Source organism: Ruegeria sp. YKSE079, assembly GCF_059612845.1.
Map to the genome: position 1 here is coordinate 1 of NZ_JBXWRJ010000025.1, position 55,919 is coordinate 55,919.

General features: G+C 61.1%; 55 protein-coding genes and 2 pseudogenes (1 of these 57 running past the window's edge). 26 read left to right on the forward strand and 31 right to left on the reverse strand.

What is annotated here, in order from left to right; translation table 11 throughout:
* From AC2FMY_RS18910 to AC2FMY_RS18940, 7 genes are all read left to right on the forward strand, one after another.
* On the forward strand, positions 1–982 hold a 982-nt coding region (locus AC2FMY_RS18910), incomplete at its 5' end, for a TraB/GumN family protein (RefSeq protein WP_496807893.1).
* Positions 983–1,003: 21 nt separating this feature from the next.
* Positions 1,004–1,987 (forward strand): TraB/GumN family protein, encoded by a 984-nt coding sequence (locus tag AC2FMY_RS18915; protein ID WP_496743734.1) that lies wholly within the window; start codon positions 1,004–1,006, stop codon positions 1,985–1,987.
* 109 nt (positions 1,988–2,096) lie between these two features.
* Complete coding sequence (locus tag AC2FMY_RS18920) at positions 2,097–3,017, forward strand: manganese-dependent inorganic pyrophosphatase (RefSeq protein ID WP_480749529.1); 921 nt, start codon at positions 2,097–2,099, stop codon at positions 3,015–3,017.
* Positions 3,018–3,243: 226 nt separating this feature from the next.
* Positions 3,244–3,618, forward strand: a complete 375-nt coding sequence (locus tag AC2FMY_RS18925) for a hypothetical protein (protein ID WP_480749530.1) — start codon at positions 3,244–3,246, stop codon at positions 3,616–3,618.
* 252 nt (positions 3,619–3,870) lie between these two features.
* Positions 3,871–4,746 (forward strand): TIGR01459 family HAD-type hydrolase, encoded by an 876-nt coding sequence (locus tag AC2FMY_RS18930; protein WP_496807894.1) that lies wholly within the window; start codon positions 3,871–3,873, stop codon positions 4,744–4,746.
* A gap of 102 nt (positions 4,747–4,848) precedes the next feature.
* Positions 4,849–5,292 carry a MaoC family dehydratase gene (locus AC2FMY_RS18935; RefSeq protein WP_480749532.1) on the forward strand — a complete coding sequence of 148 codons (444 nt, stop codon included), beginning with the start codon at positions 4,849–4,851 and terminating at the stop codon, positions 5,290–5,292.
* A gap of 69 nt (positions 5,293–5,361) precedes the next feature.
* The gene (locus AC2FMY_RS18940; RefSeq protein WP_496807895.1) at positions 5,362–7,071 is read left to right on the forward strand and encodes an adenylate/guanylate cyclase domain-containing protein; all 1,710 of its coding nucleotides are present in this window, start codon (positions 5,362–5,364) and stop codon (positions 7,069–7,071) included.
* 32 nt (positions 7,072–7,103) lie between these two features.
* On the opposite strand, the gene AC2FMY_RS18945 is transcribed toward AC2FMY_RS18940, so the two are convergent.
* Both AC2FMY_RS18945 and AC2FMY_RS18950 read right to left on the reverse strand, forming a co-directional pair.
* Positions 7,104–8,093, reverse strand: a complete 990-nt coding sequence (locus AC2FMY_RS18945) for a methylenetetrahydrofolate reductase (protein WP_480749534.1) — start codon at positions 8,091–8,093, stop codon at positions 7,104–7,106.
* On the reverse strand, positions 8,090–8,674 hold the full coding sequence (locus tag AC2FMY_RS18950; protein WP_496807896.1) for a methylenetetrahydrofolate reductase C-terminal domain-containing protein: 585 nt from the start codon (positions 8,672–8,674) through the stop codon (positions 8,090–8,092). Before AC2FMY_RS18950 ends, AC2FMY_RS18945 begins: the two co-directional genes overlap by 4 nt.
* A gap of 265 nt (positions 8,675–8,939) precedes the next feature.
* Here AC2FMY_RS18950 and AC2FMY_RS18955 point away from each other — a divergent pair, with 265 nt between their 5' ends.
* From AC2FMY_RS18955 to AC2FMY_RS18965, 3 genes are read left to right on the forward strand one after another with little or no spacing between them, the layout of a single operon-like run.
* Positions 8,940–9,872 carry a bifunctional riboflavin kinase/FAD synthetase gene (locus tag AC2FMY_RS18955; RefSeq protein ID WP_496807897.1) on the forward strand — a complete coding sequence of 311 codons (933 nt, stop codon included), beginning with the start codon at positions 8,940–8,942 and terminating at the stop codon, positions 9,870–9,872.
* A complete protein-coding gene (locus AC2FMY_RS18960; RefSeq protein WP_496807898.1) occupies positions 9,869–10,342 on the forward strand; it encodes a YcgN family cysteine cluster protein in 474 nt (157 codons plus the stop codon). Before AC2FMY_RS18955 ends, AC2FMY_RS18960 begins: the two co-directional genes overlap by 4 nt.
* Positions 10,342–11,379, forward strand: coding sequence for a threonine aldolase family protein (locus tag AC2FMY_RS18965; protein WP_480749538.1), 1,038 nt, complete (start codon positions 10,342–10,344; stop codon positions 11,377–11,379). Before AC2FMY_RS18960 ends, AC2FMY_RS18965 begins: the two co-directional genes overlap by 1 nt.
* On the opposite strand, the gene AC2FMY_RS18970 is transcribed toward AC2FMY_RS18965, so the two are convergent.
* Together AC2FMY_RS18970 and AC2FMY_RS18975 are read right to left on the reverse strand one after the other, a co-directional pair.
* On the reverse strand, positions 11,380–12,192 hold the full coding sequence (locus AC2FMY_RS18970) for an alpha/beta fold hydrolase (protein ID WP_496743722.1): 813 nt from the start codon (positions 12,190–12,192) through the stop codon (positions 11,380–11,382). It abuts the gene before it with no gap.
* Positions 12,189–12,791: a 2-hydroxychromene-2-carboxylate isomerase gene (locus tag AC2FMY_RS18975; RefSeq protein WP_480749540.1), complete on the reverse strand. Its 603-nt coding sequence runs from the start codon at positions 12,789–12,791 to the stop codon at positions 12,189–12,191. Before AC2FMY_RS18975 ends, AC2FMY_RS18970 begins: the two co-directional genes overlap by 4 nt.
* A gap of 110 nt (positions 12,792–12,901) precedes the next feature.
* On the opposite strand from AC2FMY_RS18975, the gene AC2FMY_RS18980 reads away from it, so the two are divergent.
* Entirely contained in the window at positions 12,902–13,921 is a 1,020-nt protein-coding gene (locus AC2FMY_RS18980) for a ribose-phosphate pyrophosphokinase (RefSeq protein WP_480749541.1), read from the forward strand.
* Between the two features lie 169 nt (positions 13,922–14,090).
* Here AC2FMY_RS18980 and AC2FMY_RS18985 read toward each other — a convergent pair whose 3' ends face one another.
* The 7 genes from AC2FMY_RS18985 to AC2FMY_RS19015 all read right to left on the reverse strand — a co-directional run bounded on the left by AC2FMY_RS18985 (position 14,091) and on the right by AC2FMY_RS19015 (position 20,460).
* Positions 14,091–14,441, reverse strand: a complete 351-nt coding sequence (locus AC2FMY_RS18985; protein WP_480749542.1) for an H-type lectin domain-containing protein — start codon at positions 14,439–14,441, stop codon at positions 14,091–14,093.
* Positions 14,442–14,559: 118 nt separating this feature from the next.
* On the reverse strand, positions 14,560–14,970 hold the full coding sequence (locus AC2FMY_RS18990; protein ID WP_480749543.1) for a F0F1 ATP synthase subunit epsilon: 411 nt from the start codon (positions 14,968–14,970) through the stop codon (positions 14,560–14,562).
* 12 nt (positions 14,971–14,982) lie between these two features.
* A complete protein-coding gene (gene atpD, locus AC2FMY_RS18995; protein ID WP_496743719.1) occupies positions 14,983–16,407 on the reverse strand; it encodes a F0F1 ATP synthase subunit beta in 1,425 nt (474 codons plus the stop codon).
* A gap of 20 nt (positions 16,408–16,427) precedes the next feature.
* Positions 16,428–17,303 carry a F0F1 ATP synthase subunit gamma gene (locus AC2FMY_RS19000; RefSeq protein ID WP_496743718.1) on the reverse strand — a complete coding sequence of 292 codons (876 nt, stop codon included), beginning with the start codon at positions 17,301–17,303 and terminating at the stop codon, positions 16,428–16,430.
* A gap of 12 nt (positions 17,304–17,315) precedes the next feature.
* Entirely contained in the window at positions 17,316–18,854 is a 1,539-nt protein-coding gene (gene atpA / locus AC2FMY_RS19005) for a F0F1 ATP synthase subunit alpha (RefSeq protein ID WP_480749546.1), read from the reverse strand.
* Positions 18,855–19,415 carry a F0F1 ATP synthase subunit delta gene (locus AC2FMY_RS19010; RefSeq protein ID WP_480749547.1) on the reverse strand — a complete coding sequence of 187 codons (561 nt, stop codon included), beginning with the start codon at positions 19,413–19,415 and terminating at the stop codon, positions 18,855–18,857.
* 310 nt (positions 19,416–19,725) lie between these two features.
* A complete protein-coding gene (locus tag AC2FMY_RS19015; protein WP_480749548.1) occupies positions 19,726–20,460 on the reverse strand; it encodes a methyltransferase domain-containing protein in 735 nt (244 codons plus the stop codon).
* Between the two features lie 61 nt (positions 20,461–20,521).
* On the opposite strand from AC2FMY_RS19015, the gene gloB reads away from it, so the two are divergent.
* The 3 genes from gloB (at position 20,522) to AC2FMY_RS19030 (ending at position 24,753) form a co-directional block, all read left to right on the forward strand.
* On the forward strand, positions 20,522–21,289 hold the full coding sequence (gene gloB / locus AC2FMY_RS19020; protein WP_496807899.1) for a hydroxyacylglutathione hydrolase: 768 nt from the start codon (positions 20,522–20,524) through the stop codon (positions 21,287–21,289).
* 177 nt (positions 21,290–21,466) lie between these two features.
* Positions 21,467–23,797, forward strand: a complete 2,331-nt coding sequence (clpA, locus tag AC2FMY_RS19025; RefSeq protein ID WP_480749550.1) for an ATP-dependent Clp protease ATP-binding subunit ClpA — start codon at positions 21,467–21,469, stop codon at positions 23,795–23,797.
* The gene (locus AC2FMY_RS19030) at positions 23,797–24,753 is read left to right on the forward strand and encodes a M23 family metallopeptidase (protein ID WP_496743714.1); all 957 of its coding nucleotides are present in this window, start codon (positions 23,797–23,799) and stop codon (positions 24,751–24,753) included. The genes clpA and AC2FMY_RS19030 overlap by 1 nt, the downstream gene beginning before the upstream one ends.
* Positions 24,754–24,758: 5 nt before the next feature.
* Here the strand turns inward: AC2FMY_RS19030 and AC2FMY_RS19035 are convergent, their stop codons facing one another.
* From AC2FMY_RS19035 to AC2FMY_RS19045, 3 genes are all read right to left on the reverse strand, one after another.
* Positions 24,759–26,483 carry a peptidoglycan -binding protein gene (locus tag AC2FMY_RS19035; protein WP_496743712.1) on the reverse strand — a complete coding sequence of 575 codons (1,725 nt, stop codon included), beginning with the start codon at positions 26,481–26,483 and terminating at the stop codon, positions 24,759–24,761.
* Between the two features lie 3 nt (positions 26,484–26,486).
* Positions 26,487–27,674: a biopolymer transporter ExbB gene (locus tag AC2FMY_RS19040; RefSeq protein ID WP_480749553.1), complete on the reverse strand. Its 1,188-nt coding sequence runs from the start codon at positions 27,672–27,674 to the stop codon at positions 26,487–26,489.
* A 68-nt stretch (positions 27,675–27,742) separates the two neighbouring features.
* Positions 27,743–28,273, reverse strand: coding sequence for a gamma-glutamylcyclotransferase (locus AC2FMY_RS19045; RefSeq protein WP_496743710.1), 531 nt, complete (start codon positions 28,271–28,273; stop codon positions 27,743–27,745).
* A 65-nt stretch (positions 28,274–28,338) separates the two neighbouring features.
* Here AC2FMY_RS19045 and AC2FMY_RS19050 point away from each other — a divergent pair, with 65 nt between their 5' ends.
* Positions 28,339–29,340: a DUF2125 domain-containing protein gene (locus AC2FMY_RS19050; protein WP_496807900.1), complete on the forward strand. Its 1,002-nt coding sequence runs from the start codon at positions 28,339–28,341 to the stop codon at positions 29,338–29,340.
* A gap of 5 nt (positions 29,341–29,345) precedes the next feature.
* On the opposite strand, the gene AC2FMY_RS19055 is transcribed toward AC2FMY_RS19050, so the two are convergent.
* From AC2FMY_RS19055 to AC2FMY_RS19070, 4 genes are all read right to left on the reverse strand, one after another.
* Complete coding sequence (locus AC2FMY_RS19055; protein WP_480749556.1) at positions 29,346–30,206, reverse strand: extensin-like domain-containing protein; 861 nt, start codon at positions 30,204–30,206, stop codon at positions 29,346–29,348.
* Positions 30,203–31,123, reverse strand: a complete 921-nt coding sequence (locus tag AC2FMY_RS19060) for a prephenate/arogenate dehydrogenase family protein (RefSeq protein WP_480749557.1) — start codon at positions 31,121–31,123, stop codon at positions 30,203–30,205. Before AC2FMY_RS19060 ends, AC2FMY_RS19055 begins: the two co-directional genes overlap by 4 nt.
* On the reverse strand, positions 31,120–32,205 hold the full coding sequence (hisC, locus tag AC2FMY_RS19065; RefSeq protein WP_496743705.1) for a histidinol-phosphate transaminase: 1,086 nt from the start codon (positions 32,203–32,205) through the stop codon (positions 31,120–31,122). The genes AC2FMY_RS19060 and hisC overlap by 4 nt, the downstream gene beginning before the upstream one ends.
* Positions 32,206–32,270: 65 nt before the next feature.
* Positions 32,271–33,686, reverse strand: a complete 1,416-nt coding sequence (locus AC2FMY_RS19070; RefSeq protein ID WP_496743703.1) for an aminotransferase class V-fold PLP-dependent enzyme — start codon at positions 33,684–33,686, stop codon at positions 32,271–32,273.
* A gap of 102 nt (positions 33,687–33,788) precedes the next feature.
* Here AC2FMY_RS19070 and AC2FMY_RS19075 point away from each other — a divergent pair, with 102 nt between their 5' ends.
* The gene (locus tag AC2FMY_RS19075; RefSeq protein ID WP_496743702.1) at positions 33,789–34,250 is read left to right on the forward strand and encodes an Lrp/AsnC family transcriptional regulator; all 462 of its coding nucleotides are present in this window, start codon (positions 33,789–33,791) and stop codon (positions 34,248–34,250) included.
* Positions 34,251–34,334: 84 nt separating this feature from the next.
* Here AC2FMY_RS19075 and rpsD read toward each other — a convergent pair whose 3' ends face one another.
* Positions 34,335–34,955 carry a 30S ribosomal protein S4 gene (rpsD, locus tag AC2FMY_RS19080; RefSeq protein ID WP_480749561.1) on the reverse strand — a complete coding sequence of 207 codons (621 nt, stop codon included), beginning with the start codon at positions 34,953–34,955 and terminating at the stop codon, positions 34,335–34,337.
* Positions 34,956–35,145: 190 nt separating this feature from the next.
* Positions 35,146–35,697 (reverse strand): hypothetical protein, encoded by a 552-nt coding sequence (locus AC2FMY_RS19085; protein WP_496743699.1) that lies wholly within the window; start codon positions 35,695–35,697, stop codon positions 35,146–35,148.
* Positions 35,698–35,862: 165 nt separating this feature from the next.
* Between AC2FMY_RS19085 and AC2FMY_RS19090 the strand changes: the two genes are divergently transcribed.
* On the forward strand, positions 35,863–36,927 hold the full coding sequence (locus tag AC2FMY_RS19090; RefSeq protein ID WP_496807901.1) for a glycosyltransferase family 2 protein: 1,065 nt from the start codon (positions 35,863–35,865) through the stop codon (positions 36,925–36,927).
* Between the two features lie 98 nt (positions 36,928–37,025).
* Entirely contained in the window at positions 37,026–37,700 is a 675-nt protein-coding gene (locus AC2FMY_RS19095; protein ID WP_496743695.1) for an ankyrin repeat domain-containing protein, read from the forward strand.
* Between the two features lie 2 nt (positions 37,701–37,702).
* On the opposite strand, the gene AC2FMY_RS19100 is transcribed toward AC2FMY_RS19095, so the two are convergent.
* Both AC2FMY_RS19100 and AC2FMY_RS19105 read right to left on the reverse strand, forming a co-directional pair.
* Positions 37,703–38,491, reverse strand: a complete 789-nt coding sequence (locus AC2FMY_RS19100) for a thioesterase family protein (protein ID WP_496807902.1) — start codon at positions 38,489–38,491, stop codon at positions 37,703–37,705.
* Between the two features lie 16 nt (positions 38,492–38,507).
* On the reverse strand, positions 38,508–39,743 hold the full coding sequence (locus AC2FMY_RS19105) for an acyl-CoA dehydrogenase family protein (RefSeq protein ID WP_496807903.1): 1,236 nt from the start codon (positions 39,741–39,743) through the stop codon (positions 38,508–38,510).
* A 124-nt stretch (positions 39,744–39,867) separates the two neighbouring features.
* Between AC2FMY_RS19105 and AC2FMY_RS19110 the strand changes: the two genes are divergently transcribed.
* Positions 39,868–40,803 carry a 2-hydroxyacid dehydrogenase gene (locus AC2FMY_RS19110; protein WP_496807904.1) on the forward strand — a complete coding sequence of 312 codons (936 nt, stop codon included), beginning with the start codon at positions 39,868–39,870 and terminating at the stop codon, positions 40,801–40,803.
* On the opposite strand, the gene yghX is transcribed toward AC2FMY_RS19110, so the two are convergent.
* From yghX to AC2FMY_RS19125, 3 genes are all read right to left on the reverse strand, one after another.
* On the reverse strand, positions 40,800–41,708 hold the full coding sequence (yghX, locus tag AC2FMY_RS19115) for a YghX family hydrolase (RefSeq protein ID WP_496743688.1): 909 nt from the start codon (positions 41,706–41,708) through the stop codon (positions 40,800–40,802). The genes AC2FMY_RS19110 and yghX overlap by 4 nt on opposite strands.
* Before the next feature lie 122 nt (positions 41,709–41,830).
* Entirely contained in the window at positions 41,831–42,190 is a 360-nt protein-coding gene (gene gcvH, locus AC2FMY_RS19120; RefSeq protein WP_496743686.1) for a glycine cleavage system protein GcvH, read from the reverse strand.
* A gap of 130 nt (positions 42,191–42,320) precedes the next feature.
* A complete protein-coding gene (locus AC2FMY_RS19125) occupies positions 42,321–42,644 on the reverse strand; it encodes a hypothetical protein (protein ID WP_496807905.1) in 324 nt (107 codons plus the stop codon).
* Between the two features lie 205 nt (positions 42,645–42,849).
* On the opposite strand from AC2FMY_RS19125, the gene AC2FMY_RS19130 reads away from it, so the two are divergent.
* The 4 genes from AC2FMY_RS19130 (at position 42,850) to AC2FMY_RS19145 (ending at position 46,043) form a co-directional block, all read left to right on the forward strand.
* The gene (locus AC2FMY_RS19130) at positions 42,850–43,683 is read left to right on the forward strand and encodes a bifunctional allantoicase/(S)-ureidoglycine aminohydrolase (RefSeq protein ID WP_496807906.1); all 834 of its coding nucleotides are present in this window, start codon (positions 42,850–42,852) and stop codon (positions 43,681–43,683) included.
* A 134-nt stretch (positions 43,684–43,817) separates the two neighbouring features.
* Positions 43,818–44,591, forward strand: coding sequence for an ion channel (locus AC2FMY_RS19135; protein ID WP_496743680.1), 774 nt, complete (start codon positions 43,818–43,820; stop codon positions 44,589–44,591).
* A 96-nt stretch (positions 44,592–44,687) separates the two neighbouring features.
* Entirely contained in the window at positions 44,688–44,999 is a 312-nt protein-coding gene (locus AC2FMY_RS19140; protein ID WP_496807907.1) for a hypothetical protein, read from the forward strand.
* A 57-nt stretch (positions 45,000–45,056) separates the two neighbouring features.
* Positions 45,057–46,043, forward strand: a complete 987-nt coding sequence (locus tag AC2FMY_RS19145) for a type I glyceraldehyde-3-phosphate dehydrogenase (protein ID WP_480749574.1) — start codon at positions 45,057–45,059, stop codon at positions 46,041–46,043.
* 97 nt (positions 46,044–46,140) lie between these two features.
* On the opposite strand, the gene AC2FMY_RS19150 is transcribed toward AC2FMY_RS19145, so the two are convergent.
* From AC2FMY_RS19150 to puuE, 3 genes are all read right to left on the reverse strand, one after another.
* Positions 46,141–47,568, reverse strand: a complete 1,428-nt coding sequence (locus tag AC2FMY_RS19150) for a uracil-xanthine permease family protein (protein ID WP_480749575.1) — start codon at positions 47,566–47,568, stop codon at positions 46,141–46,143.
* 62 nt (positions 47,569–47,630) lie between these two features.
* Positions 47,631–48,119 carry an ureidoglycolate lyase gene (locus AC2FMY_RS19155; RefSeq protein WP_496807908.1) on the reverse strand — a complete coding sequence of 163 codons (489 nt, stop codon included), beginning with the start codon at positions 48,117–48,119 and terminating at the stop codon, positions 47,631–47,633.
* Positions 48,116–49,531 carry an allantoinase PuuE gene (gene puuE, locus AC2FMY_RS19160; RefSeq protein WP_496807909.1) on the reverse strand — a complete coding sequence of 472 codons (1,416 nt, stop codon included), beginning with the start codon at positions 49,529–49,531 and terminating at the stop codon, positions 48,116–48,118. Before puuE ends, AC2FMY_RS19155 begins: the two co-directional genes overlap by 4 nt.
* 192 nt (positions 49,532–49,723) lie before the next feature.
* Here puuE and uraH point away from each other — a divergent pair, with 192 nt between their 5' ends.
* A complete protein-coding gene (uraH, locus tag AC2FMY_RS19165; protein ID WP_480749578.1) occupies positions 49,724–50,080 on the forward strand; it encodes a hydroxyisourate hydrolase in 357 nt (118 codons plus the stop codon).
* 87 nt (positions 50,081–50,167) lie between these two features.
* A pseudogene (locus AC2FMY_RS19170) lies at positions 50,168–50,928 on the forward strand (IS5 family transposase).
* Positions 50,929–51,081: 153 nt separating this feature from the next.
* Here AC2FMY_RS19170 and AC2FMY_RS19175 read toward each other — a convergent pair.
* Complete coding sequence (locus tag AC2FMY_RS19175) at positions 51,082–51,246, reverse strand: hypothetical protein (protein ID WP_496743797.1); 165 nt, start codon at positions 51,244–51,246, stop codon at positions 51,082–51,084.
* A 46-nt stretch (positions 51,247–51,292) separates the two neighbouring features.
* On the opposite strand from AC2FMY_RS19175, the pseudogene AC2FMY_RS19180 reads away from it, so the two are divergent.
* Positions 51,293–51,394 (forward strand): annotated as a pseudogene (locus AC2FMY_RS19180) (transposase domain-containing protein); the annotation flags it as partial.
* Between the two features lie 247 nt (positions 51,395–51,641).
* On the opposite strand, the gene AC2FMY_RS19185 reads toward AC2FMY_RS19180, so the two are convergent.
* Both AC2FMY_RS19185 and AC2FMY_RS19190 read right to left on the reverse strand, forming a co-directional pair.
* The gene (locus AC2FMY_RS19185) at positions 51,642–55,748 is read right to left on the reverse strand and encodes a translocation/assembly module TamB domain-containing protein (protein WP_496807910.1); all 4,107 of its coding nucleotides are present in this window, start codon (positions 55,746–55,748) and stop codon (positions 51,642–51,644) included.
* Positions 55,745–55,919, reverse strand: partial view of an autotransporter assembly complex protein TamA gene (locus tag AC2FMY_RS19190; protein WP_496743666.1) — the 3' portion only. The gene runs 1,631 nt beyond the window's last position; 175 of the gene's 1,806 nt are visible here — the last part of the coding sequence; its start codon lies beyond the right edge, outside the window; its stop codon occupies positions 55,745–55,747. Before AC2FMY_RS19190 ends, AC2FMY_RS19185 begins: the two co-directional genes overlap by 4 nt.

A 55,919-nucleotide genomic window follows, 5' to 3' on the forward strand; every position in this document is an offset into this window, starting at 1 on the left:
GATTCGCGCCCTTTTTGCCCTGATGCTGATGCTCTCGGCATCCGTGGCGCAGGCGCGGTGCACCGGAAGCGACCTGCGGGATCGTCTGACCCCGACATATGAGCAGCGTCTGCAACAGGAAATCCGCAAGGTTCCCTTTGCCTATGGCAACCACTGGGTTGCCACGCGGGGCGAGCGACGCATTCACGTGATCGGCACGCAGCACAACGGCGACAGCCGCATGCGGCGGGTCATGCGCAACCTGCGTCCGGTCATCCGGTCGGCCGACGTGGTGCTGCTGGAGGTAACGACCGCCGAGATAAGACAGCTCGATGACGTGCTGCAAAGCAATCCCGGCCTCCTGCTCATTCCGCGCGGCCCGACGCTGGCAGACATGATGTCGGCTGAGGACTGGAGCATGCTGAAGCTGCGGATGCTGCCCGAGGGTCTGGACCCCAAGGTGCTGGCCCGGCTGCAGCCATGGTACATTTCGCTGACCCTGTCGCGCTCGGGCTGTGGCGGGCGCGGCATCGCCGCCTATGCCGGGCTGGATGAACGGATCGAACGCATGGCCCTTCGCAGCGGTGTCCGCGTCGCATCGCTCGAACGGGTGGGCGACGGTATGCGCGCGCTGTCGGATCAGCCGGTGCGCGACCAGTTGCGCCTGTTGGAGCTGGATATCAAAAGCTCGCTCAACTATGACGATCAGGTCGTCACGCTGGGCAACGCCTATTTCGACGAACGGCTGGCCGAGGCCATGCTGATCCAGAAATGGACGCTGTACCGCGACATCGACATCCCGCGCCGCGAAGTCACGCGCCTGTTGCAGCAATATGACCGACGGATTCTGGCCGGCCGCAACCGGGCATGGCTGCCGGTGATCCTGAACGCCAGGGGAAAGACGGTTGTGGTCGCCGTCGGGGCGGGGCATCTTGCCGGACAACAAGGGGTTTTGAACCTGCTCCAGAACAACGGATATACCCTGACCCGCGCCGAATTCTGAATTTCAACAATGGATGATTTCATGCGTCTGCTGCTTGCATTTGTAATTTCCTGCCTGTTGCCGGCGACGGCTTTTGCCGCATGCGAAGGGCGTGATCTGCGGCTGGACCTGACCGCCGGGGACCGTGCCGCGCTGGATGCCGAGCTGGCGGAAATTCCTTTTGCCGAGGGCAACCACTGGATCGCGCGCAAGGATGGAACGACCCTGCATCTGGTCGGAACGTTGCACACCAGCGACCCGCGGATGGACGCGATCGTCGATCGGCTGACCCCCGCACTGTCGCAGGCCGATGCGTTCTGGTTCGAGGTCAAGAAAACCGACATGGAGGCGTTCGAACAGGGGCTGGCCACCGATTTCAGCCCGGTCCTGATCACCTCGGGGCCGACCCTGATCGACCTGTTGGACGACGAAAGCTGGGCCGCGCTATCCAACCGTCTGGCGGAACGCGGCATTGCAAGCTGGATGGCGGCCAAGATGAAGCCGTGGTTTCTGAGCATGATGCTGGGTATCCCGCCCTGCATCGTCAAAACCCCCGGCGCCGACCGGGGCATGGATCAGCGGCTGACCGAACTGGCCGAGGCGCATGACATCCCGCAGCACTCGCTGGAACAGGTCAGCGACCTGATCGCGATTTTCGAAAGCCACCCGATCGAGGAACAGGCGCAATCCATCGTCCGGATGGCCGACGCGTTCGAGGCCGGGGACGACCACATGGTCACGATGGCCAATGCGTATATGGAGGAACGGCACGCCGAGATTCTGCTGGTCGCGCGCCTGCTGGGGCAAGAGACGTCCGAGATTGCACAGGACGAATTCGACAAGGAATGGGCAACCTTCGAGGACCAGCTTGTCGTGCAGCGCAACCGGAACTGGCTGACCCATATCCTGGGCATTCAGGGCCAGACCGCAGTCATCGCCGTAGGTGCCGGCCACCTCGCCGGAGAAGAGGGGTTGCTTCACCAGCTCGAACAGGCCGGCTATGATCTGCAGCGCGCCGAATTCTGACATCTGAGCGCCGGATCAGACCAACCGTCGCATGCCGCGTTCTGCCGGGTGACAAGCCGATGTGACCGCCCTATAAGGCGCGCAAATTTCCAATTCGCAGGACGCTGACATGACCACCCAAGTATTTGGCCACAAATCCCCCGACACCGACTCGACCGGTTCGCCCATCGTCTGGGCCTGGTACCTGAACGAGGTCAAGGGCGTCGCCGCAACCCCGGTTCTGCTGGGCGAGCCCAACACCGAGGCCGCGTTCATGCTGCAGCGCTGGAACCTCGACAAACCGGCCATCATCGCCGATGTCGAAGATGGCGCGCCAGTCGTGATCGTTGACACCAACAACCCCGCCGAGTTGCCCGCCAACATCAACGGTGCCGACATCCGCGCCATCGTCGATCACCACAAGCTGGTCGGCGGTCTGGAAACCAAGGGTCCGATCGACATCACCGTGCGCCCGCTGGCCTGCACCGCCACCATCATGATCGACCTGATGGGCGACGATGCCGACAAGATGCCCGAGGCGATCAAGGGTGCGGCGCTGACCTGCATCCTGTCCGACACGCTGGAGTTCCGCTCGCCCACCACCACCGACCACGACAGGGCAGTGGCCGAGAAACTGGCCGTCGATCTGGGACTCGACATCCCGGCCTATGCCGCTGAAATGTTCGCGGCCAAGTCGGACGTATCGTCGTTCTCGGATGCCGAACTGATCCGCATGGACAGCAAAGAATACGAGGTTGACGGAACCAAGTTCCGCGTCTCGGTTCTGGAAACCACCGCGCCGGGCGTGGTGCTGGACCGCAAGGCCAGCCTGACCGACTCGATGGTCGAGGTCGCCAAGGAAGATGGCGTCGATCAGGTGCTGCTGTTCGTGGTGGACATCCTGAACGAAGAGGCGACGCTGCTGGTGCCCAACGATCTGGTCAAGGGCGTGGCCGAGAAAAGCTTTGGCGCCACTGTCGATGGCGACGCCGTTGTTCTGCCCGGCATCATGAGCCGCAAAAAGCAGATCATTCCGAATCTCAAGGTCTGATCCCATCGCATCGCTGCGCGAAAGGCGCCCGACCGGGCGCCTTTCTTCTTCGCCTTTTGCGAACATTCTCGGTTGTTTTATCGATAGACTGCAATTCCGGCGCGTTAGTTATTGTCGCCGGAGAAGCCAGGATTTGTCAGCTCAACTTGTTCAGATCATTGCAAAAAGATGGCATGTGTGCAAAACGGTCCGCACACGCATAATTGGAAATTGAAAGGCGTAATTCGTGCTAAAGAATATCATTCTCACCGGCTTTCTGATGGTGCCGCTGGCCGCATGTGCAACTTGGGAAACAAGCAATATCGACAACAATCCGCCTGAGGCCGCCGTCGCCGCGATCACCCCGGGCGAAGTCCATCTGACCAGCGCCGCTTTTGACCCGGCCACACAGACAAAGATCTCGGATCTAAAAGTTTCGGTCAACAAGACAACGGCCTTCCATCCGGAGCCGACCGTTGAGCATGTGGAACAGAAGCTGCGCGAGGAAGCGGCAAAGATTGGTGCGGATACCGTTGTCGATACCAAGATTACCGGTGTGAAGGTCACACCCTTCAGCTGGGGCACCCGAGTTGGAACCGGAACCGCTGTTCGTGTCCAATAGAGGCTACGGAAATCCGGTCAATTCGACAGCTTGACCAAGCATTGCCCGGACCATGCCAAACCCGTAAAAGACGCCGCTCGGCGTCTTTTTTTCCGGCGTAATACCCTCAACCCGATCCCGGACCGCCGTTCGACCGGACCAGGGCGGATGTTGGGCAATTCCGACAACGTTCCCGACGCCCAGACAAGCAGCATGGTCAATGCCCGTCAGTTGGGGCATAACCGCCATAAACGCACAGGACATCAAGGCCCCATGACACAGATCATTCATTCGCTTTCCGAAATTTCCGACCGGTACAAGGCTCTGTTCGTCGATCTGTGGGGTTGTGTTCACAATGGCATCACTGCCTTTCCCGAAGCAGTCACGGCGCTGAAGGATTTCCGCGCGGCGGGCGGCAAGGTGGTTCTGGTGACCAACTCGCCAAAACCCCGGGCCGGTGTCGCGGTGCAGTTGGGGCATTTCAACGTGCCGAACGATTGCTATGACACCATCGCCACCAGCGGCGACTCGGCGCGGTCGGCAATGTTTCTGGGGGCGGTCGGTCACAAGGTCTATTTCATGGGGGAATGGCAGCGCGACGAGGGGTTTTTTGAGCCGCTGAAGCTGTTGGACCATCCCATTCACATCGACCGGGTCCCGCTGGACGAGGCCGAAGGCATCGTCTGCTGTGGCCCGTTCGATCCTATGGCAGATCCGGACGTGAACCGCCCCGATTTCCTTTTTGCCAAGCAGAAGGGGCTCAAGTTGCTCTGCGCCAACCCCGATATCGTCGTCGACCGGGGCGAGGTGCGCGAATGGTGCGCGGGCGCTTTGGCGCGGCTTTACACCGAGATGGGCGGCGAGAGCCTCTATTTCGGCAAACCTCACCCGCCAATCTATGATCTGGCCCGCCGCAGGCTGGCAGCGTTGGGCACCGATATCCCCGATTCCGACATTCTTGCTATCGGTGACGGCCCCGCCACCGACATCGCCGGCGCAATGGGTGAAGGCATCGATTCCCTGTTCATCACGGGCGGTCTGGCTGCATCCGAGACAAAAACATCGGTCCACCCTCATCATGAATCTCTAATGGACTATATAAAAAGGGAAAAAATGGAACCGACCTATTCAATCGGACGTTTGCGCTAGCGGAATTAGGGGTTGATTTTCTGCGACTGCGAAGTAATAAAGTTGCTCATCACCGGTCGGAAGTAACGTTTTGTTGCCCGGCCACGGCATTGAGAGGGCGACATGTTGGACAATCTTCCGCGCGGAACCATCTGCATCGAGGACATCGAAATGGGCATGACCCGTCACCTGCGCAAAGTGGTGACGGACGAGGATATCGAGATGTTCGCCCAGGTTTCGACCGACCGCAATCCGGTGCATCTGGACGACGACTATGCCCGGGACACGATCTTTGAAGGCCGTATTGCGCACGGCATGCTGACCGCCGGGCTGATCTCGGCGGTGATCGGCGAGCAGTTGCCCGGCCACGGCACCGTTTACATGGGCCAGACCCTGAAATTCCTGGCCCCCGTCCGCCCCGGCGACATGGTCTATGCCGAGGTCAAGGTAGTCGATATCGATATCTCAAAGCGCCGGGTCAAGCTGGACTGTCACTGTGCCGTTGACGGCAAGAAGGTGCTGGTTGGCGAGGCCATGGTTCTGGCCCCCTCGCGCAAATTCGACTGATCCCGGAACTTGGCCAAAACCTGCAAGTAAGTTACACTTTTCCCGTCGTTAGTGCCGGCGGGAGGAGAGATGCAGCGTAGGCTAGCCACGATACTGGTCGGCGACATCGTTGGCTCCACCCGCCAGATGGAGCAGGACGAAGAGCGGGCTATTCGCAGTTTTTCGGATCGGCTTGCGGTGGTTTCCGAGACCGTAAACAAGCATGACGGGCGGGTTTTCAACCAGGCCGGCGATGCGGTTCTGGCCGAATTCCAGAGCCCGGTGAACGCGTTGCGGGCCGCGATGGCTGCGCGCGGAGCGATTAACGCGGCACAAAAATCGACCGTGTCGGACATGCGGTTTGGCCTGCATCTGGCGGATGTGGTGGACGTGGACGGAGACCTGCGCGGCGATGGCGTCAATATCGCGGCGCGCATTCAATCGGCGGCCGATCCGGGCGCAATTGACACCAGCCAGAGCCTGTTCGATCAGGTTCGCCGCAATTCGCCCTGTGTCTTCGACGATATAGGCGAGCGTCGGTTCAAGGGTATTTCAGAACCGATTCACGTGTTTCGCGTCCGGGAAGAAATCGTGCGTTTCCGGGGTCGGGCCAGCGAGCAGTTCAAGTTGGATGTGCACGCCAAACGCCCACATTCGATTGCGGTTCTGCCCCTGCTCTCGGCAAGTTCCGCCGATACCGACCAAAATACGCTTGCCGACGGGCTGACCGAGGATCTGATCCTGGACCTTGGTCGGATGAAACAGTTGTTCGTGGTATCGGCCACCGCCTCGATGGGTCTGTCCAATCGCGATCCTGTCGCGGCGGGCAATCTGTTGGGGGTTCGCTTCATTTTGACCGGCTCCATCCGGTCTTTGGGGTCGAAGCTGCGGCTGAACCTCAATCTTGTCGAAACTGAGAACGGACAGGTTCTTTGGACCGACCGCATCCAACGCCCGTTCGATGAATTCGTCGACATGATGGAAGAGATCACCGCCCGTGTAACCGCAACAGTGACAGGGCGCGTTCTGGAAGCCGACACCCAAACCGCCCGCCAACGCCCGGCGAGTTCTTTGACGGCCTACGAATATTACCTGCGGGGGCTGGACTATCACCGCAGAGGGGGCGTCACCGATCAGAACGTTCACAAGGCCTTGCACTGGTTTGAAAAGGCGATCGAGACCGATCCGAACTTTGCCAAGGCTCAGGCCATGTGGGTGTGTTCGGCATCCGGATTGCCCGACTACGACTGGGGCGACGGGAGGCGGCGCACCGAACGGGCCTTGCAACTTGACCCAAACGACCCCGAGGCCAACCGCATTATGGGTTCGATCCTGATGCTGGAATACAAATTCGATGCCTCGCGCACCTATCACCGCAAGGCGATCGAGCTTGCTCCAAATGACGCGTATATCATTGGCCGGTGCGCGGCGTTTCATAACTTCGCAGGTGAACCGGAAACCGCCTTGTCGCTGCTGGACCGCGCCGGAGCACTCGATCCGTTCCTGCCTGCGTGGATCACCGAGGAAAGGATCGCGGCCCTTTATCATCTGCAAAGATACGACGACGTTCTGAGTGCCGCGCGCGACCTGCCCTTTCAGACGCGACGAAGCTTGTTGTACAAGGCCGCCTCGCGGGTCGCGTTGGGCGACACCCGGCAAGCCGTTGCAAACGTGGCCGACGCGTTGGGCCGTGACGCAGATCTGACTGTCGAATTCGTTCGCTTCAACGAATGCTACCAGGACCGCAGCATAGCGAAGACGCTGATAGACCGATTGCTGCAGGCGGGGCTGCCGAAATAGCTCAGCGAATGATCCGGGCGCAAACCGAATTGCTATTTTTTGCGCGGCTTCGAGCGCCCTTTCAGAACCCCTGATTCAAGGATGATCTCGGAAACAAGGTGCTCACGGCGATAGGCCATCACGTGAACGCCCGACACGCCTGCGATTTCCTTGATCTGCTGAATCAGTTCGACACAGATTTTCTTGCCTTCTTCCGCCGGTTTGTCGGCCTTTTCCATCCGGTCGATGATGTCGTCGGGAATGTGGATGCCCGGCACGTTCGACCGCATCCAGCGCGCCGCCTTGGCCGAGGCCATCGGCCCCACCCCGGCGATGATGTAGACCTTTTTGTCCAGCCCTTCGTCGCGCACCCGCGACATGAATTTCTCGAACAGCGGGATGTCGTAGATATAGTTGGTCTGAATATACTCGGCCCCCGCCTCGACCTTTTTGGCCAGCCGGTTCGGGCGCCAGTCATAGGGCGGAATGCAGGGATTTTCAGCAGCCCCCAGAAACAATTGCGGCGGCCGCGTGATCTTACGGCCGGACAGGAACTTGCCCTGATCCCGCATGGTCCGGATCGTGCGCAACAGCGTCAGCGAGTCGAAATCGAACACCGGTTTCGCCCCCGGCTGATCGCCGGTACCGACGCCATCCCCGGTCAGGCACAGCACGTTGCTGACACCCAGCGCCGCCGCGCCCAGCACGTCGCCCTGAATGGCGATGCGGTTCCGGTCGCGGCAAGAGATCTGATAGACCGGCGAATAGCCCGCGCGTGTCAGCAACGCGCATATCCCGATCGAAGACATATGGCAGTTCGCGCCCGACGCATCGGTTGCGTTGATCGCATCCGCCACCTCACCCAGCGGTTGGGCGGCCTGAAACACATCTTCGGGATCGGCGCTGTCAGGCGGGTTCAGCTCTGCCGTCACCGCGAAGCGGCCAGATCGCAAAACCCGTTCCAACCGGCTGTGCGAGACATATCCCTCGGGCACGGGAACATAGCCCGAAGGCTCCACATCCTTGCTGGATGGTGCGCTCATGTTCTGCCTCCCTGATGCGTCGTGGCGCGTGGTGGTTCCTCGGCCAGCGGCGCCGAAGACGGCTCGTTCTTGCGCGCCTCGGGAAAGGCCTGCGCCAGCGTCTGGCGCGCGGCATTGCGCGCCTCGCGCCGTTTGGAGGCAATCTCGCGGCTGACCCGCAACCACGACGACGACCCCTTCAGCGTGTGTTCGACCGGCGGCAGCACCTGCTTGATCTTTTCCGGGCCTTCTCGCATCCGGCTCGACCCGTCCCAGGCCAGCGCCCAGACGCATTTCATATCGGGCTTCACCTCGCAGAACGCGCCCGGCCTCACCCCGCCGCAAGGACCGTTGCGCAATTGCTTGGGGCAGTTCATCGGGCACGACATGCCGGTCGAGGACAACACGCATTGCCCACACATCTTGCAATCGAACAGCAGGGTCTTGACGCCTTTTTCGACCAGTGCAATCGGGCGTTCGACGCGGTTATAGCCAATCTTGGCAAAGACCGGATCAAGCGCCACCATCCCTTGCTCGACGCGCTTGTAGACCCACTCGAAAAACCGAGCGTGGCGAATGGCGAATAGGCGCATTCTGTACATGAGGCACGACCTCAGGGTATGCCCGCGATCTCAAGGGACCGGAACCGAATACCTTTTTCCGACGGGCGGTTACATCAACCGGAGTTCCACTTTACACCTCGTCTTTTTGGCGGATCAAGAAATAGATTGGGCAATGCAAACCTGTCGCACAGCGACAGACAGCGTGGATGTCAAATCAGCCCGCCGGCCTTGGGCACACTTGTGACCCCGGCAATTCGTGAACTGGTGCTTGAACAAGGTCCGTTGTCAAGCTACGCAGGCGCCCATGCGGATCATTCGGGATTACCAGTTCGTCGAAGATCAGGATCGCGGCGCCAGCGTCGCGATTGGCAATTTCGACGGCGTCCATATCGGCCACCGGTCGGTGATCGAACTGGCCCGCGATGCCGCCCCCGACGCCCCCTTGGGCGTACTGACCTTCGAGCCGCACCCGCGCGAGTTCTTTGCCCCCGACAGCCCGCCTTTCCGGCTGATGCGCGGCAACACCCGCGCGCACCGGCTGGAAAAACTGGGGGTCAAAAAGCTGTATGAACTGCCCTTCAACGCCGCGCTGGCAGGACTGACACCAGAAGGTTTCGCAAGGGGCGTCATCTGCGACGGTCTGGGTTTGGCGCATGTCGTTGTCGGAGCGGATTTCTGTTTTGGCAAGGGCCGCAGCGGTAACGCCGAAGACATGGCGCGGTTTGGCCGCGAAATGGGGTTTGGCGTAACGATCGCCCCCTTGATGGAACGGTCCGACAACGTCGTTTCATCCACTGCGATCCGTACTGCGCTGACCGAAGGCCGGCCGCGCGATGCAGCCACGATGCTGGGCCACTGGCACCGGATCGAGGGCGAAGTCATTGGCGGCGAACAGCGCGGACGCGAGTTGGGCTTTCCCACTGCCAACATGTCGATCGAGGGGCTGCACCAGCCGAAATTCGGTGTCTACGCGGTGCTGGTCGATGTCCTGGACGGACCGCATCAGGGCAGCTATCACGGCGCCGCCTCGGTCGGCACCCGACCGATGTTCCGGGGCGAGCAGCCCAATATCGAAACCTTCCTGTTCGATTTCTCGGGCGATCTTTACGGCGCGACACTCTCGGTCGGGTTGGTCGAGTATCTGCGCCCCGAGATGACATTTGACGGGCTCGACGCGCTGGTCGCACAGATGGATGCCGACTGTGCAAAAGCACGCGAGATTCTGGTGGCGGTATGAGCAAGGACCCCATCGACCGCACCGGGCTTGCCCCGCGTTTCTGGGAGCGCAAGCCGCTGCGCAAGATGAACCCGCAGGAATGGGAAGCGCTGTGCGACGGGTGCGGCAAATGCTGCCTGAACAAGCTGGAAGACGAGGACAGCGGCGAGGTGGCCCTGACCTGTGTCGCCTGCCGTCTGCTGGATGACGAAACCTGCCGCTGCACCCAATACGATATCCGCCACCAGTTTGTGCCGGAATGCATCGTGATGCGCCCCGACAATATCGACACCCACGCCTATTGGTTGCCGCAAACCTGCGCCTATCGCCTGTTATGGGAGGGCAAGCCGCTTTACGACTGGCACCCGCTGATCTCTGGCACACCCGAAAGCGTGCATGCGGCGGGTATTTCGGTACGTCACAAGACCGTTTCGGAATTCGAAACCCCCGAAGAAGAGTGGGAAGACCACATAATCAAGGAACCGATCTGATGTTTTTTGCCTCTGACAATTCCGGCCCCGCTCACCCCGAGGTTCTGCAAGCGCTGACCGAGGCCAATCAGGGCTATGCCATGGCCTATGGCGCCGACGCCCTGATGAACGAGGTGCGCGATAACATCCGCGGCATATTCGAGGCCCCCGGCGCGGCGGTCTATCTGGTGGCAACCGGCACGGCGGCCAACTCGCTGGCCCTGGCCACACTGTCAAACCCGTGGGAAACTGTGTTCTGCTCGCCCGTCGCCCATATCCACGAAGACGAGTGCAACGCACCCGAATTCTACAGCGGCGCCAAGCTGACCCTGGTTCCCGGTGGTGACAAGATGACCCCCGAGGCGCTGCGCGGAGCGATTGCGGGCGAAGAAACCCGTGGCGTGCATGGGCCACAGCGCGGGCCGGTGTCGATCACCCAGGTGACCGAGCGCGGCTCGGTCTATTCGCTGGGCGAATTGCAGGCGCTCTGCGCCGTGGCCAAGGGCTATGGGTTGCCGGTGCACTTGGACGGCGCCCGTTTTGCCAATGCGCTGGTGGCGCTGAACTGTTCGCCCGCCGAGATGACATGGAGGGCCGGCGTCGACGCTGTCAGCTTTGGCGGCACCAAGAACGGCTGCATGGGGGTCGAGGCGGTCATCTTCTTTGACGAAAGCAAGGCCTGGGAATTCGAACTGCGCCGCAAACGCGGGGCGCACCTGTTTTCCAAGCACCGCTATCTGTCGGCCCAGATGGCGGCCTATCTCAAGGATGACCTGTGGCTGAAATCAGCGCGTCAGGCCAATGCCAACTGCGCCCGGCTGTCCGATGGCCTGCGCAAGGCGGGGGCCGCCTTCCTGCATGAACCACAGGCCAACATCATCTTCGCCAGCTTCCCCCGCAGCACCCACAAGCGCCTGCACGACGCGGGTGCGGTCTATCACCTGTGGGGGGCGGAGCTTGAAGGCGACGACGATACCGAGGCCCTGGCCTGCCGCCTGGTCTGCGACTGGTCGATCGGCACCGCGCAGATCGACCAGTTCCTGACGCTGCTCACCTGATCAGACACGCGCCCAGAACCCAGCGATCCGATCCGCCGTCTCGCGGGGGTGCGAGATCGGCGCCATGTGCCCTGCTCCGTCGATCACGTCGCTGACCGCGTCGGGAAGACGGCGCGCCAATCCTTCGTTGATCGCGGCGATTACCGGGTGGGTCAGTGACCCGCGCAACAACAGGACCGGCATCGACGCCCGGTCCAGAACGCCCGGTTTCAGCAACCCCGCGCGATCGTTGAACAACGTGTCATCCACCGTCGGCACCACGTGAATGCCTCGGATCATCGCCGCCCGCGTATTGTCCGGCAATTGTGGCCAGCGCGGGCTGTCCTCGGTGCTCCACATCCGGTTGAACAACCGTGCCGCCAGCGCCTCGTCCCCTGCCGCCAGTGCCTCCAGATAGGGTCCGGCATCCTCGGCATGCTGTTCGATCAACCCCGGCGCATCCCTGACGGCGACCGCAAAGAACACCGGCTCGATCAAAACCACGCTGCGCACCAGATCCGGGCGTTCGACCGCCAGGCGCAACGCCACCGTCGCCCCGAAGGAATGACCAATCAGATCCATCGGTTCGCTCAGTTGGGTTTCGGCGATCTCGACGATCCGGTCCTGGAAATCACCCACCTTGTCCCAATCCGGGCTGCGACCATGCGACAGCATGTCGGGCGCGGTAAAAGTTGCCTGCCCTCCCAGGCACTCTGCCAGCCCCCGCCACGCGCCGGAATGGGCGATGGTGCAGTGCAGCGCCAGCACCCGGCGCGCACCGTGCCCCAGCACGCGCACATGGAAAGGCTGCTGCAACGCGGCGTGATCCCTCACGCCTTCATCTCCGCCAGGTGGGCGTCAAGATCGTCCAGCCGGTCCTGACCCCAGAACCGCTGCCCGTCGGACGTGATATAGAACGGCGCGCCGAACACCCCGCGATCGACCGCCTCTTCCAGATTGGCGGCATAGGTCTCGGCCCCGACCAGCAATCCGCTATCCGCCAGCCCCGGATCGAACCCGGCCTGTTCCAGGCACTCGCGGATCACCTCGTCCTGAGCGATATCCTTCTGCCCGGCCCAGCAGGCCCGCAAGATGGAATGGCACAGTTTTCCAATGTCGCCCGCCCCATCCTTGGCCGCCGCGATAATCGCGTAGGAAGACGGTGCCGCATTGGTCGGCCAATGTGCGGGCTGCAGGTTGAACTCCATCCCCAGCTTCCGTGCCTGCCGCACCAGTTCCTGCGCCCGGTACTCGATCCGCGATTTATGCCGGTCTTTGGGCGGCGTTCCCCCGGTTCGGCCAAAAAGCGCAATGATGTCGACCGGCTTGTAGGCGATTGTCGCGCCGTGCCTGGCCGCGACCTCCTCCAACCGCTGCCCCGCCAGATAGCTGTAGGGCGACAGTGTCGCAAAAAAGTAGTCGATATCGGCCATGTTCACTTTCTCCGCTGCTGAACCTTTGCGGGACGGTAAGCCCATGTTAAGCGGTGTCAACATCACGAATCTGTCACATAACCTGCCGCTGCCCCGGGAATCACAGAACAATGCCGACACTCAACGAACCCAAGCTCATCTCTGGGAACGCCAACCTTCCACTTGCCAATGCCATCGCCCGCCGGATGAGCCTGTATCGCGGCGTCGATCAGGAACTGGTCGACGCACGGGTGGAGCGGTTCAACGACGGTGAGATCTTCGTCGAAGTGTTCGAAAACGTCCGCGGCGAGGATATGTTCATCATCCAGCCGACCTCGAACCCGGCCAATGACAACCTGATGGAACTGCTGATCATCGCCGATGCGCTGCGCCGGTCGTCGGCGGCACGGATCACCGCCGTGATCCCCTATTTCGGCTATGCCCGCCAGGACCGTCGTACCAAGGCGCGCACCCCGATCTCGTCCAAGCTGGTCGCCAACATGATCACCGGCGCCGGGATCGAGCGGGTCCTGACCATGGACCTGCACGCGGCCCAGATCCAGGGCTTCTTCGATATCCCCGTCGACAACCTCTATGCCTCGCCGATCTTCGCGCTCGACGTCAAGCACCAGTTCAAGGACCACATGTCGGATCTGATGGTGGTTTCTCCGGATGTGGGCGGCGTTGCCCGCGCGCGCGAACTGGCCAAACGCATCAATGCACCGCTTTCGATCGTTGACAAGCGCCGCGAAAAACCGGGCGAGATAGCCGAGATGACCGTGATCGGCGACGTCAAGGACAAGATCTGTCTGATCGTGGACGACATCTGTGATACCGCCGGAACGCTTTGCAAGGCCGCCCAGGTGCTGCTCGACAACGGCGCCAAGGAGGTTCACTCCTATATCACTCACGGCGTCATGAGCGGCCCCGCCGTTGAACGGGTGACGAATTCGGTGATGAAATCGCTGGTTATCACCGACTCGATTCAGCCCACCGATGCGATCCTCAGCGCGCCCAACATCCGCGTCGTTCCGACCGCGCCATTGCTGACCCAGGCCATCCTGAACATCTGGAACGGCACCAGCGTTTCCTCGCTCTTCGAAGACAAAACCCTGATCCCGATCTACGAGTCGCTTTATCGCGCCGCGTAGCTCAATCGTGCGCCTCCGGCGCGCTCGATTTGATTTTGTTTTGAGGGACGCTTTCCCTCAAACTCACTGGGCTACTTCAAACCAGAAAGAAGCATATACGAGGCTCTGGTTCTTTCTGGTTTGAAATACCCCGGGGTGAATTGCCCGCAGGGCAAGAGGGGCAGCGCCGCTAGGAAATGTCCCAGTCATCCTCGTTGCGAACTTCGCCTATTGCCATCCAGGAGACACGGATACGCGCAATGCGCGTGTCGGACCATGTCCGGAACACCGCCTCGAACCCTTCATTGCTGACGTTCTCGGGCGTCAGCTCGGCGCGCAGGGCCGAGGAATTGTCGACATCCCACAAGGACACATTCATCTGAACGGCTGGAGCGGAGCGGAAAGCTGTCCTGAACCGGACCGTCCGCCTGCGTTCACGTGGACCGGTTCCGGTCCACATCGCGCCGCCATTCTCAAATTCCGAGAACAGCACCGCTTCGCCTTGGTCAATACCGACGGGGTGCGAACAAAAATTCATCATCAAACTATCACAACCGTTGACTCACCTGCACCGTAGGGCAACGCCCTGAACAAGTCATGCAAAATGAATACGGCCCCGTTGTGACGGGGCCGTGCCGAAAATCGTGAAGATTCTTGACTTACAGGCTCATATGAGTTCCCAGCGCCTCCATGTCGGCCAGCAGCTTGGCTGCATCGTCGACGATGGTGTGGTCGCCCTGTTCCTTTGCCGCCTCGTGCGAGGCGCGGGCCTCGGCGATCAGCTCGTCCAGATGCGCGCGGGTCACTTCGGTCACCGGAATGGCCTTTTCGGCCAGCACCGACAAACCGTCGCTGTTGATCTGGGCAAACCCGCCGGTGACCAGGTATTCACTGGCCCCTTCGGGCGCCTCAACCTTCAGCAGACCGGGGCGCAGCGTGGTGATGGTGGGGGCGTGATCGGGCATCGCCGTCATGTCCCCGTCCGCGCCGGGAATCTGGACCGCGCTGGCCTGGAGCGAAGCAAGGCTCCGCTCCGGGCTGACGAGGTCGAATTGCATCGTGTTTGCCATCAGGGATACTCCTTAGGCAGCCGCTGCGGCCATACGCTCGGCTTTGGCGATCACTTCATCGATGCCGCCGACCATCAGGAAGGCCGCCTCGGGCAGGTGGTCGAACTCACCGGCCACAACGCGCTTGAACGAGTCGATGGTGACATCCAGCGGAACCTGAACGCCGGGCGAGCCGGTAAAGACCTGTGCCACGTCGAAGGGTTGCGACAGGAAGCGCTCGATCTTACGGGCGCGGGCCACGGCCAGCTTGTCCTCTTCCGACAGTTCGTCCATGCCGAGGATGGCGATGATGTCCTGCAGCGACTTGTAGCGCTGGAGGATCTGCTGAACGTCGGTCGCAACCTTGTAATGCTCTTCACCGACGATGGCCGGGTCCAGCAGGCGCGAGGTCGAGTCGAGCGGGTCCACGGCCGGGTAGATACCCTTTTCCGAGATCGCACGGTTGAGAACGGTGGTCGCGTCGAGGTGCGCAAACGAGGTTGCCGGCGCGGGGTCGGTCAAGTCGTCCGCAGGCACGTAGATCGCCTGCACCGAAGTGATCGATCCGGCCTTTGTCGAAGTGATGCGTTCCTGAAGCGCGCCCATGTCGGTGGCCAGCGTCGGCTGGTAGCCCACAGCGGACGGGATACGACCCAGCAGAGCCGACACCTCGGAACCCGCCTGTGTGAAGCGGAAGATGTTGTCGACGAAGAACAGAACGTCAGTGCCCGACTGGTCGCGGAACTGCTCGGCCAGGGTCAGACCGGTCAGAGCAACACGCGCACGCGCACCCGGAGGCTCGTTCATCTGACCGTAAACCAGAGCCACCTGGCTTTCCGCCAGGTTGTCCGGCTTGATCACGTTCGATTCGATCATCTCGTGATACAGGTCGTTGCCTTCACGGGTCCGTTCACCAACACCCGCAAACACCGAGAAGCCCGAGTGTACTTTTGCGATGTTGTTGATCAGTTCCATGATCAGAACGGTTTTGCCAACGCCAGCGCCGCCGAACAGGCCGATCTTGCCGCCTTTGGCGTAGGGGGCCAGCAGGTCGACCACCTTGATGCCCGTGACCAGAACTTCCGACTCGGTCGACTGCTCGTCGAATTCGGGGGCATTCTGGTGGATGGCGCGGGTTTCGGTGGTTTCGACCGGGCCTTTTTCGTCGATCGGTTCACCGACAACGTTCAGGATGCGGCCCAGGGTGGCATTGCCCACCGGCACCGAGATCGGTGCGCCGGTGTCGGTCACCGGGGCGCCGCGAACCAGACCTTCGGTCGCGTCCATCGCGATGGTGCGGACAGTGTTTTCGCCAAGGTGCTGCGACACTTCGAGCACCAGGCGCTTGCCGTTGTTTTCGGTTTCCAGCGCGTTCAGAATTTCAGGCAGCGCGTCATCGAACTGGACGTCAACGACGGCCCCGATGATCTGAGTGACTTTGCCTTTTGCATTCGCCATGTTTCGTCTCCGGTATGTCTCTACAGCGCTTCGGCGCCGGAAATGATTTCAATCAGCTCGTTGGTGATGACGGCCTGACGCGAACGGTTGAACTGGATCGTCAGCTTGTCGATCATCTCACCCGCGTTGCGTGTCGCGTTGTCCATTGCGGACATCCGAGCACCCTGTTCCGAGGCTCCGTTTTCGAGCAGAGCCGAGAAGATCGCGGTTGCGACCCCCTTGGGTAGCAGGTCGGCCAGAATGGCCTCTTCGCTGGGCTCGTAATCGAAGACCGCGCCACTGTCATCGCTCCCGGTCTCTTCGAACGAAGCCGGGATGATCTGGTGCGCGGTCGGGATCTGGGTCACGACGTTCTGGAACTTCGCATAGAAGATCGTGGCAACGTCGAACTCGTCCGCATCGAAACGGTTCAGGATGTTCTTTGCGACGTCCTGCGCATTGGCATAGCCGATACGCTTGACCTCGCTCAGGTCGATATGTCCAACGAACAGATCGCTGTAATCGCGCTTCAGCGCGTCACGGCCTTTTTTGCCAACGGTCAGGATCTTGACCGTCTTGCCCTTGAGCCGCAGCTCGTCCGCCTTGGCGCGCGCGAGCTTTGCGATGTTCGAGTTGAAGCCGCCGCAGAGACCGCGTTCGGCTGTCATGACAACCAGCAGATGGACATCGTCGCTGCCCGTACCACGGAGCAGCTTGGGGGCGCTGTCGCTGCCCCCGACCGAAGCCGCCAGCCCCGCCATCACAGCATTGAACTGTTCGGCATATGGGCGGGCGCTTTCGGCAGCGTCCTGGGCGCGGCGCAGTTTTGCAGCCGCGACCATCTGCATGGCCTTGGTGATCTTGCGGGTCGATTTGACCGACTCGATCCTGTTTTTAAGGTCCTTCAGACTTGGCATTGCCGCATCTCCTTAAGCGAAGGTTGCGGCGTATTCGTCCAGCGCAGCCTTGATCTTGTCGGCAGCATCGCCCTTGACCTTGGGATCTTCGTCGGTGATCCACTTCAGCAAGTCGGCATGCTTGCCGCGCAGGTGCGCCAGCAGACCGGCCTCGTAACGGCCCACGTCGGTCACCTTGATCTTGTCGAGATAGCCGTTGGTGCCGGCGAAGATGACGCAGACGATTTCCGCGTTGGTCAGCGGCGAGTACTGCGGCTGTTTCATCAGCTCAGTCAGACGCGCACCACGGTTCAGCAGCTGCTGGGTTGCGGCGTCGAGGTCGGAACCGAACTGCGCAAAGGCCGCCATTTCACGGTACTGAGCCAGTTCCAGTTTAACCGGGCCTGCGACCGACTTCATCGCGTTGGTCTGGGCCGAGGAACCCACACGCGAAACCGACAGACCGGTGTTCACTGCGGGGCGGATGCCCTGATAGAACAGTTCGGTTTCCAGGAAGATCTGACCGTCGGTGATCGAGATCACGTTGGTCGGAATAAACGCCGACACGTCGCCGCCCTGGGTTTCGATGACGGGCAGAGCGGTCAGCGAACCGGAGCCGAAGTCCTCGTTCAGCTTCGCCGAACGCTCCAGCAGACGGGAGTGCAGGTAGAAAACGTCGCCCGGATAGGCTTCACGTCCCGGCGGACGGCGCAGCAACAGCGACATCTGGCGATAGGCAACGGCCTGTTTCGACAGGTCATCATAGATGATCAGCGCGTGACGGCCATTGTCACGGAAGAATTCGGCCATCGCGGTTGCGGCATAGGGTGCCAGGAACTGCATCGGCGCCGGGTCGGACGCGGTTGCCGCCACGACGATCGAGTATTCGATGGCGCCGGATTCTTCCAGTTTCTTCACCAGCTGCGCAACGGTCGAACGCTTTTGACCGATGGCGACATAGATGCAGTACAGCTTCTTGGACTCGTCGTCGCCAGCCGCGTCGTTATAGACCTTCTGGTTCAGGATGGTGTCCAGGGCCACGGCGGTCTTGCCGGTCTGGCGGTCGCCAATGATCAGCTCACGCTGGCCGCGACCGATCGGGATCATCGCGTCCACCGATTTCAGGCCGGTTGCCATCGGCTCGTGTACCGATTTGCGCGGGATGATGCCGGGGGCCTTGACGTCTGCAACACCGCGCTTGGTGGCGTTGATCGGGCCCTTGCCGTCCAGCGGGTTGCCCAGACCGTCCACGACGCGGCCCAGCAGTTCGTCACCGATAGGAACGTCCACGATGGCGTTGGTGCGCTTGACAGTGTCACCTTCTTTGATGTCACGGTCGGAACCGAAGATAACGACACCGACGTTGTCGCTCTCCAGGTTCAGCGCCATACCCATGATGCCGCCTGGAAATTCGACCATCTCACCGGCTTGAACGTTGTCCAGACCGTATACACGGGCAATCCCGTCACCGACGCTTAGCACGCGGCCGATTTCGGCCACTTCTGCTTCCTGACCAAAATTCTTGATCTGGTCCTTCAGGATTGCAGAAATTTCTGCAGCTTGGATTCCCATTTATCCGACCTCTTTCATTGCATTCTGTAGGGAGTTGAGCCTGGAGCGGATCGAACTGTCGATCATTTTCGAGCCCACTTTAACGACAAGACCGCCGATGAGCTTCTCATCAACGGTCGCATTGATTGTCACGGTCTTGCCCACATTCGCGCTCAGCGTCTTGGCAAGCTTGTCCATCTGGGTCTTGGTCAGCGCCTTGGCCGATGCCACCTCGGCGGTAACCTCGCCGCGCTCGTCGGCCAGCATCTCGCGCAGCCCCTTGACCAGTTGCGGCACAACGAACAGGCGGCGCTTCTGCGCCATCAGGCCCAGCGAGTTGCGCAATACGGCACTCAGCCCCATCTTGTCGGCAATCGCGGTGATTGCGGCTTCCTGCTCGGCCCGGGATACCAGCGGAGATGCGATCAGATTGCGCAGATCGGCGCTGTCAGCCAGTGCTGCGGCCAGATCGTTGATGCCGGATTCGAGACCTGCAAGGTCTTTGTTCTCTTTCGCGATCTCGAAAATCGCGGTGGCATAGCGCTCGGCGATGCCTGCGGAAATCGAAGCTGGTTCGGACACGTCCACCCTTCCGATACTTTAGGCCCCGAATTCGCGCTTTGGCACTTACCCCGGGGGCGTGAAGAAACCCCGCCTTGAAGGCAGGGCATCAAAATCACCGGGGATGTAGCAGAGCGTTCCCAACCTCGCAATATAGTATAGCGGTAACGCAGTTATCCACAAAATGTTTGATTTCAACATGTTAGGAAAACTGCGACCCTTTTGCCCCCCAGATTGGCTTGAAAAATGTTACCAAGTTGCAGGTTTTTGCGATTCCTGTGACGTAATTTCCACAAGAACCGGCGCAATCGACCAAAACCCGCGCCCGCGATCAGGCCGGTTTCAGCAAACCGTCCAAAGCCTTGATCGGGCGTCGCACCGCGTCCTTGGTCACGTTGCCCTTTGGCGGGTGTACCCGCTTGCTGACCTCTACCATCAGAACACCGCCCGCCATGATCGTGGGCAGACGCTGACCGGTCTTTTCGATCAGGCTCGCTGACCGCAACCAGAATCGCCGGTAGGACGGGGGCAGGTACAGCGCCGAGCAATGGCTTTCAGGAAGAAACTGGTGAATCCTGAGCTGCGTTTCCAGCTGCCCCAGCGAATAAGGGCGGCCAAAGCCAAAGGGCGTCTTGTCCGAGCGCGACCAGAACCCGGCCCGGTTCGGGACGATGAACATCGCCTTGCCGCCCGGCCCCAGAACCCGCCAGCATTCCTCCAGCAGATCGTTTGGGCGCTCCGTGGTCTCCAGCCCATGCATGACCACCAGCTTGTCCACCTGCCCGGTATCGACAGGCCACAGCGTTTCTTCGCACAGCACCGACACGTTTGGCATCCCCGCAGGCCACGGCATCACCCCCTGCGGCCCCGGCATCAATCCGATCACCCGCCGCGCATCGGCCAGATAGGGGCGCAACAGCGGAACCGCAAAGCCAAACCCGGCCACGGTCTGCCCCTTCGCCTCGGGCCACAAGTCCAGCAGGCGGCCACGGATCGCGGCCTGCGCCGCACGGCCCAGCGTGCTGCGGTAGTAGAAATTCCTCAGATCCTGCACGTCGAGATGCATTGCGGACACCTGCTCGATCGGCTTAGCTGGGCGCAGTCTAGCAATGAAAGGGCAAAAGGCCATGCCTCTTGAAATCGTCACCATCCCCTGCCTCAGCGACAACTACGCCTTTCTCGCACATGACCGGGTCAGTGGCGAGACGGCGCTGATCGACGCGCCCGAGGCCGCGCCCATCCTTGCGGAACTGTCCGCGCGCGGCTGGACGCTCAGCCATGTGTTGCTGACCCACCACCATTATGACCATGTCGACGGCCTGGCCGAAATCCTCGACCGCCATCCCGCCCGGGTGATCGGCGCGGCGGCAGATGCGCACCGCCTGCCGCCGCTGGATCAACAGGTGACCGAAGGCGACACCATCACCATCGGTGGCGAGCCGGTGCATGTGATCGACGTGTCGGGTCATACCGTGGGCCACATCGCCTTTCACATGCCGCAAAGTGATGCGGTTTTCACCGCAGACAGCCTGATGGCACTGGGCTGTGGCCGCCTGTTCGAAGGCACCGCGCCCCAGATGTGGGTCTCGCTCAGCAAGCTGGCGGCACTGCCCGACGAAACAATCGTCTGTTCCGGACATGAATATACCCAAGCCAATGGACGGTTCGCCGAAACCATCGAACCCGACAATCCGGCACTGCAACAGCGTATTGCCGATATCGCCCGCACCCGCACCGCCGGAGAGCCCACCGTGCCCTCGACTCTGGCATTGGAAAAGGCCACCAACCCCTTTCTGCGCGCGGCAGAATCCGGTATTCAGGCCAATCTTGGCATGAGCGGAGCCGCTCCCGCCGATGTCTTTGCTGAAATTCGCGCCAGGAAAGACAGATTTTAGCCACAAAATGCGGTGTTCACGATCACGGTCACAGGAAATGTGACTGTCAAGAGCAAGAAAACCCTTGAAGCCGGGCAATGTTCAACCAAACTCTAATAGTATGAGGACATGGTTGAGCAGGGGGTTCGGCCGCAACTCGCCCCCCCGGTTTCGACCCAAGTAAAGAGGAGCACCCACGTGCCTTCATTCTCGAGCACATTGGAACAAGCCATTCACGCGGCCCTCGCGGCGGCGAATGAAAGGCGACATGAATTTGCAACGCTGGAACATCTGCTTCTGGCGCTGCTGGAAGAACCCGATGCCGTCCGGGTGATGAAGGCATGCAGCGTCAATCTGGACGAGTTGCGCGAAACACTGGTCGAATTCATCGACGAAGACCTCTCGAACCTCGTGACCGATATCGACGGCTCCGAAGCGGTGCCTACCGCCGCATTCCAGCGCGTGATCCAGCGCGCCGCGATCCACGTGCAAAGCTCGGGCCGCAACGAAGTGACTGGCGCCAACGTGCTGGTGGCCATCTTTGCCGAGCGCGAAAGCAATGCCGCCTATTTCCTGCAGGAACAGGACATGACCCGCTATGACGCGGTCAATTTCATTGCTCATGGAGTGGCCAAGGACCCGGCCTTTGGCGAAAATCGCCCCGTGACCGGTGCCGAACATTCCGAAGACGAAGCACAGGCAACATCCTCGACCAGCGACGCCGAGCAAAAGGAAAGCGCGCTGGGCAAATACTGCGTCGACCTCAACGCCAAGGCCCGCTCCGGCGAAGTCGACCCACTGATCGGACGCGCCGACGAGGTGGAACGTTGCATCCAGGTGCTCTGCCGCCGCCGCAAGAACAATCCGCTGCTCGTAGGCGACCCCGGCGTCGGCAAGACCGCCATCGCCGAAGGCCTGGCGTATAAGATCGTCGAGGGCGAAGCCCCTGACGTTCTGGCGCATACTACCATCTACGCGCTCGACATGGGCGCGCTGTTGGCAGGCACCCGCTATCGCGGCGATTTCGAGGAACGGCTCAAGGCGGTCGTGACCGAACTGGAAGAACATCCCGACGCGGTGCTGTTCATCGACGAGATCCACACCGTGATCGGCGCCGGCGCAACTTCGGGCGGGGCGATGGATGCTTCGAACCTGCTGAAACCCGCCTTGCAGGGTGGCAAGCTGCGCACCATGGGATCGACCACCTACAAGGAATTCCGCCAGCATTTCGAAAAGGACCGCGCCCTGTCCCGCCGGTTCCAGAAGATCGACGTGAACGAACCTTCGGTCGAGGACAGCATCAAGATCCTGCGCGGCCTCAAGCCCTATTTCGAAAAGCATCACGACATCAAGTACACCGCCGATGCGATCAAGACGGCGGTGGAGTTGTCGGCCCGCTACATCAATGACCGCAAGCTGCCCGACAAGGCCATCGACGTGATCGACGAGGCCGGCGCGGCGCAACACCTTGTGGCCGAAAGCAAGCGCCGCAAGACCATCGGCGTGAAAGAGATCGAGGCGGTGGTCGCCAAGATTGCCCGCATCCCGCCCAAGAACGTCACCAAGGACGATGCCGAGGTTCTCAAGGATCTCGAAGCCTCGCTCAAGCGCGTGGTGTTTGGTCAGGATCAGGCGATCGAGGCGCTGTCGAGCGCCATCAAACTGGCCCGCGCCGGTTTGCGCGAACCCGAAAAGCCCATCGGCAACTACCTGTTCGCGGGTCCGACCGGTGTCGGCAAGACCGAGGTCGCAAAACAGCTGGCCGATACGCTGGGCGTGGAACTGTTGCGTTTCGACATGTCGGAATACATGGAGAAACACGCGGTCAGCCGTCTGATCGGCGCGCCTCCGGGCTATGTCGGCTTTGATCAGGGCGGTCTTCTGACCGACGGTGTCGACCAGCATCCACATTGCGTGCTGCTGCTGGACGAAATCGAAAAGGCGCACCCGGACGTGTTCAACATCCTGTTGCAGGTGATGGACCACGGCGAGTTGACCGATCACAACGGGCGCACGGTGAATTTCCGCAACGTGGTGCTGATCATGACCTCGAACGCGGGCGCCGCCGAACAGGCCAAATCCGCCATCGGTTTTGGCCGCGACCGTCGCGAGGGCGAGGATACCGCCGCGATCGAACGGATGTTCACGCCCGAATTCCGCAATCGTCTGGATGCGGTGATCTCCTTCGCGCCGCTGCCGAAAGAGGTCATCCTGCAGGTGGTCGAGAAGTTCGTCCTCCAGCTCGAAGCGCAGCTGCTGGATCGCGGCGTGTCAATCGAACTGACACATCAGGCCGCCGAATGGATCGCCGACAAGGGCTATGACGACAAGATGGGCGCCCGCCCGCTGGGCCGCGTGATCCAGGAACACATCAAGAAACCCCTGGCCGAGGAATTGCTGTTCGGCAAGCTCGCCAAGGGCGGTGTGGTCCGTGTGTCGGTCAAGAAAGGCGCGCTTGATCTTCAGATGGTCGGCCCCGGTCAGGCCCGGATTTCGGGTGACAAGCCGCCTCTGCTGACCGCCGATTGATGCGCGCAGCGCTGATCGTATTGGCACTCGCCGCCACTTCGGCGGCGAGTGATCCGGTTCTGCACCTGCCCATTGATTGCACGTTGGGCAAAACCTGCCATATCCAGCAATTTGTCGACCGGGATCCGGGATCGGGCGCGCGCGATTTCAGGTGCGGCACACTCAGCTATGAAGGCCACAAAGGCACCGACTTTGCGTTACCTTCGCTGGCAGCGATGCAGGCGGGCGTCAACGTCAAGGCCGCTGCGGCGGGCACGGTACGCGCCACCCGCGACGGTATGGAAGACCGCCGCTTTAATGCAGCAACTGACGCTGCGGTTGCGGGGCGCGAGTGCGGCAACGGCGTGCTGATTGTGCACGAAGACGGCTGGGAAACCCAGTATTGCCACATGAAACGCGGCTCGATCCGGGTAAAGAGCGGCGACACTGTTCAGCCGGGCGATGTGCTGGGACAGGTCGGGCTCAGCGGTCAGACGGAATTTCCCCACCTGCACCTGTCCGTGCGCCATGATGGTCAGGTCGTGGACCCGTTTGACCCGAAAGATCCGTCGCAATGCGGCGACCCGGCAAAGACCCTCTGGCAGACACCGATCCCCTATCAGCCCGGCGCGTTGATCGCGGTCGGGTTTTCCGACCATGTTCCGACATACGAGGCCATTCAGGCGGGCACCGCTGCACAGGATACGCTGGTCGGCAAGGCCAAGGGGCTGGTTTTTTTTGGCTATGCCTTCGGCGGACTGGCCGGGGATGTCATTCGCCTGACAATTCATGGCCCTGACGGCGAAGTCATCGATCACGAAACCACGCTGGAAAAAAATCAGGCGCAGTTGTTCCGCGCTGCCGGACGCAAGCTTACCGCCGCGCGCTGGCCCGCCGGGCAGTATACCGGCACGGCCGAGTTGCGGCGTAACGGAACGGTTATCAGCAGCAAAAGCATCCAGATCGACATGCCCTGACCGGATTATTTTTCGGTCAGTTTCAGCTCGATCCGGCGGTTCTTGGCCCGTGCTTCCGGGCTGTCCGCCGTATCCACGGGCTGGAACTCTCCGAACCCGTTGGCCGACAGCCTCTGAGGTGGAAGTCCCAGCGCCTCAACCATGAACCGCACCACCGACAGCGCCCGCGCCTGACTGAGTTCCCAGTTGTCCCGATACTGCCCGGTGCCCGACAGCGGCAGGTTATCGGTGTGGCCATCCACCCGGATCACCCAGTTCAGCTCGTCGGGAATATCCTGCGCCACGCTGCGTAGAATATTGGCAACTTTCGAGACCTCGACCTGACCATCGATCGACAGGTCTGCCGAGGCCGGATCGAACAAAACCTCGGACGAGAACACAAATCGGTCACCCTCGATGCGCACGCCTTCCTGATCGCCCAGAACCTCGCGCAACCGGCCAAAGAATTCCGAACGGTACCGCTCCAGATCTTCAGCCTGTGCCACCAACCCCTGGTTCTGCGCCTCCAGCCGCTTGCGCTCGGCTTCTTCCAGCAGGCGGCGTTTGCGTTCTTCCGAGGCGGCACGCGCCAATGCCGCGTTCAGGTCCTGCCCCAGCGTCTGCAACTGCACCTCGGCCGCCGCGTTGCGGTCTTCGTAATCGTCCAGCAAGGCCTGCAACGACCCCAGCTGGTTGCGCAACGCCGACACCTGCTGGTTCAGCAGCGCGGTCTGCCGCTGCGCCTCGGCCGACGCGGCCTGTTCCGCGGCAAGCGCCTGATGCGCCTGCGCCAGCATCGCGGCCCGTTCATTGGCCAGATTGCCCTGGACGCGGGCCGTGTCTTCGGCTTCGCTTTGCGCAGTTAGCGCGGCATTCAGCCGGGCCTGCACCTCTTCGGCTGTCAGCGACTCGCCCAGTTCAAGTTCCAGTTTCTTTTTTGCGGCCTCGGCAGCAGCCAGCAGGGTCAGGGTATCCTCTGCCTCCTGCCGCTGTTTTTCCAGTGCCAGCGTCATCGCCGTCAGTTCGGCATCGGCATTCTGCAGCCGTTCGCGCAACACCGCCGCAGCCGCAGCCTCGGACAGCTTATCGGCCTCTTCCTGGCTCAACTGCTGTTGCAAGGCCGCGATCTGTTCGGCGTTTTCCTCGCCCGATTGCTCAAGATCGGCAATCAGCGCCTCAAGCGCCTCGCGTCTTGCGGCCGCCAGCCGGGCCGCCTCGACCTGGGCGTCAACCTCTTCCCGGCTGCGGGCCAGCGCCAGGTTCAGCGCCTCCTGCTCGGACAGCAGATCTGCCCGCTCCGTTTCCAGCGCCCGGATGTCACCCAACGCCCGTTCCTGATCGGCCAGCAACGCCGCTACCTGCGCCTCGAACGCGGTGATCCGGGTCTGCGCCTGATCCAGCGCCGCCGTCTGCCTGTCGCGCTCGGCGGTCAGCGTGCCAATCAGCGCCTGCGCCTGTGACAGATCATCCTCGGTTTCGGTCAATGTGGCGTTCAGCGCCCCAAGCCGCGCCTGCAAACGGCTGGTCTGCCGCTCTTCCAGCCCCAATGCCTCGGCCAGCGCCGCCACCTCGTTCGACAGCGCGCTCAGCTCGTCCTCCTGACCCGAGATCGTTTCGCGCAGCACGAATTGCACGACCATGAAGATGGTCAGCACGAATGTCAGCACCATCAAAAGCCCGGTCATCGCATCCACGAAGCCGGGCCAGACCGACCCCTGGAACCGATGTCCGGTGCGGCGCGACAGGGCCATGGCTTAGTCTCCGTCCGGCGTGGCGGTATGCGCCCTGAGCGATCCCCGCGAAATCGACAGCGCCTTGACCACCAGTTCGATATCCTTGCGCAGTTCCAACAGGCTCTCCTGCCGTCCGGCCGAAATCTCTTCGAGAATGCGCAGCAGCTGCACATCCATCGACCGCAGCCGCATCCGGCTCTCGGCATCCAGCCCTTCGCCATCGGCCTTTTCGCGCAGGTGATCCAGCAGCGCCTCCTGCCCCAGCGCCACCCGATCCAGCGCCGAGGTCACGCCCTCGGTCTCGGCCTGCCGCTGGTTCATCTCTCCGATCACGTCGACCAGACGCCCCAGCTTGTCGGACACCACCGAATGGCCCTCTTCGTTGGCCTGGAACATGTCCTGCAACGTGTCCATCTGCTGCGACATCGCATCCAGAATCGGCGCCAGCAATGCCAGCTCCGCGCCACCCTCGTCGCCCGAGGCAAACCCAACACGGGTGATCGAGGACAGCCATTCCTCCAGCTCGCGATAGAACCGGTTCTGCCCATGCCCTGCAAATAGCTCCAGAAGTCCCACGATCAACGACCCGGCCAGACCCAGCAGCGACGATCCAAAGGCCACGCCCATGCCGCCCAGTTGCGCCTCAAGCCCGGTCATCAGGCGGTTGAAAACGGTCAGGCCCTCCTCTCCCTCCTGCGGATTGAGGCTGCGGATCGTATCCACCACCGCCGGAACCGTCGTGGCCAGACCAAAGAACGTCCCCAACAGGCCCAGATAGATCAGCAGGTTGGTGATATAGCGCGTGATCTCGCGCTCTTCCTCGATCCTCTCGGCCACCGAATCAAGGATCGACCGGGTCGAGGTCGAACTGATCTGGGACCGCGCCCCGCGCGAACGCAGCAGCGACGCCAGCGGAGCCAGCATTTGCGGCGGCGTGCTGCCATCGGTCTCGACGCCGCCCACGAAACCTTCGATCCAGCGCACCGATCCCATCAGCTGGACCACCTGATAGAAACAGGCCAGCACGCCGATGACAAAGACCAACAGGATAAAGCCGTTGAGATAGGGATTGGCCTCGAAAACCGGCATGACCCTTGGCAAGGCCACAAATACCCCAAACCCTGAAAGCCCGATCACGATCAGCATCATGAGGATCTGTCGGAACGGTTGCGAGAATTGAGGTCTCGCTTCGCGGTGTGCCTGCGCCATGCGCCTTGTTCCCGGTTTCTTCTGCTCTTGGCCGAACCTAGCGAATATCCGCCGGTGAAGCCAAGGAATTATGCCATCAGATTGCGAACGCGCTCTGAAAGCCACTCCAGATCCGGATCGCGCAATCCGATCTCGATCAGATGCTCGGTGGTATTGAACAGATACTCGGTGTTCGGCCCCCGCCCGCCGACGGCGCGCGCGATGATCTGCGCCTGTTCTTCCAGCGGCATGCCGCCACAATATTGCACGTGATGCGGGTCGATCACATAGGTCACCGCGTTCACCACCTCGCCGCATTCCAGATGCACGTCCAGCATCCGTTCCAGATAGGCAGACGAGATCAGCTCGCGCTCGCGCAACTCGTCCAGGGTGCGCTCCTCGTGACCGGGCTCGACCGCCAGCGCCAGCCCCTTGCAATGGGCCTCACCGACCTCGTCCAGCGCCAGCACCAGACCGGGGTTTTCCTCGGTGCCGCGATGGTGGATCGAAGACATGCAGAACGACCGGGCATAGCCATGCAGCGTCGCAAGCTCGCTGCGCGCCACTGGGAATCCGGGGTTCCACAACAGTGATCCGTATCCGAACACCCACATCGTCATCGCACTGGTCCTCGCCTGTTTGCGCCTATAAACATCAAAATCAGGGCAGGAAAAAGGGCCATTTCATGAACCGGCTGGTTCGCTTCTTCATTCTCGCGGCACTGCTTTGGTCAGGCTACTGGTTCATTGCCGGCTACGGCCTGCGCTCGGCCATCTCGGGCTGGTTCGACCAGCGCCAGCAACTGGGATGGCAGGCGGAGTTTTCCGATATCACCACAACCGGCTATCCCGCGCGCCACGTCACGCGCCTGAATAACCCCGCCCTGGCTGATCCGGCCACCGGCACCGCGTGGCGCGCCGACTGGATCGACATCGCCAGCCCTGCTGTCTGGCCCGGCCGCCAAACCCTGCACTTCGCCAACACGCCACAGCGGTTTTCCTATCTCGACCAGACCGCGATCGTCGCGGCGCAACAGTTGCAGGCCGGGCTGCACCTCCAACCCGGCGTCGCACTGGTTCTGGAACGGCTTGCACTGACCTCTGGCCCCTGGTCGATCTCGCAAGAGGGTACGGCGCTGGCAGGCGCCGCCGATCTGACCCTTGTGATGGAACAGACCGACCAGCCTGAAACCTATGCCCTTGCCGCGTCCGCCGACGGCTTTTCACCGGGGCAAGGGTTGCGTTCGCTACTACGCTCGTCCCGCTCGCTGCCGCAGTCCTTCGAAACGCTTGAACTCGACATGCTCACCCGGTTCGACAAACCCTGGGACCGCACCGCATTGGAAGAACGCCGCCCGCAGCCGGTCTTTATCGATCTCGCGCTGGCCGAGCTGAAATGGGGCGCGCTGCGCCTTTTCGCGACTGGAGAGCTGGATATCGACGCCCGGGGCATTCCAACCGGCCAGATCGCGATCAAGGCCGAGAACTGGCAGGACATGGTGGCGATGGCCAACGCCTCGGGCGCGCTGCCCGATCAGGCGGTTGATCCGGTAAACCGCGTGCTTGGTCTGCTGGCGGGGCTCAGCGGCAATCCGAATGCGCTGGACGTGGAATTGGGCTTCCGCGACGGCTTTGTCACTCTGGGCCCGGTGCCACTTGGCCCGGCGCCGCGCATTTTCCTGCGCTGAGCGCTTCAGCGACAGTATGGCCCGCTGCGATGGCGCGCTGTGTCCAGATGGAAATGGTCGCGGTGATAGCCGTCGGACCCCGGTCCCAGCACCGTTCCGAACGGCCCGCAGGCATCTTTCCGAATTCTGCGCAACAGCGTCAGCGACTGCCCCCGCTTCCACCCTTCCAGCACGGTCAGCACTTCGCCATCCATCATCTTGAAGGCCGAAATGTCGATGGCCCGTCCCCTGCCGTGTTCCGATATCTTTGCGCCCTTGCGATTGTTCCGGGTCCGGCACGCGTAATGCGCCGCAACCTTCAGTTCGACCACCGGCCCGCGGCGGCGAAAGGTTGGCTTGACGGAACGTTCCACCCAGGTGTTCAACGCCTCGGCGGTGCCGCAATCCATGATCGCGGGCTGGCTCAGCACCACGCCGGAAACCGATTTGACCTTGACGGCATCCTTGATCCCGCAGCCATTGACCTTGTTGGGTACGTTGCCGATTTTTTCACCCTGAATATCGATGTTCCCGCAGACCGACCCCTTGCGCAGGCGGCGCTTCTTGAAAAATGCCTGCTGCTCGACGGCCTCGGGCCGTTTGTAGGGAAACGGCGATACATCCGGCCCAAGTTTCGGCAGATCAGCAGGCCGCGCGGCCGCCGCCATGACTTGCGGGGAAACCGGGCGCAACACCGGGCGCAAATCGGCCAAATCCACCACGGTCGCGATGGTATCCTGCGCCGCGGCGCTTGCGGCCTCGACCAACGCGACCTCGGATGCGGTTCGGGATTTGGGGGTCAGTGAACTTTCGGGCGGATTGGCAATCGATACTGTTGCGGCAAGCACAATTGCTCCAAAAACCAGAACTCCGCCCAATCGCCTCATGACTTGGCCTTTCCTCGCCCGAAATCGGGGGCATCCGTATCCTGCCCCGCGTCGATGATTCCTCGTCGTATTGCTCTTGTGTGGGTGAAATAATCGAAAAGATGCTCGCCGTCACCTGTTCTGATCGCCCGCTGAAGCGCAAAGAGTTCCTCGGTGAACCGTCCGAGGATTTCCAGCGTCGCGTCCTTGTTGGTCAGAAACACGTCGCGCCACATGGTCGGATCGGATGCCGCGATCCGGGTAAAATCGCGAAATCCGGCCGCCGAATATTTGATCACCTCGCTATCGGTCACCCGGCGCAGGTCATCCGCAACGCCAACCATCGTATAGGCGATCAGGTGCGGCGCGTGGCTGGTTACCGCCAGCACCAGGTCGTGGTGATCGGCATCCATCTCGTCCACGTTCGACCCCATGCCCTCCCACAGCGCGCGCAGCTTTGCGACCGCCTCCGGCTCCGTTCCCTCGACCGGAACCAGCAGGCACCAGCGGTTGTCGAACAGCTCGGCAAAGCCCGATTCCGGTCCCGAATGCTCGGTCCCGGCCAGCGGGTGGGCTGGTACAAAATGCACACCAGGGGGGATGAAAGGCTGTACAGATTGTACAACATGGCGCTTGACCGAGCCGACATCCGTCACCGTCGCGCCCGGCTTGAGCACCGGCGCGATCTCTTCGGCAACCGGTCCCATCGCACCCACCGGCACGCAAAGTACAACCAGATCAGCCCCCTCGACCGCCTCGCGCGCACTGTCGCAAACCCGGTCACACAAGCCGATCCGCCGTGCGGTGTCACGGGTTTCCGCAGAGCGGGCATAGCCCGTCACCTCACCCGCAAGCCCCGCACGCTTCATCGCCCAGAACATCGACGACGCGATAAGCCCAAGGCCGATCAGCGCCACGCGGTCATAAACCGGGCTCATGCCGCACCCCCTTTGAACGCAGCGACAGCCGCGGCAACGCGACGGCAGGCCGCCTCATCCCCTACGGTGATCCGCAGCGCCTCGGGCAGGTGATAGCCCGCCACCCGGCGCACGATAAGGCCTTGATTTTGCAGGTAGACGTCGCAGGCCTCGGCCTCGGTCCGGCTGCCAAAGCGGGCAAGGATGAAATTCGTGCAGGACGGGTCGGACGGCACCCCGACACCGGCCAATTCATCAGCCAGCCAGGCACGCCATCTGGCGTTCTCTGCCTGACAGAACGCGACATAGGCCCGATCCCGCACCGCAGCCTCCGCCGCCTCAAGAGCCGTCGAAGACAGGTTGAAAGGCTGGCGGACACGGTTGAGCACGTCGATAACTTCGCGCGGGGCATACCCCCAGCCGACCCGCATGCCACCAAGCCCGTAAATCTTTGAAAACGTTCGTGTCATGATGACGTTGCTACGCGCATCGACCACCGAGATACCGCCATCGAACCCCTCCACGAACTCGGTATAGGCACCATCCAGCACAAGGATCACATGATCCGGCAGGCCATCGGCCAGCCGCGCGACCTCGGCCTCGGGGATCATGGTCGAGGTGGGGTTACCGGGATTGGTCAGGAACACCACCCGCGTTTTTTCGGAACAGGCCGCAAGAATCGCATCGACATCCACCCTGCGCTCGCGCTCGGGAACCTGCACAGGAACCGCCCCGGCCATCCGCGCCAGAATGGGGTACATGGAAAACCCGTGTTCGGTGTGAATGACCTCGTCACCCACTCCGGCATAGGCCTGTACCACGAACTGCAGCACCTCGTCGGAACCGACACCGCAGATGATCCGGTCCGGGTCCAGCCCGTGCACTTCGCCAACGGCCGCACGCAGACCGGCGTGATCGGTGCTGGGATAGCGATGCAGAGACGCCGCGCTAGCTCGCACCGCTTCGATCGCCAAAGGGCTGGGACCAAACGGGTTTTCGTTCGAGCTGAGCTTGATGACGTCGGTCACGCCGTCGACATGGGATTTGCCGCCCTGGTAAAGGGCGATGTCCATGATGCCGGGTTGTGGTGTGATCTTGTTCATGCAGGGCGCTCCTTGACTGCGCCCCTCATAGCGATGTCACGACCCTGAGAAAAGCCGCAAAACCCTCATGCGGCCTTGAAGCGCGCCGTCGCCGGATCGGCGTTGTAGTACGGAGCGTAATCCTCGGTCCGGCGCGACAGCTCGTTGACACTGTTGATGATGAACTGAACCGTCTCTTCGCGCATCAGGTAGGAGAAATTCAGGCGGACCCAACCGGGTTTCTTCAACTCTTCACCTGCGGCAAGCGCGGCATGCAGGGCCTCGGAGGCCTCCTTGCCGATCCCCAGAAGGCGATGCGCGTATGGCCCGGCGCAGGCGCAACCGCCACGCGCCTGAATGCCATAGATGTCGCTGAGCATGCGTGTGAACAGCTGCTGATGTACCGGATTGCCGTCCCGATCCCGCACGAGAAAGGAAAAGATCGGCAGCCGGTGCGATTTGTCTACGCCCAGCAGAGTCAGGTGCGGATTGTCCCGCCATCCCTCCAGCGCCATGCGGTTGAACTGCGCCTCGCGCCGGGCAATCTCCGCAGTACCCACGGCATCCTTGACGATGAAAGCAAGAGCTGCGCGAATATCGCCGATCACGTTGGGTGTTCCGGCCTCTTCCCTCGCGGCCAGATCGGTGCTGTAGTCATGGCGCCACGGCGAGACGAAAGACACCGTGCCGCCGCCAGGCCAGCTTGGGCAGGCGCGTTTCACTGCTCCTTTGTTGACGACAAGAACACCGGACGCACCCGGCCCGCCAGGGAACTTGTGCGGCGAGACGACGATGGCGTCCTTGCGGGCATCCTTCGGACCCATATCCATCGGCAGATAGGGGCCGCCGCCGGCGTAATCCCAGATGGCCAGCGCGCCGTGCCGTTTCAGCAGGCGCGTCACCGGATCCGGGTCGGTGATGATCCCTGTCACGTTCGATGCCGCCGAAAATGACCCAACGATCAGGTCGGAATATGCGTGCTCTGCCAGCGCCACTTCCAGCGCCGCCAGATCCGGCCCACCTTCGGGTGCTTCCGGGATTTCGACGACCTTGGCCTTGCTTTCGCGCCACGGAAGTATGTTCGAATGATGCTCATACGGCCCGATGATGACAACCGGCTGGTCAGCCTCCCCTAGTCCGAATAAGCTGACCAGCCGATTGAGCCCCGCGGTGGCGCCCGACCCGGTAAAGATCACCGCGTCCTCTCCCCTTGCGCCAACAACGCGGGCAATCTCGGCGCGCGCGTCGCGGCGCAACCGAGTGATGTAGGACCCGCAAAAGGAGGCTTCGGTATGGCTGTTGGCATAGAATGGCAGAACGTGACCGGCCACAAAGTCTTCGACCTGACGCAGGGCCCGCCCCGAAGCGACGTAATCCGCATAAACCAGCGGGACATCGCCTTGAAGGCCCGGGATCAGGATGTTCTCGCCGATCAGCCCCTCCCGCAGGGTTTCATCCCGAACGGCGGCTTCGATGGTTGCACGAAACATTGAAAGGGTCATTGTTGAAGCTCCTTTAGGCCCTTCCAATGTGATCCAATAGTTGTATGGAAACTTCACCTATTTCTCTTCATTTAAGTAATTTTTTGTGTCATATGAACGATTATGTCGGACAAAATAGATCATATTGACCGCCGCCTTCTTATCGAGCTGCAAAAGGATGCATCGCTCTCGCAAAGGGATCTGGCGGATCGCGTGGGGTTGTCACAAAACGCCTGCTGGCGACGGTTGAAGATGCTGAACGAAAGCGGCGTCCTGAAAGGGTCAACGGCCCGGCTGGCGCGGGAGAGGCTGGGGCTGAACCTTGTCGTCTTTGTCATGCTGCGCACACGGCACCATTCGGCCGAGTGGCTGCAAGCGTTTCGCAGCCATGTCCTGACCATACCCGAGGTCGTGGATTTTCATCGTATCGGTGGCGACTATGACTATCAGCTCAAGGTGGTGACGCAGGATATGACATCCTATGACAAGGTCTATCAACGACTGATCGAGAAGGTCGAGCTGGATAGTGTCACGTCATATTTTGCGATGGAAGCGATCGCCGAAGGACGGCCCTTGCCCTTGTGACCTGCAGTGCATCTTCTGTTTTCTTAAACAGAAAAAGGCCGCGCATCTCGCGCGGCCTATCTGACTTGGAATGTCCGGCGAAGATCAGTTCTTCGCGTAGAATTCGACGACCAGGTTCGGTTCCATGATGACTGCGTACGGCACATCGCCCAGGCTCGGGGTGCGCACGAATGTGGCGGTCATTTTCGAATGGTCGGCGTCGATGTAATCCGGCACGTCGCGCTCGGCCAGCGAGGCGGCTTCCAGAACAACAGCGAGTTGCTTGGATTTGTCGCGGACCTCGATCACGTCGCCTTCCTTGACGCGGTAGGACGGGATGTTGACGCGCTGGCCGTTCACCTTGACGTGGCCGTGGTTCACGAACTGACGCGCAGCAAACACGGTCGGCACGAACTTGGCGCGGTAAACGACGGCGTCCAGGCGGCGCTCCAGCAGGCCGATCAGGTTTTCACCGGTGTCGCCTTTGACACGCTCAGCTTCGGCATAAATGCGGCGGAACTGCTTTTCGGTCAGGTCGCCGTAATAGCCTTTCAGCTTCTGCTTGGCGCGCAGCTGCAGACCGAAATCCGACAGCTTGCCCTTGCGGCGCTGGCCGTGCTGGCCGGGGCCGTATTCACGGCGGTTGACCGGGGATTTCGGACGACCCCAGATGTTTTCGCCCATCCGGCGGTCGATTTTGTACTTGGCAGACGTGCGTTTGGTCACGGCTGATCTCCTTCAGTTTTGGTCACGGCCTTTTGGGCCAGTATGAAGGGCGTTGTCCTCTTGGGTTTCCCCATGACAGGCATCCCCTTGCGGGGGCCACCAACACCAACGAAGCCGCGCTTATATCCGCCTTTGGGGCGGAGTCAACACAACAACGACGAATTTCGGCAATGTACGGAACTGGGTCGGCTTACGCCTGGGCCGCCAATCGATTCGGCATCCAGACGACTTCGCCGCTGTCGGGCGCCTGCTCGTCACCGCAGGTAAATCCGGCGTCGGCGTTTGCGGCCTGGATGTCGTCGACGACAATCGGCTGGTCCAGCAAGGCCGAAACGGTTTCCTGTTCAACCCAAAGCTCGGTTTCGCGTGGCGGCAGCACGCCCTCGAACACCACGAATAAATGTTCGTACATGTCGAAGCGGATCACCTTTGCCGAATAGGTTTGCGCACCATTGGTCACCGTGAACCGGGCGCAGAACGGACCCTCGCCCTGAACTGCCTGAAGCACATCTGCGCTTAGCGAAGGACGAAGCGATGACACATTGTGGATTCCGGCGGCGCTTGGGTTCTGCCCCAACCATCCTGACGCGGGATTGGTTTCCAGGCCATCAACTCGGCTGGCCTGCCCACGCCACGACCACGCCGCACCACGCCTGATCGCTGAAATCGGTGGCGTTTCCAGCCCGTCCAATTCCGTTTGCGACCAGGAAATGACAAATGTCCCCTGCTCTCGCCTGCTCATCCGCCCGTATACCCGTTATTCATTTTTGCACTTGTTATTGCGCGAAAGGTTAACAGGTGAAATCCGTCAAGAAAAGGTATTTCATGGAGTTTTCACCACTATACCTCGTATAGGTCGCGCTTTGGTCACTTGAATCGTTAAACACCCATTGCTACCAAAGCATCAATGACACCGGACCCGTCCACGCCTCGTATCGTTGCCTGTACCTGCCTGCGGGATGACGGATCATATATCCTTGAATGGATCGCCCATCATCTGGCCTGCGGTTTCGACCATTTTGTGGTTTTCACCCATGACTGTTCGGACAGCAGCCCGGCGCTTCTGGACGCGCTGTCAGCGGCAGGTGTTGTGACACATGTCGCGTTTCAACACACGCAAAAGGTCACCGCGCAATGGCAGGCGCTGAAACTGGCGGCAAAAAACCCCGCCATTCTTGCCGCTGACTGGGTCTTGTTTTTCGACTGCGACGAATTCCTTTGGCTGCCCGAGGACTGCGCAAGCATTGGCCAACTTGTCGCGATGTTCGAGGATCGCTCCGGCCCGTTCGACGCCCTGGCAATCCCGTGGCGTTTTTTTGGGTCGGACAGCGTCGCCAGCCGGAATGATGGTATAACACCGTCCCGGTTTTTGTCCGCCGCCCCACCAGACCTGCATTTCCCGCTGGGGCATTTGTTCAAATCCCTGATCCGACCCGGGCGTTTCAGCAAGCTGGGTGTGCACCGACCAAAGTTTGTGGTCTCGTCAAACACACCCAAATGGCTGGGGCCGGACGGTTTGCCATTGCCAGACACGTTTGCCCGGCAGAACGCCCGCATCAGCTTTTACGGGATGAACAGAGGCGTGGAACAGGTCGGACTGAACCACTACTCGCTTCGGTCGCTCGACGAGTTTCTTGTCAAGCGGCAGCGCGGTTTGCCCAACCACATGACCAAGCAGATCGGGCTGGATTATTGGGTCGAGCGGAACTGGAACACGGAGCCTGAACCGCGCATTCTGCCGATGCTTGCGACTACACGGGCCAGATTGGCCGAATTGCTTGCGCTTCCGGGTGCTCAGGACCTCCATGAGCAATGCCTGTCCGAATATGCATCCCGGCTGGCCGTGATAAACACGGATATCGACGCGCTGCGTTTGGCTTGGCAAATCGGACTTTTGACCGAGAACGCCCCGCCAACAGCCCAAGCTGCTGCCCGGTATATCCGCAGCCAGACCAAGGCCAGATCCAGCTGACACCTGTGCGCATCGCGCGGATTCTGCAATACTGGGCCTCGGGTGCACCCAAAAATCGGGTCGCACCCCCTGTCACGGACATGTAAGTGAGGCACGACATGACGAAACTGGTCGTTTTTCTGATCCTTGCCCTGAGCGCGACCGGCGCGCAGGCCCAGATCGCCCCGTCTGCCGCCGAAATCGCGGGTTATGAAGGGTTGCACCGGGCGGCCCATAACGGGGATGTCGCCGAAATCGCGCGCCTTGCTGCGGCAGGCGCCGATCTGAATGCCCGGGACCGGCGGGGGCGAACACCTGCCCACGTAGCTGCTTACGCATCACAGGACGAGGCCCTGCGCGAACTGGCCCGGGCCGGAGCCGACATGAATGCGCTGGAAGGACAGGCCTATGACGTTGTGACGATCGTGGCGGTGGCGGATGATCCCGACCTGATGTCTCTGGCCATCGAGCTGGGCAACGATCCGGGCCTGACCACCAGCCCCTATGACGGCACCGCCCTAATCGCCGCAGCGCATCTGGGCCATGTCGAAGTCGTTCGTCGCCTGATCGATGCCGGCGCGCCGCTGGATCATGTCAACAATCTCAACTGGACCGCGTTGATCGAAGCCGTTGTTCTGGGTGATGGCGGGCCAGACCATCAGGACGTGCTGCGCCTGCTGCTTGAGGCGGGAGCGGATCGTACCATCCCCGATCGAAACGGCGCCACACCGCTGGATCTGGCGCGGGCGCACGGGTATTCCGAGATGATCGCGCTTCTCGAAGCGCCCGAATAACCTTATGCGGGCGGGAACAGCACCAGCGTCTGCAAGGCCGTCGCCACCGGGCCTTGGGTGTCGTAAAGCACCGCCTGCGCCATGCCGACACCGTTGTCGTGCCAGTGCGACACCGTTTCCGAGGCAAGCCAGTCCGAGACCGGCTCGCGGTGGATGTGCACGCTGAGGTCGGTGTTCATGAAACCCAATTCCGTTGGTGGGCAATTCCAGGATATCCCGTTGCCGCAATCGGCCAACGGGCAAAGCGATTGAACCGGTGACTGCACTTCGTCTTCAAGAAGTGACGGTGCGCGCATCCAGATCGTCTTGGGGCCGGGATCGTGGGATTGTCCCTTTGGGAACCGGACATCGACGAATTGTGCAAAGAACGGCAGGTCGTGGCGCGCAATCCGGATCGGGAAATGGCCTGGTATCGCATCTGTGAAATCCGGTGCCGGAACGCTTGCAGTGGGAACTGGCCCAATAGCCTTGCGCACCAGATGCATGGTCGTGGCGCTGACACAGAGAGTGCCGTCAAGATCCCTGACCTCGGCGCGGGTGGTCGCCAGAGTGCGAGTGTGCCGCACCGTTTCCACCGCGACCCTGAGACCTGTGAGGGGCAGCGGACGCAGTACGTCGAGCGTCAGGCGCGTTAGCATCTTATCCGGCCCCACCTCTCGCTCGGCAGTACGGGCCACCAGCCCGGTCACGGGGCCGGCATGGCAGTGGTCGGCTGACCACGGCCCGCGCGTGGGGTCGTTTGCAATGAATTCACCGTCTGGCCCCTGCCGGAAATATGACGGGTTTTTCATCGTCATCCCCTGCCTTTCAGATCTTTTCCTGCGTGTATTTCTTGAGTTCCGCCCGAGCCACCTGCCGGCGGTGCACCGCGTCCGGGCCATCGGCCAGCCGCAAGGTGCGCACATGGGTCCAGGCCATCGCCAGCGGTGTGTCCTGGCTTATTCCCTGCCCGCCGAACATCTGCACCGCCTCGTCAATGACCTTGAGCGCCACGCGCGGCGCCACCACCTTGATCTGACTGATCCACGGTGCTGCCGCCCGCGCATCGCCCTGATCCATATACCACGCAGCCTTGAGGCACAGCAGGCGCGCCATCTCGATCTCCATCCGGCACTCGGCAACGATGTCGTAGTTCGCCCCAAGCTGCGCCAGCTTCTTGCCAAACGCCTCGCGCTGCAGCGAGCGTTTGCACATGCGTTCCAGCGCGATCTCGGCCTGTCCGATGGCGCGCATGCAATGATGAATGCGACCCGGCCCAAGGCGGCCCTGCGCGATCTCGAACCCGCGCCCCTCGCCCAATATAATGTTTTCGACAGGCACGCGTACATCGGTGAAGCTGATATGCATGTGCCCGTGCGGCGCGTCGTCGTGGCCGTAAACCTCCATCGCGCGCAATACCTCGATACCCGGTGTTTCAGCGGGGACAACGATCATCGACTGGCGTTTGTGCTTGGGCAGGTCATCGCCGCCGGTTTTGACCATCACGATATAGACCTTGCAGCGCGGATCACCCGCGCCGGATGACCACCATTTTTCGCCGTTCAGCACATAATGGTCACCATCGCGAACGCAGGACATCGAAATATTGGTAGCATCCGAACTGGCCACGTCCGGTTCGGTCATCAGATAGGCCGAGCGAATCTCGCCTTCCAACAGCGGCTTCAGCCATTCTTCCTTCATCTTGTCCGAGCCGTAGCGTTCGAACACCTCCATGTTGCCGGTGTCGGGGGCAGAGCAGTTGAAAATCTCGGCCCCCAGCGGGGTCTTGCCCATCTCTTCGGCAAAATAGGCGTATTCGACGGTGGTCAGCCCAAACCCCTTGTCGCTGTCGGTCAGCCAGAAATTCCACAACCCCGCCGCCTTGGCCCTGGCCTTCAACCCTTCGAGGATTTCCGCCTGGCGTTCAGTATATTGCCAGCGGTCGCCCTTGCCGATTTCGGCCTGGTATTCCTCTTCCAACGGCATGATCTCGTTGCGCACCATGTCCGCGACGCGCCCCAGCAGCTTACGGTTTTCCTCACGCATGGCGAATGTCATGTTCATGAAACTTTCTCCTCGAACGGCCGCACCAGGGTTTACCTTGGCTGTGAGGATGGCTTAGCTGCGCCGGGAAAGTCCAGTTGCGTGACGATACCTCACGCAACGGAACAAGAGGGAGGAGCAAGCCATGGCGCTATTGATCGAAACCGGGATATCGGGCTGGATGAGCAATGCAGAGATCGCCGAACAGGTGCGCACAGCGCTGCCCGGGGCGGATGTGCGGACGCCCGATGCCATCGGTGACCCCGGCGAAATCGCGATGGCGGCGGTGGTATCACTGAACCCGGAAGGGCCTGCGCGCCTGCCCAACCTGCAACTGGTGCAAAAACTGGGGGCCGGGGTGGAAACCATCGTGCGCCACCCGGCCCTGCCTGACCATGTGCGCGTGACGCGGCTGAAACCCGACGCCCCGGCGCGCGAGATTGCCGAGTGGTTCCTGGCCTATATCCTGCGCACCCACCGCAATATGCCTCAGCACGAAGCCGATCAGCGCAAGGCCGTCTGGAATTCGGTAGAGCCGGTCTATACCCCTGAGACGGTCGTGGGCGTTCTGGGCCTTGGCCATATCGGCGGGCGCACCGCACGCATGCTGCGCGACATCGGATTTCAGGTCAAAGGTTGGAGCCGCTCGCCGAAATCCATCGACGGGGTCGATTGCCATCACGGACGGGCCACGTTGCCGGCCATGCTGGCAGAGTGTGACCATGTCTGCGCCATCCTGCCCTCGACCCCCGACACCCATGGCTTGTTCGACGCCAGCCTTCTGGCGGCAATGAAACCCGGCAGCCAGTTGTTGAACGCGGGGCGTGGCGACCTGATCGACGAAGTGGCCCTGATGCAGGCGCTGGATCAGGGACGTCCGGGTCATGCCGTTCTGGATGTGGTCAGTCAGGAACCCTTGCCCAGCGATAACCCGCTTTGGTCGCACCCGCGCGTCACCCTCACGCCGCATGTGTCGGGCTGGCATCTGGGCGATGCGCTGAAGGACGTGGCCGAAAACTATCGCCGCCTTACTACCGGCGAGCCGCTGCTGCACGAAGTGGACCGCCGGAGGGGGTACTAGCCCAATTTCCGGCCGAAGAAATCCATCGTCCGCGCCCAAGCCAGTTCTGCCGCCGCTTCATCGTATCGCGGCGTGGTGTCATTGTGAAAACCATGGTTCACATTCGGGTAGAAATGAACCGAAAAAGCCTTCTGGTTGGCCTTGAGCGCCTCGGAATACGCAGGCCAGCCCGCGTTGATCCGGTCGTCCAATCCGGCATAGTGGATCATCAGCGGCGCTTCGATCGAAGGCACATCTTCGACCGCCGGCTGCCGCCCGTAAAACGGCACTGACGCCGCCAGATCGGGATAGGCCACGGCCAGCGCGTTACAGACGCCACCCCCGTAGCAGAATCCGACCGCGCCGATCTTGCCTGTCGATCCTTCGTTGTCGCGCAGGAATTCGAAGGCGGCAAAAAAATCCGCCATCAGCTTGCCGCCATCCAGCGTCCTTTGCATGGCGCGGCCGTCGTCGTCATTGCCGGGATAGCCACCTAGCGGCGTCAGCCCGTCGGGACCAAAGGCAAGGTATCCGGCCTTGGCGCAACGGCGCACCACATCCTCGATATAAGGATTCAAACCGCGGTTTTCGTGCACGACCAGAATGGCCGGCAACGGACCTTCTTGCCCCATGGGGCGCGCCATCAGACCCTTTATCGCGCCATGCCCTTCGGGGCTGTCATAGTCGACAACCATGGTTTCGATGGCGGGATCGTCGGGGGCGACTTGCTGTGCCAGCGCATAGTTCGGCTGTAGCTGTTCCAGCAACATCGCACCAGTGACACCCGCGGCGGCATAGCGGCCCGCCTGCGCGATGAATTCGCGCTTGGACAACTGTCCGTGCACGTAGCCGTCAAAAATTTCGAGAATACGCTGATCGAATTCGCCCGCCGATTTCCGGCGTTCCGGTCCTGGGTTTCCGTCCATCACCCACCTCCCTGCATCAGGAGTGCAATCTAGCACGAAACCGGGCCGGACCAGGTCACGAAAACGAGATGCGTTCAGTTGCGGCGGGCCCGGCCCGCCGCCCGCAGCCGTGTTTTCTTGCGTCAGCTAATGAAGTCTTTATAGCCCGCTTCGTCCATATAGTCGTCCATCGGCGACAAATCGGACGCCTTGATCTTGAAGAACCACGCATCACCCATCGCGTCCTCGTTGACCAGGCCGGGGTTGTCAGCCAGTGCTTCGTTGACCTCGACGATCTCGCCATCCAGAGGTGCCAGAATGTCGGAAGCGGCCTTGACCGATTCGATCACCACGATCTCATCGTCCTTGCCGACCTCGGTGCCGACCTCGGGCAGTTCGACAAACACAACGTCGCCCAACTGCTCGGCCGCGTGGGCGGTGATGCCCACTGTCACCAAATCGCCATCGGCGTCCAGCCATTCGTGCTCTTCAGTAAATTTCATGTCCCTTGTTCCTCTGGACTGTTTTTTTCCTGGCACCGCTCCATGCTCGAAACGCCGCCTTGACTGCATGAATAAAAGATTCGTGCCGTTCGTCAAAATCATTCGAACGTCACATCGTCAATCTTGTGTGTCAGGGCGTCAGAACCCATTTGCCATTGGCGTCCAGACAGCGCCGGGTGCGGATCTCGCGCGAGGCATCCGCGCCACCGGGCGTAAAGACATATTGCAGTTGGGCGCAGTTGTCGCGCATCTCGCGCACCCGCACTGTACCTTTTGCACCGGTGTCGTCATTGGCCCAGGCGACCTCTTGCCCGGTCGAGGGCCGACCGCCGGCAAACAACGAGTTTGCCGCCGTTCCCATGATCTCGAAATCTGCCGGGCTGAGACCCAGTTCGGCGACCATTCGTGACAGGGACTTCGCCTGCGCCACCGGCGCCGTGACCGCGATCGTCATGACAACAAGGGTCGTGCAAATCCATTTTTTCATGACTGCCTCACACATGATTTCCATTTGTCCTCAAGGATATCCCGCACCTGTCGGGATGTCCAAGCCCTGCACCAAAATCTTCAAATAATTCCGAAGAAACCTTTCCGCCTGCCAGCGCTAGGACCGCCAGTTCTTTCCCGGCATAGTGCGCCGGAAACCCAACGAGGCATTTATGGCACAAAGAACCTATTACGCGCCCACCGGCGGTCATCCTGGGCAAGACCAGCTATTAACCGACCGCGCCATGTTCACCGAAGCTTATGCGGTGATCCCCAAGGGCACGATGCGCGATATCGTCACCAGTTTTCTGCCCTTTTGGGAAGGAACGCGCCTGTGGGTCCTGTCCCGCCCTCTCAGCGGGTTTGCCGAGACGTTTTCGCAATACATCATGGAAGTGCAGCCCGGCGGCGGTAGCGACAAACCGGAAACAGATGACGGCGCCGAAGGCGTGATCTTTGTCGTCGAAGGCGCGGTGACGCTGTCGATCGGCGGACAAGACCATGTGCTGGAGGAAGGCGGTTACGCCTATATCCCGCCCGCCAGCGACTGGAGCCTGCACAACCGCGCTGGCCCGGTGGCCCGGTTCCACTGGATACGCAAGGCTTACCAGGCTGTGCCCGGCCTGCCCGCCCCCGATCCGGTCATCACAAATGAGCGCGACATCGCCCCCAACCCGATGCCGGGCACCGAGGGGCGATGGGCCACCACCCGTTTTGTCGACCCTGCCGACCTGCGTCACGACATGCACGTCACCATCGTCACATTCGAGCCGGGCGGTGTGATCCCCTTTGCCGAAACCCATGTGATGGAGCATGGGCTTTACGTGCTCGAAGGCAAAGCCGTCTATCGCCTTAATCAGGACTGGGTCGAGGTCGAGGCGGGCGATTACATGTGGCTGCGCGCCTTTTGCCCGCAGGCCTGTTATGCGGGCGGCCCGGGCCGGTTCCGCTATCTGCTTTACAAGGACGTAAACCGTCATATGCCGTTGTCATTGGTGGGGCGCTAGAGGCAGACGGGCGGTTTTGCCATGATCGGCTGGCGGTGATACCGGTTGAAAATCAGGTCCTTCCAGTGTTTCCTTGCATTTGGCCGCCCGGTTTCGGATCGGGCGCCAGGGTGCAATCAGACCGATGCTGTCGAATGGCAAAGCAAGTGCTGACCAAGATCAGATCCCTGTATCAGGGAACGACGCCACAGGCGCACCGGTTCCGTTATGCGCTTTTGGCTTTCGACATCACGACGATCCTTTTCGTCATCGTGACGTCATTCTTCCCGCACACTTTGGCGATCGAAATCACCGACGCGGTTTTCGGCCTGCTGATTCTGACCGATTTCGGCATCCGTGTCTGGCTGGAAGCCGACAAGGGCCGCTTTCTGCTGCGCCCGGCGACATGGGCCGACATCATCGCGGTCTTTTCCTTTCTGGCCCCCATCGCGGGCGAAGGTCTTGGGTTCCTGCGCATTCTCAGAACGCTGAGGTTGTTGCATACCTACCAGCTATTGATACGGCTGCGTCAGGATTTCAAGTTCTTCCGCGAAAACGAAGAGGTGGTTTTGGCCTCGATCAACCTCGGCGTCTTTCTGTTCATCATGACCGGGCTGATCTATGCCACGCAATCCGGCATCAATCCGCAGATCGGCAACTATGCCGATGCGCTCTATTTCACCGTCACCACACTCACGACGACAGGGTTTGGCGACATCACCCTGACCGGCACGTGGGGTCGGATGCTGGCGGTGGGTGTGATGATCTTTGGTGTCACGCTGTTCCTGCGCCTGCTTCAAGTGCTGTTTCGCCCAACGAAAGTTCGACAGGAATGCGGCACCTGCGGGCTTGTCCTGCACGACGCAGATGCCGTGCATTGCAAGCATTGCGGAAAGACCATACGCATTCGCACCGAGGGGGTGGCGTAACCGCAAAAGGGACGCCAATTCGCGTCAAGCCTTCACATGCAACGCCGAATTTGCTCAAATCCAGAAGAGAGCCCGCATTGATCAGGAGTTGAATTCATGAAACCGCGCATTTCCATTGCCGTCTTAGCAGCCCTTGCCGCCCTTGCACCCCCTGCCATGGCCAAAGACGAAGCAACCACTGTCCACGTGATGAGCCGGACATGGGCCGTCACCCAGGTGTCGGACGAGCCGGTGATCTATCGCGCCACCCGCGATAACAACAACCTCAATCCGTTCGGCCCGCCACCGCGTTTGCGCACGATTCAGGCCATGGCCGCGATCAGGCAGGCCACGGGGTGCCGCGCGATCTATTCCAGCATGTACCAGAACATCTCGGGACAGTTCTTTTCCCAGGTCAGTTGTAACTGACGAAGCGGCTGCACGGGGCCATTGAGATCGGTCAACGCTCCTGCCATAGCTTGGCGCATGAAACTTGCGATCAACGGATTCGGCCGCATCGGCCGCACGATCCTGCGGCAGCTTCTGGCGCTCCGGCAGGATTCGGGACTTGAACTGGTGCTGATCAACGATATCGCACCATTGGAAACCTGTGCCTATCTGTTCAAATACGACAGCACCTTCGGCCCCTATCCGGGCACCGTTCTGGAAGGCGACGAAGCGTTGGTCGTGGATGGACGATCAATCCCGATGACCCACAGCAACGATCTGACCCGCGTGGATTTGACGGGTGTCGACGTTCTGCTGGATTGCACCGGCATCGCGCGCACTTCGGATGTGGCGGGACGCGGCCTGACCGCTGGGGCAGGCAAGGTCTTGATCTCGGGCCCCTCACCCGCTGCCGAAGTGACCATCGTTCTGGGCGCCAACGAGGATCACCTGGGCAATGCACGGATCGTCTCGAACGCTTCCTGCACCACCAACGGGCTAGCGCCGCTGGCCAAGTTGATCGACGAAATCGCCGGGATTGCATCGGCGCATATGACGACAATCCATTGCTACACCAACAGCCAGCCCATGGTGGACGCACCGCGCGGCGATCTGGCCCGGTCGCGCGCCGGAGCGCTGTCAATGGTGCCGACCACGTCCAGCGCGACGCATCTTATCGACACCGTACTGCCGCATCTGGCGGGTCGCATTTCAGGCGCCGCCGTAAGGGTGCCAACTGCCAGCGTCTCGGCCGTGGATCTGGTCGTCCGACTTGAACGCGGCATGAGTGCCGACGCTTTTGAGGCGGCCCTGCGCGAGGGGGTAGAGGCCTCCCCGGTTTTGGGATGGACCGACATGCCGCTGGTCTCCTCCGACCTGCGCGCGCGCGCGGAATCGCTGGTCATTGCCGGGCCAGAGACGCGGATGATCGGAGAGGATCAGGTGCGCGTGTTCGGCTGGTACGACAACGAATGGGGTTTTTCCGCCCGCATGCTCGACGTCGCCCGCCTGATGGCCGCCGGTTGATCCAGCCACGACCGCAGCACGCGGTCAGGCCCGCGCGCCTGCCCGGCGCAACTCGCACCCTTCGCACCTGCTGATGCGAAGGGTAAAGGCGGGAGCCTTATTTTCCCGTCAGACTGCCCGAACCGTGTCCCGCCATACCGCCAGACACCTCTTCGGTGGCCTCCTCCGCCAGTTCCTGTGGCAGAACCAGATTCAGAACGATTGCGATCAGCGCCGCCGGCAACAGCCCGCTGGTCATCAGGATACGCACCGTATCCGGCAGATGCTGGACGGCACCCGGCTCAAGCTGCAATCCCAGCCCGATGGACAGCGAAATCGCAAAGATCACCATGTTGCGCCGGTTCCAGTTCACGTCCGACAGCATCGAGATACCGGCAGCCACAACCATGCCGAACATCACGATCACTCCGCCACCCAACACTTCGATTGGTACGGTGCGGATGATTGCGCCCACCTTGGGGACCAACCCGCACAGGATCAAGAACAACGCACCGATGGTTACCACGTGACGGCTCATCACCCCGGTCATCGCGATCAGCCCCACATTCTGGCTGAACGAGGTATTCGGAAAGGCCCCGAACAGCCCCGCAACGGCGGTACCGATCCCGTCGGCATAGGTCGCCCCAGCAATCTCCTTGTCGGTCGCCTCGCGCCCCGCACCACCCTTGGTGATGCCCGATACATCGCCCACGGTTTCCACCGCCGAGACGAAGGCCATCAGGCAGAACCCGATGACCGCGGCGGCCGAAAACTCGAACCCGTATTTGAAGGGTACCGGCAGCGCAAAAGCCGCAGCCCGGCTCCAGCTGGTGCCAATGGCTTCAAATGTGACCATTCCAACCATCAGCGCGTATACGTACCCGGCGGCCAGGCCCACAAGTACGGCCGAGACCGACAGCATGCCGCGCGTGAAAAACTTCAGCCCCAGTGTCACCACGATCACCACCAGCGCCGCCGACCAGTTCAACATCGAGCCGTATTCCGGCGTTCCGATCGCCGGAACACCCCCTGCAGCGTACTGAATACCGACCTGAACGAGCGCCAGACCGATCATGGTGACCACCAGCCCGGTCACCAGGGGCGGCAGGGCAAAGCGGATCTTGCCGATGACCGTGCCAAGGCAGGCATGAAACAGCCCGCCAATGATGACGCCGCCGAACAAGGCGGCCAGCGCGTCAACACCCTTGCCTGCAACCAGCGGAATCATGATCGGCAGGAAGGCGAAACTCGTGCCCTGCACGATAGGCAGCGCGGCACCCACTGGCCCCACCGTAATCGTCTGCAACAGGGTGGCGACTCCGGCAAACAGCATCGACATCTGGATCAGATACAGAAGCTGAGGAAAGTCCGGCGAGTTCGAACCGAACCCGAAACCGGCTGCGCCCGCAACGATGATGGCGGGCGTCACGTTTGACACAAACATCGCCAGCACATGCTGGATGCCCAGTGGAATCGCCTTATGCAAGGCGGGTGTGTAGTCCGGATCGCGAAGCTGTTCCGGCGTTCCTATCGAAGTATCGGCCATGATCTCACTGTCCTCCCTATCAGATCTCATGGGGGCCTTGCCGCTTCTGTGGCGGCTTCATATCACGGGTCGGCCACCTCGTATGGTGTGTCGAACCAGTGTTCTTCCAGATTTGCGCTGCCTCCGATCCGGTCGACAACGGCAAACAGGCCCGGCGCATGCAGCGGGGTCAGAACACCGTGCCACGTTCCGCGGTGGAAATTCACCACCTGTCCGGGCTCGGTCCGAAATGCCCGCGGTCGGCCAGGTTTGCCGCCCTCATCCTCGGCGACGACGACCAGAAAGGGCTGGTGACTCATCGGCACAAAGGCCTGACTGCCCTCCGGATGGCGTTCCACCAGATCCAGTTGGTATGGCAATTTGCGCGGGGTGGCATCGAACAGGCTGATCCCTGCCCGCCCATCCGCAAAATCCAGTTGCGCCCGGTCGTGATACCGCCCGCATTGACCTTGATTGATGATCTTGTCTGGATCGCCCGACGTGTCGATGAGATCGCCAAAAGGCGCAAATGCCCCGGCCGAGATCGGCTCGATCATGATACGCTCGCTCATGACGACAAAAGGTCCCGCAACCGGAATTCGGCGATCCGTTCGACTTGACGGCAGGCCTCGGCAAACTCCTTTTCCCGACCCTGTTCGATCCGGCGTTGGAACGCCTCCAGTATCGACGCCTTGTCATGGTCCCGCACAGCGATGATGAAGGGGAAGCCGAACTTGCCGACATAACGCGTATTCAGATCGGAAAAAGTCTCGCGTTCCTGATCGGTCAGCGCATCCAGACCCGCCGAGGCCTGTTCCGAGGTGCTCTCCGCCGTCAACCGCTTGGCCTGCGCCAGCTTGCCGGCCAGATCCGGGTGCGCAGTCAGAACACCCATGCGCTCTTCGTCCGAGGCCGACCGGAACATGCGCGCCAACGCATTGTGCAACCCGCCCGCCGTGTCATGCGCCGGACCTAGCTCCAGCTCATAGGCGCGCTCGGCAATCCACTCCGAATGTTCGAAAACCCCGCCATAGGTCGACACGAACTCATCGCGACTCATCCGAGAGGGGCGAGGCCTTGCAACAGGCGGATGGGTCGCGGCCCAATGTTCGGCAATCTGCAGGCGCGTGGCGAACCATACATCCGGCAGCCCGCGCGCATAGTCAAGAAAACGCTTCAGCGCCATCACCCGTCCGGGCCGCCCGATCAGGCGGCAATGGAGCCCGATCGACATCATCCTGGGCGCGCCCGCGACCCCCTCGGCGTAAAGCGCGTCAAGACTGTCCTTGAGGTAGGAATAGAACTGGTCGCCTGAATTGAATCCCTGAGGGGTGGCGAACCGCATGTCATTGCAATCAAGCGTATAGGGCACGATCAACTGATCCCGCCCGTCAATATTGCGCCAATAGGGCAGATCATCGTCATAGGTGTCGGCGACATAGTCCATCCCCGCCTCCGCCGCCAGCCGCACGGTGTTCATCGAACACCGCCCCGTATACCACCCCCGCGGGCGCGAGCCGGTCACCTCTGTGTGCAGCCGGATCGCCTCGGCAATCTGGGCGCGCTCCTCGTCCTCGGCCATGTCCTTGTGCTCAACCCATTTCAATCCGTGGCTGGCAATCTCCCATCTGGCCGATTTCATCGCCGCCACCTGGTCGGGCGACCGGGCAAGTGCAGTGGCGACGCCATAAACTGTGATCGGCAGATCCTTCATCAGCCGGTGCAAGCGCCAGAACCCGGCCCGCGCGCCGTATTCGTAGATCGACTCCATGTTCCAGTGCCGCTGGCCCGGCCACTGCGCCGCACCAACGATCTCGGACAGGAACGCCTCTGACGCCGCATCACCATGTAATGTGCAGTTCTCGCCACCCTCTTCGTAATTCAGCACGATCTGCACCGCGACCTTGGCGCCGTTCGGCCATTTCGCGTCGGGCGGCGTCGCGCCATGACCTATCATGTCGCGGGGGTAACGGGGCGGGGTCATGTGTCCTGGGTCTCCGGATATCTTCGACTATTCAATCAATAGCCCAGAAATTGCATCAGGATTTTCAAATCAATCAAGACAGTGTTTCCAAAATCAGCCGTACTAGCGGCAGCACCGGTTTCCATGCAACAGTGAAACTCCAATCCAATTCCGACCGAACGGTATGCCCTAAAATGGAAAACGGAGATATTCATGGCCGGTTATCTGACTACCCATGTTCTCGACACCGCGTCGGGACTACCCGCTGCTGGAATGAAAATCGTACTCTACCGGATTGATGGTTCTGACCGCACCGAACTGGTGCAAGTGACCACCAACTCCGACGGCCGCACAGACAATCCGATCCTTCCACAGGATACGTTCCGCACCGGAACCTACGAACTTGAGTTTTTTGCCGGCGACTACCTTCGTGCCCAAGGCGGCGACCAACCCGAACCGCTGTTTCTCGACGTAATCCCGATCCGCTTTGGCATGTCGGACGCGACCGCGCATTACCACGTGCCCCTGCTTCTGTCGCCATTCAGCTATTCCACCTATCGCGGCAGCTAGGCCGTGTTGACAAAAGGGATTCACATCTGTCGGCGGGCATGATTCAAGCTGGTATCTACGACGAAGACCAGCTTGGCACGAGACCTGATGTCGGACGAGGAATGGGCGTTCTTTGAGCGGTTCATCCTGGCTGTCCGCGCCCCGAATGGACGCAAGGCTATCAACCACCGCCTTGTTCTTGATGGGATTTTCTGGATTTCCAGGACAGGGGCTCCGTGGCGCGACCTGCCGGAAGAGTTCGGCAAGTGGTTCAGCGTCTACCGACAGTTTCGGCGCTGAACACTGGCGGGGATATGGGAAGAGATTATGGACGCCTTGAACCGAAGTGGAGCAGTGCCAGACGCCCTGCAAATGATCGATAGCACCGTAATCCGCGCCCATCATCAGGCAGCGGGTGCAAAAGCGGGACTCCGCGACAGGGTTTTGGCCGTTCGAGAGGTGGCTTCACGACCAAGATCCACCTTCTCGTAAACGCACACGGCTTGCCTATGAGGACCGAGATCACACCGGGCCAGACATCTGACTATCGTGGTTTCGATTTGGTCATGGCAGATAATCTGCCTCAGCCGCGCGTGTTATTAGCAGATCGCGGCTATGATGCTGACAAAATACGCAAAAAGATGAATGATCGAGATGTGATGACCCAGATTCCCATGCGGAAAACCAGAAAGATGCGCGTTGGCGTCGACCGCTCACTTTATCGTCTGCGAAATCGGGTCGAGCGCTGCTTCAACAAGCTCAAGAACGCTCGGCGTGTTGCAACCCGCTACGACAAGACCGCAGAAAGCTTCCTGGGATTCATCGATATAACGTCCATCCGACTTTGGCTTCGCCATTTGTCAACATGACCTAGCCGTTCCAAAACCCCGTGACAAAACGTTTGGGACATAGGATCGGTTTTTGTCATCATAGGGCATGATCATCGGATACGCTCGCATTTCAACCACAGACCAGCATCTTGAGGATATGATGGAATGAACATCTCCTGATCCCTCATCACATCAGGCCAACAGATCAAACAGCCCGTCGGCTGTCTTTATCATGATCGAGTCCAGGTCGGCACCATCCTGAAGGACCCAGGCGACCTGCCCGGTTGGCAGGTACCTGACAAATGCCTCGGCGACACCATCGCTGCCCCGACCAGAGGTGACAGCGAATGACACCACGAAACTGCCCGCATTTCCGTTTGCCTAGGTTTCCAGGCGGTCTCACCCATTCGCCTATCTCAAGGCCACTCTCGAAGCCATCGCAGCAGGACATCCAAAGAACCAAATCGACGACCCGCTCCCCTGGAACTTCAAGCAGTCAAGCTGAATGCCCAGCGGTCTTCGGCCACCGCTTAAGGCGAGGACGCGCTGCTTGAAGGCCTTTGGCGAGCGCATTGCGGCAAGAGACCCAGACCGCAGAAATCCGCATCCGCATCGCCCTCATGAACCGCCGAAATCAAACGCGTGGCATGACGTCGGCAGGGTAAGGGTCTTCACGCCTCAAACGCGAGTTTCGCAACAACGGCGGGTGACTGTTGCGCAACCGCTCTGCAGCGACGACAAAGCTCCGGACTTCAGTAGTCGCGCTCGAAAAAAACGCCGATCCCTGTTTCGCCGTTGCCGTCCACTGTGCCACGGACGGTCAAATTGTCGGTAACGTCGAGATTCAGATTCACTTCGGTTTCGCCCTGGGTGTTGACGGTGAAATCAGTATAAAGGTTTTCGCCCAGATACCCGCCTGCGCCAAGCAAGCCGCCGCCGCCGGATGCCGGGGCCAGTTCGATATTGCTGAGGCCGGTCTTTTCACGGACACCCTTGGTGACGTCGCCGCCCACACCGCTGAGTTGCGCTAGGGAGGCCGCCATCTGGGCAATCACAAAAGGTGACAGCTGCGAGAATTCGTTACCAAAGAGTAGCATTGCCAAGGCCTCTTCGGCGGGACGTTCCGGGTCTGCATAGACTTCGATCTCGGGGGCGTTCAGGGGGCCGGAAATCTCGATGGTGGCGGTGCCGTCGGATGTGGTCGCGGTCGAGGCGAATTCCAGATAGGGGGTCAGGTTGCCCTGAAGGGTGACCAGCCCCTTGGTCAGGTTCAGGCGTCTGGCCAGAATGTCAAAGGTGCCGCGGATCAGTTCGATTTGGCCGGATGGCACGACCTTGGCTGTGGAGCCGCCGATATGGAGTTTGCCGCCCAGTTCCGCGTTCACACCGCGCCCGCGCACAAACACGCGGTTTGGTGCGTTCAGGCTGATATCCAATGAAATGCGAGAGCTTTTGTCCTGCCCGTTGCCGGTTTTGATCAGGTTGGCGCGCTCCAGCGTGGCATAGACAGGGCCGCTTTCGCCGACATGCTGCATCGGCGGGATCGGGGCCGCACCCACCGCACCCGAGGCGGCGGCGAGGTTGATGTTGGTTTCGCCAAACTCAATCTGCCCGGCCAGAGCGCTGTTGCCGGCCAATGGCCCCGACATCACGATCTGACCGTTCAGGGTGGTTTCGTAAAGCAGTTTGTCTGTCAGAACAAACTGGTTGATCGAGGTGGAGATCTGTCCGTCGAAGGGCGGATTGAGCGATACCGGCCCCGAGACGGAAAAGCCACCGCCGTTCCGCCCCTGACCGTTCAGTGCGAGGGTTGCACGGCTGCTGGCCAGTGTGACAGTGCCGCCAATGTTGGTGAGTGTTTGCCCCGCATTGGGAATGGCGAATGTGGTGCCCGATGTGGAAATCGTTCCCGACAACGCGTCAAGCCCGGGGTTACCTTTGAGGGCCAGATCGTATCGGGCCGAACCCGCGATCTTGTTCGGCGTGATGAACCGGTTGGCGATGCCGATATTGACGCCGCCTGTCGCCGACATGTCGGCCAGGCCGGTGCCTTCGTCAAACGTGCCCGCGACCTTGGTTTCGATATTGGCCGGGCCGGCGGCGCTGGCATCGACTGTCCAGACGCCATTCTTGCGCTTGGCGTTGCCCTTGGCAGTGGCAGAACCGGGAAATTCCGGCAAGAACCGCTCGATCCGGTCGAGGCGGGCGTCAAAATCGAAATCTGCGTCCCCCTTTGTTTCCGCCGTGCCGACCAGATGGGCAAAGGAGGTGTCGGGGCCAGTGAGGCGAATGTCGCCCTTTATGCCTTTGCCGGTTGGCGTGACATCCCCATTGAGGGTCAGCGGGCCGGTAATGGTCGAAGAAACCCGGGCGAGATTGTCCAGCGCGGCCTCCACCGTGAGGCTGCCATTTTCTTCACGCAGATCGCCCTTCGCGCTGGCGCTGAGCGCGGTGCCGTCCAGATTGAAGGTGCGAATATCCAAACCTTGCGCATCGCGGGAGGCGTCCATGGTCAGGGTCGTTCGGCCCTCGATCAGCGCGTCCGCTTTTTCGATGCCGGTTTTCAGATCGCTGGCCTTAACGTCGAGTTTCAGATCGAACAGGAGGGATTTCACGGTTGCGCTGCCCTGCGCATCGGCGGTGATGGAGCCCGCCAGATCAAACCCCGCAAGACCTGAAAAAACCGAAAGATCAGGCGCGTCGAGTTGGGCCTGACCCTCGACAGACATGACCCCGGTCGGGTCGGTTACGGTTGCAACCACGTCAGCGTCCAGAGCGTCGGCATTGACGACGGCCTTGCGAACGACGATCTGATCGCCCGTTCGCGCGGCGTTCAGCGAGATGTGGGTCTGACCGGCAATTACCGGGTCGATCTCGGTCAGGCCGGTTTTCAGGTTCTGGCCGATGATCTCGGCCTTGCCATCGAATTCAAGCGTTTCGGGCGTACCCTTGCCCGTGACCGAAGCGTCCACCGCGCCGCCCAGATCATACCCGGCCAGTGCCGAGAACACCGACAGGTCCGGAGCGTTGACCCTAGCATTCCCGTCAACGGTCAGTTTGCCATCAGGTTGCGAGACTTTGGCCGCCGCTTCTGCCCTTAACGCCGTGCCAGCCAGCGTTGCCTTGCGGATGCTCAGACCCTGGCCATCGCGCACTGCGTCCAGAGCAATGGTTGTCTCGCCAATGATCAGAGGGTCGATGTCGGCACGACCCGTGGCGAGGTTGCGGCCTTGCATTTCCAACTGGCCGTCAAAGCTGCCGCCCAGGGGTGATCCCGTGCCAGCCAGTCTGGCAATAACTTCACCCGCCAGATCCATATTTGCGAGGCCCGAGAATCGCGACAGATCCGATGCGGTCAATGCTGCCGATCCGTCCATCTCGAAGCCGGAGTTCAACCCGTCAATGACCGTGTCCACTGACAGCGTGTAATCAGACCCGAACAGTTCGAAATTCGAAAGCTTGAGGCTCTGCTCTCCGGTCAGCCCGAACAGGCCATCCAGCGTGATGCGGTTGCCGATAGCATCCTGAAGGCTGGGGTCCGAGAAGGCGATGCCGTCAAGCAGGGCCTGAAGGTCGCCATCGAGTTCGGGCACGTCGCCCTGCGAGAATGTGCCTTGCGCGGTAAGGCGTGCGCGACCCAGTTTCAGCTCGGGTGTCTCCAGATCGCGTGCGGTCAAGCTCAGATCCCAGAGGTCACCGTTGGCGGCATCGTAAAGCAGGGAAAGCTGTGCCGCGTCCAGTGTGGTGCGTGGTTCGGCAATCGGCAGGACGACCGGTTGAGTGCCGGGCGGGGTGATCCGCCCCTGTAGTGCGGCTTTGTTCAGCTTGCCGCCCCCAGCAAGGCTGAGTTCGCCGGACAAATGCAATGCTTCGGTTGTCACTTCAAACTCGGGGATGTCGAACGCGCCTTCAGCTTTGGTACGTCCATCAACGAACAGGCGGGTTTCGGTGCCGAAGAACGGGTCGAACTCCTCGGCCAACAATGGTGTGACGTCACCACCGATATCGGCGGTAAAGCGGATACCCGAAGAGTCATCCGTTGCCGTTGCGCCGAGACCGCGCAACCGGACCTGCCCTGCGATCCGTTGGGTGTCATCGCTGGTCAGGCCAAGATCGGCGGTGAAATCCGTCACCGGGCCGTCGCCTTTGGCGGTAACAAGCAGCGGCGGTTCGCCGGGGATTTTCAGAGCTTTCGAGATCAGGCCGCCTTGATCTTCTACGATTTTCAGATCCAGGCCGATGGTGTTGTTTTCGTTCTGGAAACTGGCGGTCAGGCTGGCCGTGTCACCGGGCCGGTCAAGCCGGGTGATATCGAGATCGGTATCCAACTCACCGTCCGCGAGGGATAGGGCACCTGTCAGGGACAGGTCGGCGGCCAACCCAAGCAGCGGCTCTCCCAATGCCAGCTTGTCGATGCCGATCTTTCCGATCTCGACCGAAACCGGCAGTTCCGGCACCTGGAAGGGCTGGGCCTCGGGGCTGGGCAGTTCCGGGTCGGGGGGCAAGGGTTCGGGCGCGCGCGCGACGCTGATTTCCGCCGCCGTCAGTTCGTTGACCGAAAAACGGCCTCGCAATAGCGCCAGTCGGTTCCAGTCGAGCACCGCATTGTCGATGGTCAGCCAGACGCCGTCCTCATCAGATACCGTAATCTGCTGGATCGTCGCCTTGGAGCTGAGCGCGCCTTCGAGCCCGCGCACCTTGATGTAACGGGAATCGGTCGACAACGTGTCCTGCAGGAAGTTGGCCAACAGACCGCCTTCACCCTCTTCCGCCTGATCCTGCGACTGGGCCCGGACAAGAGGAGAGGCCACGCCGAAAACACAGGCGATGACAAGGGGATATGCCAGTGTGTGCTTCAAAACGCCTGTCCGATCCCGATATAGAATTGCAGCCCCTCGCCGGTATCGCCGGACACCGGATAAGCCAGGTCGAATCTGAGCGGACCGAAACCGCCGATGTCATAGCGTACACCAATACCGGCTCCGGAATGAGAGTTGGTGTTGCCGGTTGCAAAGGCGTTGCTGTCCACC

Excerpts from the sequence above, each read along its gene's own strand:
- AC2FMY_RS18915 (WP_496743734.1), top strand. The coding sequence starts at position 1,004 with ATGCGTCTGCTGCTTGCATTTGTAATTTCCTGCCTGTTGCCGGCGACG.
- AC2FMY_RS18920 (WP_480749529.1), top strand. The coding sequence starts at position 2,097 with ATGACCACCCAAGTATTTGGCCACAAATCCCCCGACACCGACTCGACC.
- AC2FMY_RS18930 (WP_496807894.1), top strand. The coding sequence starts at position 3,871 with ATGACACAGATCATTCATTCGCTTTCCGAAATTTCCGACCGGTACAAG.
- AC2FMY_RS18935 (WP_480749532.1), top strand. The coding sequence starts at position 4,849 with ATGTTGGACAATCTTCCGCGCGGAACCATCTGCATCGAGGACATCGAA.
- AC2FMY_RS18940 (WP_496807895.1), top strand. The coding sequence starts at position 5,362 with ATGCAGCGTAGGCTAGCCACGATACTGGTCGGCGACATCGTTGGCTCC.
- AC2FMY_RS18945 (WP_480749534.1), bottom strand. The coding sequence starts at position 8,093 with ATGAGCGCACCATCCAGCAAGGATGTGGAGCCTTCGGGCTATGTTCCC.
- AC2FMY_RS18950 (WP_496807896.1), bottom strand. The coding sequence starts at position 8,674 with ATGTACAGAATGCGCCTATTCGCCATTCGCCACGCTCGGTTTTTCGAG.
- AC2FMY_RS18955 (WP_496807897.1), top strand. The coding sequence starts at position 8,940 with ATGCGGATCATTCGGGATTACCAGTTCGTCGAAGATCAGGATCGCGGC.
- AC2FMY_RS18960 (WP_496807898.1), top strand. The coding sequence starts at position 9,869 with ATGAGCAAGGACCCCATCGACCGCACCGGGCTTGCCCCGCGTTTCTGG.
- AC2FMY_RS18965 (WP_480749538.1), top strand. The coding sequence starts at position 10,342 with ATGTTTTTTGCCTCTGACAATTCCGGCCCCGCTCACCCCGAGGTTCTG.
- AC2FMY_RS18975 (WP_480749540.1), bottom strand. The coding sequence starts at position 12,791 with ATGGCCGATATCGACTACTTTTTTGCGACACTGTCGCCCTACAGCTAT.
- AC2FMY_RS18980 (WP_480749541.1), top strand. The coding sequence starts at position 12,902 with ATGCCGACACTCAACGAACCCAAGCTCATCTCTGGGAACGCCAACCTT.
- AC2FMY_RS18985 (WP_480749542.1), bottom strand. The coding sequence starts at position 14,441 with ATGATGAATTTTTGTTCGCACCCCGTCGGTATTGACCAAGGCGAAGCG.
- AC2FMY_RS18990 (WP_480749543.1), bottom strand. The coding sequence starts at position 14,970 with ATGGCAAACACGATGCAATTCGACCTCGTCAGCCCGGAGCGGAGCCTT.
- atpD (WP_496743719.1), bottom strand. The coding sequence starts at position 16,407 with ATGGCGAATGCAAAAGGCAAAGTCACTCAGATCATCGGGGCCGTCGTT.
- AC2FMY_RS19000 (WP_496743718.1), bottom strand. The coding sequence starts at position 17,303 with ATGCCAAGTCTGAAGGACCTTAAAAACAGGATCGAGTCGGTCAAATCG.
- atpA (WP_480749546.1), bottom strand. The coding sequence starts at position 18,854 with ATGGGAATCCAAGCTGCAGAAATTTCTGCAATCCTGAAGGACCAGATC.
- AC2FMY_RS19015 (WP_480749548.1), bottom strand. The coding sequence starts at position 20,460 with ATGCATCTCGACGTGCAGGATCTGAGGAATTTCTACTACCGCAGCACG.
- gloB (WP_496807899.1), top strand. The coding sequence starts at position 20,522 with ATGCCTCTTGAAATCGTCACCATCCCCTGCCTCAGCGACAACTACGCC.
- AC2FMY_RS19030 (WP_496743714.1), top strand. The coding sequence starts at position 23,797 with ATGCGCGCAGCGCTGATCGTATTGGCACTCGCCGCCACTTCGGCGGCG.
- AC2FMY_RS19035 (WP_496743712.1), bottom strand. The coding sequence starts at position 26,483 with ATGGCCCTGTCGCGCCGCACCGGACATCGGTTCCAGGGGTCGGTCTGG.
- AC2FMY_RS19040 (WP_480749553.1), bottom strand. The coding sequence starts at position 27,674 with ATGGCGCAGGCACACCGCGAAGCGAGACCTCAATTCTCGCAACCGTTC.
- AC2FMY_RS19045 (WP_496743710.1), bottom strand. The coding sequence starts at position 28,273 with ATGACGATGTGGGTGTTCGGATACGGATCACTGTTGTGGAACCCCGGA.
- AC2FMY_RS19050 (WP_496807900.1), top strand. The coding sequence starts at position 28,339 with ATGAACCGGCTGGTTCGCTTCTTCATTCTCGCGGCACTGCTTTGGTCA.
- AC2FMY_RS19055 (WP_480749556.1), bottom strand. The coding sequence starts at position 30,206 with ATGAGGCGATTGGGCGGAGTTCTGGTTTTTGGAGCAATTGTGCTTGCC.
- AC2FMY_RS19060 (WP_480749557.1), bottom strand. The coding sequence starts at position 31,123 with ATGAGCCCGGTTTATGACCGCGTGGCGCTGATCGGCCTTGGGCTTATC.
- hisC (WP_496743705.1), bottom strand. The coding sequence starts at position 32,205 with ATGAACAAGATCACACCACAACCCGGCATCATGGACATCGCCCTTTAC.
- AC2FMY_RS19070 (WP_496743703.1), bottom strand. The coding sequence starts at position 33,686 with ATGACCCTTTCAATGTTTCGTGCAACCATCGAAGCCGCCGTTCGGGAT.
- AC2FMY_RS19075 (WP_496743702.1), top strand. The coding sequence starts at position 33,789 with ATGTCGGACAAAATAGATCATATTGACCGCCGCCTTCTTATCGAGCTG.
- AC2FMY_RS19085 (WP_496743699.1), bottom strand. The coding sequence starts at position 35,697 with ATGAGCAGGCGAGAGCAGGGGACATTTGTCATTTCCTGGTCGCAAACG.
- AC2FMY_RS19090 (WP_496807901.1), top strand. The coding sequence starts at position 35,863 with ATGACACCGGACCCGTCCACGCCTCGTATCGTTGCCTGTACCTGCCTG.
- AC2FMY_RS19095 (WP_496743695.1), top strand. The coding sequence starts at position 37,026 with ATGACGAAACTGGTCGTTTTTCTGATCCTTGCCCTGAGCGCGACCGGC.
- AC2FMY_RS19100 (WP_496807902.1), bottom strand. The coding sequence starts at position 38,491 with ATGAAAAACCCGTCATATTTCCGGCAGGGGCCAGACGGTGAATTCATT.
- AC2FMY_RS19105 (WP_496807903.1), bottom strand. The coding sequence starts at position 39,743 with ATGAACATGACATTCGCCATGCGTGAGGAAAACCGTAAGCTGCTGGGG.
- AC2FMY_RS19110 (WP_496807904.1), top strand. The coding sequence starts at position 39,868 with ATGGCGCTATTGATCGAAACCGGGATATCGGGCTGGATGAGCAATGCA.
- yghX (WP_496743688.1), bottom strand. The coding sequence starts at position 41,708 with ATGGACGGAAACCCAGGACCGGAACGCCGGAAATCGGCGGGCGAATTC.
- gcvH (WP_496743686.1), bottom strand. The coding sequence starts at position 42,190 with ATGAAATTTACTGAAGAGCACGAATGGCTGGACGCCGATGGCGATTTG.
- AC2FMY_RS19125 (WP_496807905.1), bottom strand. The coding sequence starts at position 42,644 with ATGACGATCGCGGTCACGGCGCCGGTGGCGCAGGCGAAGTCCCTGTCA.
- AC2FMY_RS19130 (WP_496807906.1), top strand. The coding sequence starts at position 42,850 with ATGGCACAAAGAACCTATTACGCGCCCACCGGCGGTCATCCTGGGCAA.
- AC2FMY_RS19135 (WP_496743680.1), top strand. The coding sequence starts at position 43,818 with ATGGCAAAGCAAGTGCTGACCAAGATCAGATCCCTGTATCAGGGAACG.
- AC2FMY_RS19140 (WP_496807907.1), top strand. The coding sequence starts at position 44,688 with ATGAAACCGCGCATTTCCATTGCCGTCTTAGCAGCCCTTGCCGCCCTT.
- AC2FMY_RS19145 (WP_480749574.1), top strand. The coding sequence starts at position 45,057 with ATGAAACTTGCGATCAACGGATTCGGCCGCATCGGCCGCACGATCCTG.
- AC2FMY_RS19150 (WP_480749575.1), bottom strand. The coding sequence starts at position 47,568 with ATGGCCGATACTTCGATAGGAACGCCGGAACAGCTTCGCGATCCGGAC.
- AC2FMY_RS19155 (WP_496807908.1), bottom strand. The coding sequence starts at position 48,119 with ATGAGCGAGCGTATCATGATCGAGCCGATCTCGGCCGGGGCATTTGCG.
- puuE (WP_496807909.1), bottom strand. The coding sequence starts at position 49,531 with ATGACCCCGCCCCGTTACCCCCGCGACATGATAGGTCATGGCGCGACG.
- uraH (WP_480749578.1), top strand. The coding sequence starts at position 49,724 with ATGGCCGGTTATCTGACTACCCATGTTCTCGACACCGCGTCGGGACTA.